General features: G+C 67.7%; 54 protein-coding genes (1 of these 54 cut by a window edge). 21 read left to right on the top strand and 33 right to left on the bottom strand.

From position 1 onward, the window contains the following. Nucleotides 1-111 precede the first annotated feature (111 nt). Nucleotides 112-1,011, top strand: coding sequence for a LysR family transcriptional regulator (locus tag MKP05_RS13575; RefSeq protein WP_240568751.1), 900 nt, complete (start codon nt 112-114; stop codon nt 1,009-1,011). Nucleotides 1,012-1,055: 44 nt separating this feature from the next. On the opposite strand, the gene MKP05_RS13570 is transcribed toward MKP05_RS13575, so the two are convergent. The 6 genes from MKP05_RS13570 to MKP05_RS13545 form a co-directional block, all read right to left on the bottom strand. Continuing rightward, a complete protein-coding gene (locus MKP05_RS13570) occupies nt 1,056-2,039 on the bottom strand; it encodes a branched-chain amino acid ABC transporter permease (protein ID WP_240568750.1) in 984 nt (327 codons plus the stop codon). A 4-nt stretch (nt 2,040-2,043) separates the two neighbouring features. Next, nucleotides 2,044-2,931, bottom strand: a complete 888-nt coding sequence (locus tag MKP05_RS13565) for a branched-chain amino acid ABC transporter permease (protein WP_240568749.1) — start codon at nt 2,929-2,931, stop codon at nt 2,044-2,046. A 57-nt stretch (nt 2,932-2,988) separates the two neighbouring features. After that, on the bottom strand, nt 2,989-4,209 hold the full coding sequence (locus MKP05_RS13560) for an ABC transporter substrate-binding protein (protein ID WP_240568748.1): 1,221 nt from the start codon (nt 4,207-4,209) through the stop codon (nt 2,989-2,991). A 107-nt stretch (nt 4,210-4,316) separates the two neighbouring features. Beyond that, entirely contained in the window at nt 4,317-5,060 is a 744-nt protein-coding gene (locus MKP05_RS13555) for an ABC transporter ATP-binding protein (protein WP_240568746.1), read from the bottom strand. Next, nucleotides 5,057-5,830 carry an ABC transporter ATP-binding protein gene (locus MKP05_RS13550; protein ID WP_240568745.1) on the bottom strand — a complete coding sequence of 258 codons (774 nt, stop codon included), beginning with the start codon at nt 5,828-5,830 and terminating at the stop codon, nt 5,057-5,059. The genes MKP05_RS13555 and MKP05_RS13550 overlap by 4 nt, the downstream gene beginning before the upstream one ends. Before the next feature lie 320 nt (nt 5,831-6,150). Further along, nucleotides 6,151-7,530, bottom strand: coding sequence for an L-serine ammonia-lyase (locus tag MKP05_RS13545; protein ID WP_240568744.1), 1,380 nt, complete (start codon nt 7,528-7,530; stop codon nt 6,151-6,153). A gap of 192 nt (nt 7,531-7,722) precedes the next feature. On the opposite strand from MKP05_RS13545, the gene MKP05_RS13540 reads away from it, so the two are divergent. Both MKP05_RS13540 and MKP05_RS13535 read left to right on the top strand, forming a co-directional pair. After that, nucleotides 7,723-8,649: a LysR substrate-binding domain-containing protein gene (locus tag MKP05_RS13540; protein WP_110283315.1), complete on the top strand. Its 927-nt coding sequence runs from the start codon at nt 7,723-7,725 to the stop codon at nt 8,647-8,649. 80 nt (nt 8,650-8,729) lie between these two features. Next, nucleotides 8,730-9,386 (top strand): hypothetical protein, encoded by a 657-nt coding sequence (locus MKP05_RS13535; RefSeq protein WP_240568743.1) that lies wholly within the window; start codon nt 8,730-8,732, stop codon nt 9,384-9,386. Nucleotides 9,387-9,480: 94 nt separating this feature from the next. Here the strand turns inward: MKP05_RS13535 and rpoD are convergent, their stop codons facing one another. The 3 genes from rpoD to rpsU all read right to left on the bottom strand — a co-directional run bounded on the left by rpoD (nt 9,481) and on the right by rpsU (nt 13,752). After that, nucleotides 9,481-11,331 (bottom strand): RNA polymerase sigma factor RpoD, encoded by a 1,851-nt coding sequence (gene rpoD / locus MKP05_RS13530; RefSeq protein ID WP_240568742.1) that lies wholly within the window; start codon nt 11,329-11,331, stop codon nt 9,481-9,483. Between the two features lie 244 nt (nt 11,332-11,575). After that, on the bottom strand, nt 11,576-13,405 hold the full coding sequence (gene dnaG / locus MKP05_RS13525; RefSeq protein WP_240568741.1) for a DNA primase: 1,830 nt from the start codon (nt 13,403-13,405) through the stop codon (nt 11,576-11,578). A 131-nt stretch (nt 13,406-13,536) separates the two neighbouring features. After that, the gene (gene rpsU, locus MKP05_RS13520) at nt 13,537-13,752 is read right to left on the bottom strand and encodes a 30S ribosomal protein S21 (protein WP_086622362.1); all 216 of its coding nucleotides are present in this window, start codon (nt 13,750-13,752) and stop codon (nt 13,537-13,539) included. A 314-nt stretch (nt 13,753-14,066) separates the two neighbouring features. On the opposite strand from rpsU, the gene tsaD reads away from it, so the two are divergent. Continuing rightward, entirely contained in the window at nt 14,067-15,104 is a 1,038-nt protein-coding gene (gene tsaD / locus MKP05_RS13515) for a tRNA (adenosine(37)-N6)-threonylcarbamoyltransferase complex transferase subunit TsaD (RefSeq protein ID WP_240568740.1), read from the top strand. 292 nt (nt 15,105-15,396) lie between these two features. On the opposite strand, the gene plsY is transcribed toward tsaD, so the two are convergent. Continuing rightward, entirely contained in the window at nt 15,397-15,999 is a 603-nt protein-coding gene (gene plsY, locus MKP05_RS13510) for a glycerol-3-phosphate 1-O-acyltransferase PlsY (RefSeq protein ID WP_110283310.1), read from the bottom strand. Between the two features lie 144 nt (nt 16,000-16,143). On the opposite strand from plsY, the gene folB reads away from it, so the two are divergent. Beyond that, on the top strand, nt 16,144-16,509 hold the full coding sequence (folB, locus tag MKP05_RS13505; protein ID WP_110283309.1) for a dihydroneopterin aldolase: 366 nt from the start codon (nt 16,144-16,146) through the stop codon (nt 16,507-16,509). Beyond that, entirely contained in the window at nt 16,509-17,027 is a 519-nt protein-coding gene (folK, locus tag MKP05_RS13500) for a 2-amino-4-hydroxy-6-hydroxymethyldihydropteridine diphosphokinase (protein WP_240568738.1), read from the top strand. Before folB ends, folK begins: the two co-directional genes overlap by 1 nt. A 28-nt stretch (nt 17,028-17,055) precedes the next feature. Here folK and MKP05_RS13495 read toward each other — a convergent pair whose 3' ends face one another. From MKP05_RS13495 to MKP05_RS13460, 8 genes are all read right to left on the bottom strand, one after another. Further along, nucleotides 17,056-18,195, bottom strand: coding sequence for a tRNA nucleotidyltransferase/poly(A) polymerase-related protein (locus MKP05_RS13495; RefSeq protein ID WP_240568736.1), 1,140 nt, complete (start codon nt 18,193-18,195; stop codon nt 17,056-17,058). A gap of 3 nt (nt 18,196-18,198) precedes the next feature. Next, on the bottom strand, nt 18,199-18,528 hold the full coding sequence (glpE, locus tag MKP05_RS13490; RefSeq protein WP_110283306.1) for a thiosulfate sulfurtransferase GlpE: 330 nt from the start codon (nt 18,526-18,528) through the stop codon (nt 18,199-18,201). After that, the gene (locus MKP05_RS13485; RefSeq protein ID WP_240568734.1) at nt 18,525-19,391 is read right to left on the bottom strand and encodes a symmetrical bis(5'-nucleosyl)-tetraphosphatase; all 867 of its coding nucleotides are present in this window, start codon (nt 19,389-19,391) and stop codon (nt 18,525-18,527) included. Before MKP05_RS13485 ends, glpE begins: the two co-directional genes overlap by 4 nt. Nucleotides 19,392-19,419: 28 nt before the next feature. Further along, a complete protein-coding gene (gene apaG / locus MKP05_RS13480) occupies nt 19,420-19,818 on the bottom strand; it encodes a Co2+/Mg2+ efflux facilitator ApaG/CorD (protein WP_110283304.1) in 399 nt (132 codons plus the stop codon). Next, nucleotides 19,815-20,633 carry a 16S rRNA (adenine(1518)-N(6)/adenine(1519)-N(6))-dimethyltransferase RsmA gene (gene rsmA / locus MKP05_RS13475; RefSeq protein WP_110283303.1) on the bottom strand — a complete coding sequence of 273 codons (819 nt, stop codon included), beginning with the start codon at nt 20,631-20,633 and terminating at the stop codon, nt 19,815-19,817. The genes apaG and rsmA overlap by 4 nt, the downstream gene beginning before the upstream one ends. A gap of 147 nt (nt 20,634-20,780) precedes the next feature. After that, the gene (pdxA, locus tag MKP05_RS13470) at nt 20,781-21,839 is read right to left on the bottom strand and encodes a 4-hydroxythreonine-4-phosphate dehydrogenase PdxA (protein ID WP_240568732.1); all 1,059 of its coding nucleotides are present in this window, start codon (nt 21,837-21,839) and stop codon (nt 20,781-20,783) included. Further along, entirely contained in the window at nt 21,839-22,843 is a 1,005-nt protein-coding gene (locus MKP05_RS13465) for a peptidylprolyl isomerase (RefSeq protein ID WP_240568729.1), read from the bottom strand. The genes pdxA and MKP05_RS13465 overlap by 1 nt, the downstream gene beginning before the upstream one ends. A gap of 44 nt (nt 22,844-22,887) precedes the next feature. Next, the gene (locus MKP05_RS13460) at nt 22,888-25,320 is read right to left on the bottom strand and encodes an LPS-assembly protein LptD (protein ID WP_240568727.1); all 2,433 of its coding nucleotides are present in this window, start codon (nt 25,318-25,320) and stop codon (nt 22,888-22,890) included. A gap of 172 nt (nt 25,321-25,492) precedes the next feature. Here MKP05_RS13460 and MKP05_RS13455 point away from each other — a divergent pair, with 172 nt between their 5' ends. The 3 genes from MKP05_RS13455 (at nt 25,493) to MKP05_RS13445 (ending at nt 27,708) form a co-directional block, all read left to right on the top strand. Next, nucleotides 25,493-26,518, top strand: a complete 1,026-nt coding sequence (locus MKP05_RS13455) for an aminoglycoside phosphotransferase family protein (RefSeq protein WP_240568724.1) — start codon at nt 25,493-25,495, stop codon at nt 26,516-26,518. Beyond that, the gene (gene murU, locus MKP05_RS13450) at nt 26,515-27,186 is read left to right on the top strand and encodes an N-acetylmuramate alpha-1-phosphate uridylyltransferase MurU (RefSeq protein WP_240568722.1); all 672 of its coding nucleotides are present in this window, start codon (nt 26,515-26,517) and stop codon (nt 27,184-27,186) included. The genes MKP05_RS13455 and murU overlap by 4 nt, the downstream gene beginning before the upstream one ends. 102 nt (nt 27,187-27,288) lie before the next feature. Next, nucleotides 27,289-27,708 carry an OsmC family protein gene (locus tag MKP05_RS13445; RefSeq protein WP_110283297.1) on the top strand — a complete coding sequence of 140 codons (420 nt, stop codon included), beginning with the start codon at nt 27,289-27,291 and terminating at the stop codon, nt 27,706-27,708. Nucleotides 27,709-27,784: 76 nt separating this feature from the next. Here MKP05_RS13445 and coq7 read toward each other — a convergent pair whose 3' ends face one another. After that, entirely contained in the window at nt 27,785-28,429 is a 645-nt protein-coding gene (gene coq7 / locus MKP05_RS13440; protein WP_240568720.1) for a 2-polyprenyl-3-methyl-6-methoxy-1,4-benzoquinone monooxygenase, read from the bottom strand. A 159-nt stretch (nt 28,430-28,588) separates the two neighbouring features. Beyond that, on the bottom strand, nt 28,589-28,930 hold the full coding sequence (locus tag MKP05_RS13435; protein ID WP_110283295.1) for a histidine triad nucleotide-binding protein: 342 nt from the start codon (nt 28,928-28,930) through the stop codon (nt 28,589-28,591). Between the two features lie 286 nt (nt 28,931-29,216). Between MKP05_RS13435 and MKP05_RS13430 the strand changes: the two genes are divergently transcribed. From MKP05_RS13430 to tal, 7 genes are all read left to right on the top strand, one after another. Then, the gene (locus MKP05_RS13430; RefSeq protein ID WP_258364124.1) at nt 29,217-29,948 is read left to right on the top strand and encodes an SDR family oxidoreductase; all 732 of its coding nucleotides are present in this window, start codon (nt 29,217-29,219) and stop codon (nt 29,946-29,948) included. 262 nt (nt 29,949-30,210) lie between these two features. Further along, entirely contained in the window at nt 30,211-31,149 is a 939-nt protein-coding gene (locus MKP05_RS13425; protein ID WP_240568718.1) for an ABC transporter substrate-binding protein, read from the top strand. 58 nt (nt 31,150-31,207) lie between these two features. Next, a complete protein-coding gene (locus tag MKP05_RS13420; RefSeq protein WP_110283293.1) occupies nt 31,208-32,710 on the top strand; it encodes a sugar ABC transporter ATP-binding protein in 1,503 nt (500 codons plus the stop codon). Beyond that, a complete protein-coding gene (locus MKP05_RS13415) occupies nt 32,707-33,687 on the top strand; it encodes an ABC transporter permease (protein ID WP_110283292.1) in 981 nt (326 codons plus the stop codon). Before MKP05_RS13420 ends, MKP05_RS13415 begins: the two co-directional genes overlap by 4 nt. A 140-nt stretch (nt 33,688-33,827) precedes the next feature. Beyond that, nucleotides 33,828-35,381: an FGGY-family carbohydrate kinase gene (locus tag MKP05_RS13410; protein ID WP_240568716.1), complete on the top strand. Its 1,554-nt coding sequence runs from the start codon at nt 33,828-33,830 to the stop codon at nt 35,379-35,381. After that, nucleotides 35,378-36,109, top strand: a complete 732-nt coding sequence (locus tag MKP05_RS13405) for an SDR family oxidoreductase (RefSeq protein WP_240568713.1) — start codon at nt 35,378-35,380, stop codon at nt 36,107-36,109. Before MKP05_RS13410 ends, MKP05_RS13405 begins: the two co-directional genes overlap by 4 nt. 144 nt (nt 36,110-36,253) lie before the next feature. Beyond that, the gene (gene tal / locus MKP05_RS13400; RefSeq protein ID WP_240568711.1) at nt 36,254-37,207 is read left to right on the top strand and encodes a transaldolase; all 954 of its coding nucleotides are present in this window, start codon (nt 36,254-36,256) and stop codon (nt 37,205-37,207) included. A gap of 166 nt (nt 37,208-37,373) precedes the next feature. Here the strand turns inward: tal and MKP05_RS13395 are convergent, their stop codons facing one another. The 4 genes from MKP05_RS13395 to phaR form a co-directional block, all read right to left on the bottom strand. Continuing rightward, nucleotides 37,374-38,372: a LacI family DNA-binding transcriptional regulator gene (locus MKP05_RS13395; RefSeq protein ID WP_110283288.1), complete on the bottom strand. Its 999-nt coding sequence runs from the start codon at nt 38,370-38,372 to the stop codon at nt 37,374-37,376. A gap of 25 nt (nt 38,373-38,397) precedes the next feature. Further along, nucleotides 38,398-39,270 carry a phosphoribulokinase gene (locus MKP05_RS13390; RefSeq protein ID WP_110283287.1) on the bottom strand — a complete coding sequence of 291 codons (873 nt, stop codon included), beginning with the start codon at nt 39,268-39,270 and terminating at the stop codon, nt 38,398-38,400. 43 nt (nt 39,271-39,313) lie between these two features. Continuing rightward, nucleotides 39,314-40,609: a phosphoribosylamine--glycine ligase gene (gene purD, locus MKP05_RS13385; RefSeq protein WP_110283286.1), complete on the bottom strand. Its 1,296-nt coding sequence runs from the start codon at nt 40,607-40,609 to the stop codon at nt 39,314-39,316. Between the two features lie 80 nt (nt 40,610-40,689). Continuing rightward, nucleotides 40,690-41,154 (bottom strand): polyhydroxyalkanoate synthesis repressor PhaR, encoded by a 465-nt coding sequence (phaR, locus tag MKP05_RS13380; RefSeq protein WP_110283285.1) that lies wholly within the window; start codon nt 41,152-41,154, stop codon nt 40,690-40,692. Between the two features lie 88 nt (nt 41,155-41,242). Between phaR and MKP05_RS13375 the strand changes: the two genes are divergently transcribed. Beyond that, nucleotides 41,243-41,956, top strand: coding sequence for a 16S rRNA (uracil(1498)-N(3))-methyltransferase (locus tag MKP05_RS13375; RefSeq protein ID WP_240568708.1), 714 nt, complete (start codon nt 41,243-41,245; stop codon nt 41,954-41,956). 8 nt (nt 41,957-41,964) lie between these two features. Here MKP05_RS13375 and rloA3 read toward each other — a convergent pair whose 3' ends face one another. After that, nucleotides 41,965-42,555 (bottom strand): retropepsin-like aspartic peptidase RloA3, encoded by a 591-nt coding sequence (gene rloA3, locus MKP05_RS13370; protein WP_439108991.1) that lies wholly within the window; start codon nt 42,553-42,555, stop codon nt 41,965-41,967. Between the two features lie 196 nt (nt 42,556-42,751). Between rloA3 and MKP05_RS13365 the strand changes: the two genes are divergently transcribed. Beyond that, nucleotides 42,752-43,336 (top strand): PRC-barrel domain containing protein, encoded by a 585-nt coding sequence (locus tag MKP05_RS13365; protein ID WP_181422023.1) that lies wholly within the window; start codon nt 42,752-42,754, stop codon nt 43,334-43,336. A 46-nt stretch (nt 43,337-43,382) separates the two neighbouring features. Here MKP05_RS13365 and MKP05_RS13360 read toward each other — a convergent pair whose 3' ends face one another. The 8 genes from MKP05_RS13360 to MKP05_RS13325 all read right to left on the bottom strand — a co-directional run bounded on the left by MKP05_RS13360 (nt 43,383) and on the right by MKP05_RS13325 (nt 50,589). Continuing rightward, complete coding sequence (locus MKP05_RS13360; protein ID WP_240568706.1) at nt 43,383-44,663, bottom strand: lytic murein transglycosylase; 1,281 nt, start codon at nt 44,661-44,663, stop codon at nt 43,383-43,385. A 133-nt stretch (nt 44,664-44,796) separates the two neighbouring features. Then, nucleotides 44,797-45,201 (bottom strand): monovalent cation/H(+) antiporter subunit G, encoded by a 405-nt coding sequence (mnhG, locus tag MKP05_RS13355; protein WP_110283283.1) that lies wholly within the window; start codon nt 45,199-45,201, stop codon nt 44,797-44,799. Then, nucleotides 45,194-45,463, bottom strand: coding sequence for a monovalent cation/H+ antiporter complex subunit F (locus MKP05_RS13350; RefSeq protein ID WP_110283282.1), 270 nt, complete (start codon nt 45,461-45,463; stop codon nt 45,194-45,196). The genes mnhG and MKP05_RS13350 overlap by 8 nt, the downstream gene beginning before the upstream one ends. A 13-nt stretch (nt 45,464-45,476) precedes the next feature. Further along, nucleotides 45,477-45,950, bottom strand: a complete 474-nt coding sequence (locus MKP05_RS13345) for a Na+/H+ antiporter subunit E (protein ID WP_110283281.1) — start codon at nt 45,948-45,950, stop codon at nt 45,477-45,479. Next, nucleotides 45,947-47,482 (bottom strand): Na+/H+ antiporter subunit D, encoded by a 1,536-nt coding sequence (locus MKP05_RS13340; RefSeq protein WP_110283280.1) that lies wholly within the window; start codon nt 47,480-47,482, stop codon nt 45,947-45,949. Before MKP05_RS13340 ends, MKP05_RS13345 begins: the two co-directional genes overlap by 4 nt. Beyond that, nucleotides 47,479-47,826, bottom strand: a complete 348-nt coding sequence (locus MKP05_RS13335; protein WP_240568704.1) for a Na+/H+ antiporter subunit C — start codon at nt 47,824-47,826, stop codon at nt 47,479-47,481. Before MKP05_RS13335 ends, MKP05_RS13340 begins: the two co-directional genes overlap by 4 nt. After that, a complete protein-coding gene (locus MKP05_RS13330) occupies nt 47,814-48,266 on the bottom strand; it encodes a Na+/H+ antiporter subunit B (RefSeq protein WP_110283278.1) in 453 nt (150 codons plus the stop codon). The genes MKP05_RS13335 and MKP05_RS13330 overlap by 13 nt, the downstream gene beginning before the upstream one ends. Then, on the bottom strand, nt 48,259-50,589 hold the full coding sequence (locus tag MKP05_RS13325; RefSeq protein WP_240568702.1) for a putative monovalent cation/H+ antiporter subunit A: 2,331 nt from the start codon (nt 50,587-50,589) through the stop codon (nt 48,259-48,261). The genes MKP05_RS13330 and MKP05_RS13325 overlap by 8 nt, the downstream gene beginning before the upstream one ends. 207 nt (nt 50,590-50,796) lie before the next feature. Between MKP05_RS13325 and MKP05_RS13320 the strand changes: the two genes are divergently transcribed. The 3 genes in view from MKP05_RS13320 to MKP05_RS13310 are tightly spaced (each overlapping or abutting the next) and all read left to right on the top strand, a layout consistent with a single transcriptional unit that may run on beyond the window. Next, nucleotides 50,797-53,688 carry a monovalent cation/H+ antiporter subunit A gene (locus MKP05_RS13320; RefSeq protein ID WP_240568700.1) on the top strand — a complete coding sequence of 964 codons (2,892 nt, stop codon included), beginning with the start codon at nt 50,797-50,799 and terminating at the stop codon, nt 53,686-53,688. Continuing rightward, nucleotides 53,688-54,032, top strand: coding sequence for a Na+/H+ antiporter subunit C (locus tag MKP05_RS13315; protein WP_110283275.1), 345 nt, complete (start codon nt 53,688-53,690; stop codon nt 54,030-54,032). The genes MKP05_RS13320 and MKP05_RS13315 overlap by 1 nt, the downstream gene beginning before the upstream one ends. Beyond that, nucleotides 54,029-54,897: the 5' portion of a monovalent cation/H+ antiporter subunit D gene (locus MKP05_RS13310; protein ID WP_240568698.1), read on the top strand. The gene runs 640 nt beyond the window's last position; only the first 869 of its 1,509 coding nucleotides appear in the window; the start codon lies at nt 54,029-54,031; the stop codon falls past the right edge of the window. The genes MKP05_RS13315 and MKP05_RS13310 overlap by 4 nt, the downstream gene beginning before the upstream one ends.

Here is a 54,897-nt window from a genome sequence, read left to right as displayed (position 1 = left end):
TGGGTGATGAGGACAGCTTTCAGTCTAGATAACCCGGCGGCACGAGATAAACTGCACCAACTACACTACATTATTGCCAACGAGCAATAATCCCTCCACCCTGGAGCACCGATGCAACGCTGGGATCGAATCGAAGCCTTCGTGGAGGTGGTGCGACTGGGGACCTTCGCGGCGGCGGCGAGCCACCTCAAGGTCTCCAACTCCCATGTCAGCCGGCTGGTCAGCCAGCTGGAGAATCAGTTGGGTACCACCCTGCTCTACCGCACCACGCGCCAGATCCGCCTGACCGATGCCGGCGCCCTCTACTATGAGCACTGCCACCATCTGTTCGACGGCTTCCGCGAGGCCGAGGCGGCCATCAACGACCTCCAGGCCCGCCCGCGCGGGGTGCTCAAGCTGACCTCGGCCACCACCTTCGGTGAACGCTTCATCGCGCCGCTGATCAATGACTTCCTCTGCCAGCACCCCCAGCTCGAGGTGCGCATGCACTTCACCAACCGCCAGGTGGACATCATCGACGAAGGCTACGACATCGCCATCCGCATGGGCACGCTCAAGGACTCGACGCTGATCGCCAGGCGGATCTGCGAGCGGCGCGAGTACGTGGTGGGCTCTCCGGCCTACTTCACCCGGATCTCGCAGCCCCACTCGCTCGCCGAACTGGCCCACCACCGCTGCCTGGTCGGCTCCCGGGACCACTGGCGCTTCGATGTCGAGGGCGTGCGCCGAGAGGTCCGGGTCGAGGGGGCCTGGGAGGCCAACTCCGGCCCGGCCCTGCTGGATGCCGCCCTCAAGGGGCTGGGGCTCGCCCAGCTGCCCGACTACTACGTCGATGAATACCTGGATAGCGGTGCCCTGGTGGCGGTGCTCGATGCCTACCGCCACAGCGACACCGCGGTCTGGGCGGTCTATCCCCGCCACCGCCACCGCTCGCCCAAGGTACGCCAGTTCATCGACTACCTGGTCGAGCATATCGGCGAGATGCTGCCGGCACCGCGCCAATCGCCCTGACCGCCGGCCCCCCAAGAAGGGCGCCCACGGGGCGCCCGAACGGCTCACTTCAAGTTCTTGCGCACGCTCTTGGCGATCTCGCCGACGATGCCGCTGCGGAAGCTCAGCACGCAGAGCACGAAGATCAGGCCCAGGATCACGCTCACCCAGTTGCCCAGCGGCGACTGCGCCAGCTGCGTCTGCAGGCTGACCACCAGGCCGGCCCCCACCAGCGGGCCGAACAGGGTGCCCACCCCGCCCAGCAGGGTCATCAGGATCACCTCGCCGGACATGTGCCAGTGGGCGTCGGTGAGCGAGGCGAGCTGGAAGACCACCGTCTTGGTGGAGCCCGCCAGGCCGGCCAGGCCCGCGGACAGCACGAAGGCCACCAGCTTGTAGGCGTCGACGTTGTAGCCCAGCGATACCGCCCGCGGCTCGTTCTCGCGGATCGCCTTGAGCACCTGGCCATAGGGCGAGTGCACGGTGCGCTGGATGATGGCGAAGCCGATCAGGAAGACGGCGAAGACGAAGTAGTACATCGCCAGGTTGCTGCGCAGGCTGATCAGGCCGAACAGCTCGCCACGCGGCACGCCGTGCAGGCCATCCTCGCCGCCGGTGAAGGGCGACTGGACGAAGACGAAGAACACCAGCTGCGCCAGGGCCAGGGTCACCATGGCAAAGTAGATCCCCTGGCGACGAATGGCCAGGGCCCCGAACAGGGTGCCCAGCACCAAGGCGGCCAGGGTACCCACCAGGATGCCCAGCTCCGGCGTCAGCCCCGGGTAACTGGCCAGCAGGAAGCCGGTGACGTAGCCGCCGGTGGCCAGGAAGGCCGCGTGGCCGAAGGAGAGCAGCCCCGCATAGCCGAGCAGCAGGTTGAAGGCGCAGGCGAACAGCGCGAAGCACAGCACCTTCATCAGGAACACCGGATAGGCGACGAAGGGCGCCGCGAGGCCGATGGCGATCAGCACCAGATAGAGCAGGCCACGGCGCAGGCGGGCATTGCGCTGGCGCTCCATGGCCGGGGTCAGGGTTTGCGTGGTGGCCATGTCGTCATGCCTCCTTGCCGAAGAGTCCCGCGGGACGCAGCATCAGGACCAGGATCATCACCAGGAAGATCACGGTGTTGGCGGCCTCGGGGTAATAGACCTTGGTGAGCCCCTCGATCAACCCCATGGACAGGCCGGTAATGATGGCGCCGAGGATCGAGCCCATGCCGCCGATCACCACCACCGCGAAGACCACGATCAGCAGGCTCGAGCCCATGGTGGGCGACACCGGGTAGAGCGGCGCGGCGAGCACCCCGGCGAAGGCAGCCAGTGCCACGCCGAAGCCGTAGGTCAGGGTGACCAGCAGCGGCACGTTGACGCCGAAGGCCTGCATCAGCGCGGGGTTCTCGGTGCCAGCCCGCAGGTAGGCCCCGAGGCGGGTGCGCTCGATGATGAACCAGGTCCCCAGGCAGACCACCAGGGCCGCCACCAGCACCCAGGCGCGGTAGATGGGCAGGAACATGAAGCCCAGGTTGATGCCGCCCTGCAGCGCTTCCGGCGTCGGGTAGCTCGAGCCCGACACTCCGAAGAGGTTGACCAGGGTGCCCTCGGCGATCAGCGCCAGGCCGAAGGTGAGCAGCAGGCCGTAGAGGTGGTCGAGGTGGGCGATCCGGCGCAGGATCACGCGCTCGATCACCATCCCCAGCCCCCCCACCACGAGGGGCACCAGCAGCAGCGCCACCCAGTAGTTGATGCCCAGGTAGCGAAAGCCCAGCAGGGCGGCGAAGGCGCCGAGCATGTACTGGGCGCCATGGGCGAAGTTGACGATCTTCAGCAGGCCGAAGATCACCGCCAGCCCGAGGCTGAGCAGGGCGTAGAAGGCGCCGTTGATCAGGCCCAGCATCAGCTGGCCCATGAACACCGCCAACGGCACCCCGAATATCATCGTCATGGCATGGACCTCCCGTCAGGGGGCGACGGCCGAGGCCGCCGCCGGTTCGGGCTCTGCTCAGTTCTGAACCAGGTCGCACTGGCTCTCGGAAAGCGGCCGGTAGGCCTCCTCGGCGGGGATGGTGGCGAGGATCTCGTAGACGTCCCACTCCCCGGTGGACTCGTCCGGCGACTTCACCTGGGCCAGATACATGTCATGGACCATGCGGCCATCCTCGCGGATGCGACCGTTACGGGAGAAGAAGTCATTGACCGGGGTCCCTGCCATCCTCGCCTTGACCGTCATGGGATCGTCGGTGCCGACCTCCTCCATGGCCTTCAGGTAGTGCATGGTGCTGGAGTAGATGCCCGCCTGGACCATGGTCGGCATGCGCGCGGTGCGCTCGTAATAGCGCTCGGCCCACTCGCGTGCCTCGTCGTCCATGTCCCAGTACCAGCCGGTGGTCAGCAGCAGGCCCTGGGTGGCCTCGAGCCCCATGGCATGGACATCGTTGAGGAAGATCAGCAGGCCGGCGAGCTGCTGGCCGCCCTGCACCACGCCGAACTGGCTGGCGGTGGTAATGGCATTGACGGTATCGGCACCGGCGTTGGCCAGGCCGATGATCTTGGCCCCGGACCCCTGGGCCTGGAGGATATAGGAGGAGAAATCATTGGTCGGGAACGGATGGCGAATCTTGCCGATGATGGTGCCGCCGTTGTCGGTGACCACCTTCTCCACGTCGCCCTCCAGGGCATGGCCGAAGGCGTAGTCGGCGGTGAGCAGGAACCAGCTGTCGCCCCCCTGCTCCACGACCGCCTTGGCGGTGCCGTTGGCCAGCGGGTAGGTGTCATAGACCCAGTGGATGTGGTTCGGGGTGCAGTGCTCGTTGGTGATGCTCGACGCCGCTGAGCCGGACACGATGCCCAGGCCGTTGTGCTCCTCGAGCACATTGGTCACGGCGATGGTCACCGAGGAGGCCACCAGGCCGGCGACCAGGTCCACGTTGCGCTCGTCGATCCATTCGCGCACGGTGTTGGCACCGACGTCGGCACTGTTGCGGTCGTCGGCGCTGAAGACCTCGATGGGCGCGCCGTTGACGCTGCCGCCGAAGTCCTCCACGGCCATCTCGAGGGCCTCGAGACCGCCCGGGCCGGCCAGGTCACGGTAGGTGCCGGACATGTCGGCGAGATAGCCGATGCGTACCTCGTTGTCGCTGATCTCGGCCTGGGCGCCGGTGGCCATCATGGCGGTGGCGGCGAAGGCGATGCCGCTGGCGAGGGTCTTCCTGAGGAAAGTCATCTTCGTCTCCATGGGCCCCCTCGGGGGCCTTTGTTGTTGTCGCAATGGTGGGCAACGAACGTTGCCGTCGTGATTGCCGGATGTCCTGAGGAAGCAGCGAGCGGCGCTCAGACCCCCAGCATCGAGTTGAGGTCGTCGCGACGCGAGGGCAGCTCGGCCGCCGAGATCGCCTCGACGATGCGACCGTGCTCCATGACGAAGTGGCGATCGGCCAGCGGTGCGGCGAAGCGGAAGTTCTGCTCCACCAGCACGATGGTCATGCCCCGCGCCTTGAGCTTGACCAGCACCTCGCCCAGCACCTGGACGATGACCGGGGCCAGGCCCTCGGTGATCTCGTCGAGCAGCAGCATGCGGGCGCCGGTGCGCAGGATGCGTGCCAGGGCCAGCATCTGCTGCTCGCCGCCGGAGAGCCGGGTGCCCTGGCTGCGGCGCCGCTCATGGAGGTTGGGAAACATCGCGTAGATCTCATCGATCGACATGCCACCGGAGCGCACCGTGGGCGGCAGCAGCAGGTTCTCCTCGACGTCGAGGCTGGCGAAGATGCCGCGCTCCTCCGGGCAGTAGCCGATACCCAGGCGCGGGATACGGTGGGCCTTCATGCCCAGGGTCTCGGTGCCGTTGATTACGATGGAGCCGGTGCGCCGCCCGACCATGTTCATGATCGCCTTGAGGGTGGTGCTGCGCCCGGCGCCGTTGCGCCCCAGCAGGGTGACCAGCTCGCCGCGCTTCACGTCGAAGTCGACGCCGTGCAGGATGTGCGACTCGCCGTAGAAGGCGTGCAGGTCGCTGACCCGCAGCATCTCGGCGCCGTCGAGGTCATGATAGTCGGTGATCTTGGCCGCCTGGCTCATGCGCTGACCTCCTCTTCCGCCGCCTCGCTGCCCATGTAGGCCTCCCGGACCCGCGGGTCGCGGGAGACGCTCTGGTAGTCGCCCTCGGCCAGCACGGCGCCGCGGGCCAGCACGGTGATGCGGTCGCACAGCCGGCTGACCACGCTGAGGTTGTGTTCCACCATCAGCACGGTGCGCCCCTTCGAGACCCGCCGGATCAGCTCGACGATGCGGTCGACGTCCTCGGCGCCCATGCCCTGGGTGGGCTCGTCGAGCAGCATCAGGGTGGGCTCCAGGGCCAGGGTGGTGGCCACCTCGAGCGCCCGCTTGCGCCCATAGGGCATCTCCACGGTGAGCACCTCGGCGTACTCGCCCAGGCCCACCTCGTCGAGCAGCGCGAGGGCGCGGTCGTTGAGGTGATCGAGGCTCTTCTCGGATTTCCAGAAGTGGAAGGAGGTGCCCAGCTTGCGTTGCAGCGCCACGCGCACGTTCTCCAGCGCGGTCATGTGGGCGAACACCGCGGAGATCTGGAAGGAGCGCACCAGCCCCAGGCGGGCGATCTCGTTGGCCTTCAGGCCGGTGATCGGCTTGCCGCGGTAGAGGATCTCGCCGCGGGTGGGCGGCAGGAACTTGGTGAGCAGGTTGAAGACGGTGGTCTTGCCGGCCCCGTTGGGGCCGATCAAGGCGTGGATATGCCCTTCCCGGACCTGCAGGTTGACGTCGTCCACGGCGGTGAAGCCGCGGAATTCCTTGGTCAACCCGTGAGTCTCCAGTATGAACTCCTGGGTCATGTGTCGCCTCTCTGGATCGCCTCGGACGATCCGCCATTGGTTCTGTTGTCGTTGTTGTCTGCCGTTGTGGTTGTTCTGGCCTTGCCGGCATCGGGGGCAGGTCGGTGGCGAGAGCCGGCCCCGGAGAACCCTCTAACCTTTACGTTAACGTAAGCTAGAGGAGTCGAAACCGCTCGGCAACAGTTGAATGGGCGGACTCGACCAATGGTGTAGAGACACGGAACTTCAATAGCGCACCAAACAAAAGCGCGATGCCCCAGGAGGACATCGCGCCGCGATGCAGTCATCGGTTGTTCTGCAAGGTGTTTCGGTGTGCGGCCTCAGCACTCGATGGCATTGACCGCGAGACCGCCGCGCGAGGTCTCCTTGTACTTCTCCTGCATGTCGGCCCCGGTGTCGCGCATGGTGCGGATCACCTTGTCCAGCGAGATGAAGTGCTCGCCGTCGCCACGCAGGGCCATCTGGGCGGCGTTGATCGCCTTCACCGAGGCGATGGCGTTGCGCTCGATGCAGGGCACCTGCACCAGCCCGCCCACCGGGTCGCAGGTCAGTCCCAGGTTGTGCTCCAGGCCGATCTCGGCGGCATTCTCCACTTGGGGCACACTGCCTCCCATGACCTCGGCGAGCCCCGCCGCCGCCATGGCGCAGGCCGAGCCCACCTCGCCCTGGCAGCCCACCTCGGCGCCGGAGATGGAAGCGTTCTTCTTGCACAGGATGCCCACGGCACCGGCGGCGAGCAGGAAGTCGACCACATCGCGCTCATCCGCGCCGGGCTGGAACTTCATGTAGTAGTGGAGCACCGCGGGAATGATGCCGGCCGCCCCGTTGGTAGGCGCAGTGACCATGCGGCCGCCGGCGGCGTTCTCCTCGTTTACCGCCAGGGCGAAGACATTGACCCAGTCCATGGCGGAGAAGGTCGAGGCGATCAGGCTGCCGTCATTCTCCGTGGCCAGCAGGCGACGATGCAGCGCCGCGGCACGCCGGCGCACGTTGAGGCCGCCGGGCAGGATGCCCTCGTTGTGCAGGCCGGTGTCCACGCAGGCCTGCATGGCCTGCCAGATCTCCCACAGCCCGCCGCGTACCTCGGCCTCGCTGCGCCACGCCTTCTCGTTCTCCAGCATCAGCTCGCTGATGCGCAGGTCGTGCATGCGGCACAGCGCCATCAGTTCGGCGGCGGAGTTGAAATCGAAGGGCAGGGCCGTCCTGTCGCTGTCCAGCTCGCCGGAGCTGGCCTGAGCCTCGTCGACCACGAAGCCGCCACCCACCGAATAGTAGGTATTGCGATGCAGCTCCTCAGTGTGGCCATGGGCGATCAGGCGCATGGCATTGGGATGGTGCGGCAGGCTCTCGTCGTGCAGCTGCATGTCCCGGGCCCAGAGGAAGGGAATCGCCAGGTGACCGTCCAGCAGCAGGGTGCCCGATTCCAGCAGCTCTTCGATGCAGGGGCCGATGATCGCCGGGTCGATGCGATCGGGGCGCTCCCCCATCAGCCCCACGATCACCGCCCGGTCGGTCCCATGGCCGATGCCGGTGGCCGAGAGCGAGCCGAAGAGATGCACCTCGATCCGTGCCACCCGCTCCAGCAGGTCCCGGGCGCGCAGCTCCTCGACGAAGTCGTGAGCCGCGCGCATGGGCCCCACGGTATGGGAGCTGGACGGGCCCACGCCGATCTTGAACAGGTCGAACACGCTGATGGACATCTCGCTTGCTCCAGGGCGACACCGACCGTCGCCATCAAGACAATGTTTTCACGATACATGAGCCTGGCTAAATCATCCCGCTTCCGCATCGCGCATGACAGATGCCTCGACGAGGCATCTGCGCTATGTTCAACGCTCCTGCAAACCAGCACAATCGATAATATCTCGTCCTGAATTTAGCAGAGCTGAACCATGAGCCGCCATCTCAATGCCCAGACCCACGCCTGGCTGAAGGTCTTCGCGATCAGTGCCCGCCACCTCTCCTTCACCCGGGCCGCCGAGGAGCTCCATGTGACCACCGGCGCGGTGAGCCAGCAGATCAAGCAGCTGGAGGAGCGCCTGGGCTTCAAGCTGTTCCGGCGCCGCCCGCGCCAGCTGGAGCTCACCGAGGAGGGCATGCGCCTGGCGGCGGTGGTGGACCAGGCCTACCAGGCGGTGGGCCTCGAGGTGAAGCGGCTGCGCTCCGGGGTGATGAGCGGCATCATCCGCCTGCGCTCGGTGCCCTCCTTCCTCGCCCGGTGGCTGATGCCGCGACTGCCGCGCCTGCAGGCACGCTTTCCCGACATCGAACTGCACGTGATCGCCGAGGACAGCAACATCTCGCTGCGTGACGGCGACTTCGACCTGGCCATCGATCTCAACGACGGCCACTACCCCGGCTTCTCGATCACGCCGCTGATGGAGGAGCGGATCTTCCCGGTCTGCTCCCCCGCCCTGCTGCGCGGCCGCCCGCCACTGCGCCGGCCCGAGGACCTGGCCTGGTACCCGTTGCTGCATGACGTCACGGCCTGGCGCGGCAGCCACGACTACGCCGAGTGGGAGCACTATCTGCAGGCCATCGAGGCGGCCCATGTCAATGTGCGCCGTGGCTACACCTTCAACCGCAACCAGCTGATCATGGAGGCCGCCACCGCCGGCATGGGCGTGGCCATCGCCCGCCAGACCCTGATCAGCGGCGAGCTCGGCAGCGGCACCCTGATCGCCCCCTTCCCGCAGCGGGTGGCCACCGGCATGCATTACGGCATCGTGCATGCCCAGGGGGCCCTGGACGACCGCCGGGTGCTGGCGGTGCACGACTGGATCGTCGAGGAAGCGAGACGCACCGCCGCGCCGGACTGAACGCGGCCATAGGCAGCGTGGCACGATGACGATACAATACGATACAACATTGCATGCCATTGTCACCGCGGAACTCCCAGATGCCCCACGAGCTGCCTCCCGGCCAGCCCTGGCCGATCGGCTTCGCCGCCACCTGCCTGCGCGCCACCCTCTATATCCTGCTGATCGCCGCCCTGGCCCAGGGGGCCTTCCTCGAGGCACTCCACTTCCCTGAGGCACGCTTCTCGGAGCGCGGCTTCATCGAGCTGGCCCAGAGCGGGCTACTGGCGATCGCCTCGGCGCTGTTGCTCTATACCCGTCAGGTGCTGAGGCAACTGCCCACCGTCACCCTGCTGATGTTCGCCTTCATCTTCAGTTCGCTGATCCGCGAGCAGGACGCCTTCCTCGACAACCATGTCTTCGACGGCGCCTGGCAGCTGCTGGTGACCCTGGTGGTCGTGCCGAGCCTCTACCTGGTGATCCGCGCACGGCGACGCTTCCTGGCCGAATTCGCCGCCTATGCCAACAGCTTCTCGTTCGGCCTGTTCGCCGCCGGCGTGCTCGCCACCTATGTCTTCTCGCGGCTCTACGGACGCAGCGCCTTCTGGGAAGCGGTGCTCGAGGAGCACTATGCGCGCACCTTCAAGGATGCCGCCGAGGAGGTGGTGGAGCTGTTCGGCTACGCACTGATCCTGATCGCGGTGATCGAACTGGCCCTGCTGGCCCGGCGCTGGACGCTGGCTAGACAGGCAAGCTAGCCATCGAGGTGGCCCAAGCTAGCCATCGAGGTGGCCGAAACGACAACGCCCGCGGCCAAGGCCGCGGGCGTTGTCGTTGATACGGGGCCCAGGCTCACTCGTCGAGGAAGGAACGCAACGGCTCCGAACGGCTGGGGTGGCGCAGCTTGCGCAGCGCCTTGGCCTCGATCTGGCGAATCCGCTCACGGGTGACGTCGAACTGCTTGCCGACCTCCTCGAGGGTGTGGTCGGTGTTCATGTCGATGCCGAAGCGCATGCGCAGCACCTTGGCCTCGCGGGCGGTGAGGCCGCCGAGCACGTTGCGGGTGGCCTCGATCAGCCCCTCGCCGGTGGCCGAGTCGACGGGCAGCAGGATGCTGCCATCCTCGATGAAGTCACCCAGGTGCGAATCGTCGTCGTCACCGATGGGCGTCTCCATGGAGATCGGCTCCTTGGCGATCTTGAGCACCTTGCGCACCTTGTCCTCGGGCATCTCGAGACGCTCGCCGAGCTCTTCCGGTGTCGGCTCTCGCCCCATCTCCTGGAGCATCTGTCGCGACACGCGGTTGAGCTTGTTGATGGTCTCGATCATGTGCACCGGGATGCGGATGGTCCGCGCCTGGTCGGCGATCGAGCGGGTGATCGCCTGACGGATCCACCAGGTGGCATAGGTGGAGAACTTGTAGCCGCGACGGTATTCGAACTTGTCCACCGCCTTCATCAGGCCGATGTTGCCCTCCTGGATCAGGTCCAGGAACTGCAGGCCGCGGTTGGTGTACTTCTTGGCGATGGAGATCACCAGGCGCAGGTTGGCCTCGACCATCTCCTTCTTGGCCCGGCGCGCCTTGGCCTCGCCGATGGAAAGGCGACGGTTGACCTCCTTGATCTCGGTCACCGGCAGCTGGACCATCTCCTCCTCGAAGGCGATCTTGCGCTGGGCACGCTGGATGTCCCCGCGCAGCGGCTCGAGGCGGTCGGCATACTTCGGGTTCGCGGCGGCGAAGTCGTCCAGCCACTCCGGGCGGGACTCGCTGCCGGGGAACGCCTTGATGAAGGTCTTGCGCGGCACCCGGGCCTTCTTGACGCAGAGCTGCATCACGGCCTTCTCCTGGGCGCGCACCTGCTCGACGCTGATGCGAACCTGATTGACCAGCCGCTCGAAATGCTTGGGCACCAGCTTGATCGGCGAGAACAGCTCGGCCAGACGCGCCTGCTCGGCAAGGGCCTCAGGGGAACGGCGACCGTGCTTCTCGATGGCGGCCTGCACCAGGGCATTCTGCTCGCGGATCTGCTCGAAGCGCGCCCTGGCTTCTTCGGGATCCGGCCCCCCCTCGCTGCTGCTGGTGTCGTCGTCCTCGGCGTCATCATCGCCGTCCTCGTCGCCGTCGAGATCGTCACTGACCTCGGGCTCGGGAACCTCCGCCTCGGCCACGCCGGGAATGCCCTCGTCGGGATCGATGAAGCCGGAGAAGAGGTCGGACAGCCGCCCGGGCGCCTCTTCGTCCTGGGTGGCATCATAGGCCCCGAGGATGGACTCCACTGCGCCGGGCAGGTAGGCCAGCGCCGACATCACCTCGCGCGTGCCCTCCTCGATGCGCTTGGCGATCTCGATCTCGCCCTCGCGGGTCAGCAGCTCCACGGTTCCCATCTCGCGCATGTACATGCGCACCGGGTCGGTGGTCCGGCCGACATCGCTCTCCACCGCCGCCAGCGCCGCCACGGCTTCCTCGGCGGCCGACTCGTCGGTGGAGTGATCGGACATCATCAGGGTATCCTCGTCGGGAGCTTCCTCGACGACGCTGATGCCCATGTCGTTGATCATGCCGATGATGTCTTCCACCTGATCCGGGTCGGCGATATCCTCGGGTAGATGGTCGTTGACCTCGGCATAGGTCAGGTAGCCCTGTTCCTTGCCGCGCGCGATCAACTCCTTCAGACGTGACTGCTGCTGCGCATTTCCAGCCATAGAAACCCTATCTCGACGAAGAAGAATGAAGCACCTGAAGCACTGAGGCGGAGAAAACTCAACAAGCCGAACAGTATAGCGGTAGAAAGCACCTTTCTGCCAGTTCGATCTATTTGCGCGGTCATTCAGGTGTGTTAGGTTGTCAGGTTACGCCGGTGCTGGACGATGTCTCCTACATGGTGATAGTAGGAGAAAATTCAACCCCGACGCCAACGTTCCGGGGGGCGGCGGCGGCCCCGCGATCTCAGCCATGCAGTTCGCTGAGCAGTGCCATCAGGCGCTGCCGCTCCTCCCGTGTCAGCCGCTCCCCGGCCTTCTCCCTGGCCAGCAGGGCATCGATCTCCTCTCGGGGCGACCGGCGCCGCTGGTGTCGGCGAAAATGCTCGACCAGCCCATCCAGCTCGGCCCCCCTTGCCGTACGCGGGATCAGCAGCTCACGACCCGCCAGCGCCGCCAACCGCTCGCCCTCGTGGCTGCCGTGGAAGTGCGCCAGCAGCACCTGGGCGCTGCGGTAGCGGCCCGCCCGCAGCAGCCGGATCACGTCCCGGCACAACGCACCATCGCTATCCTCCCCCGGGCACCAGTCGTCGCCTTCGGGCACCCGCTCGATCAGGGACGGCTCGTGCACCAGCAGCTGCAGCATTCGCGCCACCAGGCTCAGCGACCCGCTGCCGGCCCCGCGCCGACTCTCCCCCCTCGGGGGTGGCGCCTCGTCTCCCGACACACCGGCCGCGTCACCCACGGCGCTCGCCTCGACAGGCGACGGGGCGTTGCGCGCCATCAAATTCTCGAAGCTTGACTGGTCGACGCCGGTACGACGCGAGAGTTCACTGAGCATCAGCGATTTCAGCACGCCCTCCGGCAGCCTGCCGAGTGCCGCCAGCACCTGGCTGGCATAGCGCTCGCGATCCTCGACGCGGGCCAGGTCGCGCCCGGCGGCCGCCTGGTCGAAGAGGAACTCCGACAAGGGGCTCGCACAGGTGATCCGGTCGTTGAAGGCCTCCGGCCCCTCGCGACGCACCAGGGTATCCGGATCCTCGCCTTCGGGCAGGAACAGGAAGCGCGCCTGGCGGCCATCGATCATCAGCGGCAGCACCGTCTCCAGCGCCCGGGTGGCCGCCTGGCGACCGGCCCGGTCGCCGTCGAAGCAGAACACCACCTCGCCCACCAGCCGGAACAGCCGGGAAAGATGCTCCTCGCTGGTCGAGGTCCCCAGCGTCGCCACGGCATTGCGGATGCCGAACTGTGCCAGGGCCACCACATCCATGTAGCCCTCGACGATCACCAGGCGCTCGAGGCGCGACTCGGCCTGGCGCGCCTCGAACAGCCCGTAGAGCTCGCGCCCCTTGTGGAACACCGGCGTCTCGGGCGAATTCAGGTACTTGGGCTTGGCATCGCCCAGCACCCGCCCACCGAAGGCGATGGTGCGCCCCTTGATATCGCGGATCGGGAACATCACCCGATCGCGGAAGCGGTCATAGGTACGCCCGCTCTCCTCGCGGTGCACCAGCAGGCCGTACTCCACCTGCACCGCCTCGGACACCCCCCGCTCCCCCAGGTGGCGCTTGAGCGCCTCCCAGTCGTCGGGGGCGTAGCCGATACCGAAGGCCTGCTGCACCTCCGGCGACAGCCCGCGACGCGCCAGGTAGCCCCGGGCGGCGCCGGCTTCCGGCATCTTCAGCCGCTCGCGGAAGAAGGATGCCGAGAGCTCGAGCAGGTTGACCCCCTCCTTGCGCTTGCGCTCCCGGGCCTGGGCCCGCGGATCGTCGGCACCCTCCCGGGGCACCTCCATGCCGAGGCGGGAGGCGAGCTGTTCCACGGCCTCGGGGAAGCGCAGCTTGTCGTACTCCATCAGGAAGCGCAGGGCATTGCCGTGGGCGCCGCAGCCGAAACAGTGGTAGAACTGCTTGTCGGCGCTGACGGTGAACGACGGCGTCTTCTCCTGGTGGAAGGGGCAGAGCCCCGAATGATTGCGCCCGGCCTTCTTCAGCTGCACGCGCTCGCCGACCACCTCGACCACGTCGACACGGGCCAACAGGTCATCGATGAAACGCTGCGGAATCTGACCGGCCATCCTGGTGAACTACCTCGAGCGGTGCGGCAACGAACGCGCGACGGAAAAAACAAGCGGCCACCGAATGGCGGCCGCTTGGCGTCCCTCCTGAGACGGCCCGCGCAGCGCGCTACGGCCGACTCCAGTACGGATCAATAGAGCCGTTCGAAACGCTTGCGCTCGCGCTGAAGCTTCTTGGCGTGGCGCTTGACGGCGGCAGCCGCCTTGCGCTTGCGCTCTGCGGTCGGCTTCTCGTAGTTCTCACGACGACGAACCTCGGAGAGAACACCGGCTTTTTCACAGGAACGCTTGAAGCGACGCAGCGCGACGTCAAACGGCTCGTTATCACGTACTTTGACAGAAGGCATTAAGCACTCACCTACCTTAGGAAACTTGAGTTCGGTTAGCACGCACACCCCTGCGGGCGGCTCCTGCCGCGAACACCATGCCCGAACCTTCGCGCTTGGCCGGCGAGCCATCGTCGGTCAGACGGCACCGGACAGACCAGGTTCGGACGGATGCGTCACGGGAAATCGCCACCTGGGCGCACGACCCAGTCTTGCAGCGCACAGTATTCTAGACCCCACACCCAGGCTTTGCAAACCGTCTCCCCCCTGGCCCTGCCGCCCCGCGGCCAAAGCGCGTAGAATACGCCCCTTCCCTGCACTACCGAGCCATCACCATGCGCGTACTGGGCATCGAGACCTCCTGCGACGAGACCGGCGTCGCCCTCTTCGACAGCGAGCGCGGCCTCGTGGCCGACGCGCTCTACAGCCAGGTCGCCATGCACGCCGAATATGGCGGCGTGGTGCCCGAGCTCGCCTCCCGCGATCACACCCGCCGCCTGCTACCGCTGATCCAGCAGGTGCTCGACGAGGCCGGCCTGGGCCGTCACCAGCTCGATGCCATCGCCTACACTGCCGGCCCCGGCCTGGTGGGCGCGCTGATGGTGGGCGCCAGTACCGCCCACGGCATGGCCCGCGCCCTGGGCATCCCGGTGCTCGGTGTCCACCATATGGAGGGTCACCTGCTGGCGCCGATGCTCGAGGATGCCCCCCCGGCCTTTCCCTTCGTCGCCCTGCTGGTCTCCGGTGGCCACACCCAACTGGTCGAGGTGCGGGGGCTCGGCCAGTACCGGTTGCTGGGGGAGTCGGTGGACGACGCCGCCGGCGAGGCCTTCGACAAGGCCGCCAAGATGCTCGGCCTCGACTACCCCGGCGGTCCCCATGTGGCCCGGCTGGCCGAGTCGGGCGACCCGGGCCGCTTCCGCTTCCCGCGACCGATGACCGACCGGCCGGGCCTGGACTTCAGCTTCTCGGGGCTCAAGACCCACACCCTGACGGCGATCCGCGAGCTGGAGGCGGCCGGGAACCTGGACGACCAGGCCCGTGCCGATGTGGCCCGGGCCTTCGAGGAGGCGGTGGTGGATACCCTGGTGATCAAGTGCCGCCGCGCCCTGGATGCGACCGGCCTCAAGCGGCTGGTGGTGGCCGGCGGGGTGAGCGCCAACGTGCGCCTGCGCGAGCGCCTGGAGCGCGAGACCGACAAGCGTGGCGCCCGCGCCTACTATCCCCGCGGCCGCTTCTGCACCGACAACGGGGCGATGATTGCCTACGTGGGGGCCCAGCGACTGCTGGCCGGCGAGCACGACGAGACCGGCATCATGAAGGCCGTGCCGCGCTGGCCGATGGATAGCCTCGAAGCACCTGCCGGCACCTGACGGCTGGCGACCTTCTCCCGCGGCTGACCCTCGGGCAGGCGCTCAGCCAAGAGCCAGTTGCCGCCTGGCTACCAGAAGCGGGCGAGACAGGGTAACGAAGCGAAGCGATATATACCCGGGGACGCTGACAACGAGCGCTGCGGCGCGCGGGAATCGACAGGGATGTCGATTCAGGGCCGGCAAGGGGGACCTTGTTCCGGCCCGACGCGCAGGCCGCAAGCGATGTGTCAGGGTTGCGTCCACGGGATCGCGAGCTTCGTCACCCTCCCGAGCCACCGATGTCGCGGGTTGACTAGTCGTGACGGCGCCCCAACCCCGGCTCGTCGCCGCGGCCCAGACGGCGGATATTGAGCACATGGCGCGCCAGCACCAGCAGGGTGAAGGCAATCACCACCCCGACGTAGTCCGGCGCCAGCCAGATACTGGCCAGCGGCGCCAGGGCGGCACTGGCCAGGGTGGCGATGGCGGCGGTGCGCACCCACCAGGCCAGCAATGACCAGAGTGCGGCGCAGACCAGCGCCACCCAGGGGGTCAGTACCAGCATCACGCCGAAGGCGCTGGCCACCGCCTTGCCGCCGCGGAAGCGGTGCCAGGCCGGATAGCTGTGGCCCAGCAGCACGCCGAGACCGACCAGGCCCTGGGCCCAGGGCGGCATTCCCATGGCCATGGCCAGCCACAGCACCGGCATGCCCTTGGCCGCATCCACCACCAGGGTGGCCAGGGCCAGGCGCGTGCCGTAGAGGCGCAGCACATTGGAGAAGCCGGGGTTGCAGGAACCGGCCAGGCGCGGGTCACGCACGCCGGCGAGCCGGCACACGGTCAGGGCGCCGAGCCAGGTGCCGCTGAGATAGCCCAGTGCCACCAGCGGAAGTAGGAGTTCGGGTTGCGCCGCCACGGGCCGACCTCTCGTGATTGTCTGGGGACGGATTCTGCCAGCCACGAGCGCAACGGGACAGCAGGACGTCGTCGGCACGGTGTCGTCCCGCGGCCGGCTCGCGTACAATCGCCGCCACACCAACGCCCGGAAAAGCCGTTCATTATGGATCTTGTGCTGATCGAGTCACTCGGCGTGGACACCGTGATCGGGGTCTACGACTGGGAACGCACCATCACCCAGCGCCTGGTGCTCGACCTCGAACTCGCCACCGACATCCGCCCCGCCGCGGCGGACGACGACATCGCCCTGACGCTGGACTACGCCGCCATCAGCGCACGCATCGCGGCCTTCGCCGGGGAGCACGACTTCGCCCTGGTGGAGACCTTCGCCGAGCGGCTCGCGGCCACCCTGCGCGAAGAGTTCGCCATCGCCTGGCTGCGCCTGACCGTCCGCAAGCCCGGCGCCGTGGCCGCCGCGGCGGCGGTGGGCGTGCGCATCGAGCGCGGTACCCCACCGGAGGGCAACTGATGGCTCGGGTCAGCGTCAGCATCGGCAGCAACATCGACCGCGACCGCCACGTGCGCGCCTGCCTGGATGCCCTGACGGCCACCTTCGGCGCACTGGCCGTCTCGCGGGTCTTCGAAAGCGAACCGGTGGGCTTCGAGGACGGTCGCAACTTCTACAACCTGGTGGCGGTGTTCGCGAGCGACTGGCCGGTGGGTGAACTGCAGGCCTGGTGCAAGCGGCTGGAGTTCGCCAACGGCCGGCGCAAGGACAGCCCCAAGTTCAGTCCCCGTACCCTGGACATCGACCTGCTGACGGTGGGCGACCTCACCGGCTTCCAGGACGGCGTCGAGCTGCCACGCGCCGAGATCCTCCACCACGCCTTCGTGCTGCTGCCGCTGGCCGAACTGCTGCCGGACGCGCGCCACCCGCTCACCGGCCGGACCTACCGCGACCACTGGGCGAGCTTCGCGGCCGGCGACCAGCGCCTCTGGCCGGTGGAGTTCGTCTGGGCCGGCCGCACGATCTCCCGGGCCGACTGATCGCCGAACCCTCCCGCGCTCGCCGCCGTCACAGCGCGGCATCGATCGCCTCCCGGCGTCGCCGGGCGAGCTCCTCGCCGAGCGCACGCCCCTTGAACCCCTCTTCCACCAACACCCTCGGCAGGATCTGCGCCGCCAGCCGCCAGGCCAGCGCCAGGCCCACGGCCAGGCCGGGATCATCCAGGCTGACCAGGCTGACCAGGGGGGCGACCCGCTCGCTGCGCCGCCAGGCATCGATGCCATCGAGCCAGGCCAGCACCCTCGCCCCATCCGGCGTCTCGCACCCGGCCTCCAGCCTCAGTTGCCGGGTCAGAGCAGCCTGACGCGCCAGGTCGGCATGGGCCCTGGGCAGGCGCAGCCGCTCGGCCAGGGCCGTCCGCGCCGATTCCCCCAGGTGCTCGACCAGCCGGGCCCAGCGCCAGCGAATCTCCTGCTCGGCCTCGATGTCCTCGGGCAGCCGGTGCAGGCGTCCCAGCGCCTCGTCCAGGGCCTCACGATCGGCCACCAGCTCCGGCAGCAACTGCGCCAGGGCACCGCACTCGTCCAGGGCCTGGAAGTAGACCTCAGGCCAGGGCTCGCCGAGGGCCTTCTCGGTCTCGGTCCAGACCCGCTCGGCCACCAGGTGGGTCAGCTCGCCACTGTCCACCAGTTCGGCCATCAGGGCCCGGGTCTCGTCGGCGATGACGAAGCCGAGTCCGGCGTAACGGGCCAGGAAGCGGGCGGTGCGCAGCACCCGCAGCGGATCCTCGACGAAGGCCGGCGACACATGGCGCAGCCGCCGCGCCTCCAGGTCGGCCAGCCCGCCGTGGGGGTCGACCAGCTCGCCCTCCGGAGTCTCGGCCATGGCGTTGATGGTCAGGTCGCGCCGTGCCAGGTCCTCCTCCAGGGTGACCGCCGGGCTGGCGTGCACCGTGAAGCCCGTGTAGCCGTGGCCTGACTTGCGCTCGGTGCGGGCCAGGGCGTACTCCTCATGGGTCTCGGGATGCAGGAAGACCGGGAAGTCACGCCCCACCGGCTTGAAGCCCCGGCGCGTCATCGCCTCCGGGGTGGCACCGACCACCACCCAGTCGTTGTCATAGACCGGCCAGCCGAGCCGCGCATCGCGCACCGCCCCGCCGACCCGATAGACCTCGAGCCCGTGCAGGTGCGGGTCCCGTCCCTCGGCCATGACTCAGCGCTCCACGCGGTCGGGATGCCGCAGCTGCCAGTCGGTGAAGCCGCCGTCGAGGCTGTAGACCTCGGCGAAGCCCTGGCCGGCCAGCCAGGCAGCCGCCTGCTGGCTGGAGTGGCCGTGGTAGCAGACCACCACCAGCGGGCGGTCGCGTGGGGCCACCTCGAACAACGCCGGCACGCTGTCGTTGTCCAGATGGCGGCTGCCGGGAATATGGCCCTCGGCGAAGCTAACGGGGTCGCGGATATCGACCAGGGTGAGCGGCTCGTCACCGGCGAGCCACTCGCCCAGGGTCGGAATGTCCAGGTGTCGAAAAGCAGGCGCGTTCATGGCGAGCTCCGGGTCGTCGGAAAGGGGGATCGGGGGCGGTCCCGACGGCTCGGCACGCTGACACGCTCGCCGTTCGCCAGGTTCAGGGCCGTCAGGCGGCCGCCCCAGACGCAGCCGGTATCCAGCGCCTCGGCACGGACCCGGCTGCCGGGAACCCGGCCCTGCAGGGCGGCCCAGTGGCCGAACAGCAGCCAGGGGTCGTCGTGGCGCGGGTACTGGAACCAGGGGGCGAAACCGGGAGGGGCGCTGTCGAGCCCCTCCCTGGCGGTGAAGTCGAGCCGCCCCTCGGCGTCGATGAAGCGCATGCGGGTGAAGGTGTTGACGATCACCCGCAGCCGGTCGACGCCTTCGAGGTCGTCCCGCCAGCTGGCCGGCCGGTTGCCGTACATTCGTTCGAGGAAGGCCCCGGCGTGCTCGCCGGTCAGCGTCGCAGCGAGCTCCCCGGCCAGGTCGGCGGCGCGCGCCACCGACCACTGGGGCGGCAGCCCGGCATGGGTCATCACCGTCTCGCCGCTCCCGGGCGTCCCGGCGGCACGCAGCAACAGGGGGCGCGACTGCAGCCAGTCGAGCAGCCGCTCGCGGTCCGGCGCCTCGAGCACCTCCGCAAGGGTGTCGCCGGGCTTCTCGCGCTCTCCCCCCCGCGCCACCGCGAGCAGGTGCAGGTCGTGGTTGCCGAGTACCGTGGTGGCCGCCTCGCCCAGCGCCATCACCTCCCGCAGACAGGCCAGCGAGTCGGGCCCGCGATTGACCAGATCACCGGCGAGCCACAGCCGGTCGCGGCGCGGATCGAACTCGAGCCGTTCGAGCAGTTCGACGAATTCGACGTGACAGCCCTGTAGATCGCCGATGGCGTAGGTGGTCATCTCCGCTCCTTGCGACGCGTGTGGTGGCTCAGTGCACCTGGTTGGGGCCGGCCAGTCGGAAGGGCGCGATGGCCACCTCGAAAGGGTGCTGACTGGCGGTATCGACACAGGTGTAGGCCCCTTCCATCACCCCCACCGGGCCATCGAGGATCGCCCGGCTGGTGTAGCGGAAGGTCTGGCCCGGGCCGATCATCGGCTGCTGCCCCACCACGCCCTTGCCGCGCACTTCCTGCACCTTGCCACTGCCCTGGGTGATCTTCCAGTAGCGGGCGAGCAGTTGCACGCTGCGCCGGGAGTGGTTGTGCACCGTGACCGTGTAGCTGAAGACGAAGCGCCGCTCGTCGGGGGCGGACTCCTCCACGCGGAAGACCGGCTCCACGTCGACACGCACGGCATCGACGAACTCTTCGGGGGGTGTCAGCGTCATGGGGTCGCTCCTTGCCCGGCGTCGGCCAGGTGGTTGGCGATGCGCACGAACTCGGCCACCGTCAGGGTCTGGGGGCGGCGACCGGGGTCGACCCCCAGCCCCTCGAGGTCGGCCGCCGCGATGCGGCCCTTGAGGTTGTTGCGCAGGGTCTTGCGCCGCTGGCCGAAGGCCTCGCGAACCAGGGTGAACAGCAGCGCCTCGTCGTGCGCCCGGCACGGCCGTTCGGCGTGGGGGGCGAGGCGCACGATGGCCGAGTCGACCTTGGGTCGCGGCACGAAGGCCTCCGGCGGCACCACGAACAGGGCGTCGACCCGGCAGTGGTACTGGGCCATCACCGAGAGCCGGCCCCAGTCGGCGCCGCCCGGCTCGGCGGCCAAGCGGTCGACCACCTCCTTCTGCAGCATGAAGTGCATGTCGGCGACCGCATCGCCGGCCTCGAGCAGGTGCATGATCAGGGGGGTGGAGATATTGTAGGGCAGGTTGCCCACCACCCGCAGCGGCTCCCCTGCCCCCCGCAGCGCCCCGAAGTCGAACTTCAGGGCGTCACCCTCGTGGATCACGAACCCGGGATGGTTGAAGAACTGCACGCGCAGGCCGGGAATCAGGTCGCGGTCGAGCTCGATCACCTCGAGCTGCCCGTCGGCCGCTTCCAGCAGCGGCTCGGTCAGTGCGCCCTGGCCGGGACCGATCTCCACCAGGCGTTCGCCGGGGCGCGGCCCGATGGCGCGCACGATGCGCGAGATGATGCCCGGGTCGCGCAGGAAGTTCTGGCCGAAACGCTTGCGGGCCCGGTGTACCGGGGGGCGGGATGCCATTCAGGGGTGTCCTTCTATCGCTGTGGTCTTCTGCTGGATGTTAGATCCGGCGACAGACCTGCGCGGAGGCGCTGTGAACCCTTCCATGGGCGCTACCGACGCCATTCCTGGCGCAGGACCTCCGCTTCGGTCTGTCCCCGGCGCTCCTCACATGGGTGCTACTTCAGCGCCGCGCCGCGCCATGTCGGCGGCCAGCGCCACGGCCACGCGCAGGCTGCCCGGGTCGGCGCTGCCGCGACCGGCCAGGTCCAGCGCCGTGCCGTGGTCCACCGAGGTGCGGACCAGCGGCAGGCCCAGGGTGATGTTGGCGGCACGGCCGAAACCGGCGTACTTGAGCACCGGCAGCCCCTGGTCATGATACATCGCCAGCACCGCATCGACGCCCTCGAGGTGGCGCGGAGTGAACAGGGTATCGGCGGGCAGCGGGCCGTCAAGGGTCAGGCCCTCGGCGCGCAGCGCCTCGAGCACCGGGATGATGACATCCAGCTCCTCCCGCCCCAGATGGCCGCCCTCCCCGGCATGGGGATTGAGCCCGCACACGGCGATGCGCGGCGCGGCCACCCCGAACCAGCGTCGCAGGTCGGCGTCGAGGATGCGCAGGACCCGCGCCAGGCGGGGCCCGGTGAGGGCGTCGCTCACCTCGCGCAGCGGCAGGTGGGTGGTGGCCAGGGCCACCCGCAGCGCGGCACTGCCGCGCCAACCGGGCTGGCCGGCATGCAGGGCGCTGTCGGTGGCCAGCAGCATTACCACCTCGTCGACGCCACAGGCGTCGCGCAGGTACTCGGTGTGGCCGGTGAAACCGGCATGACCGGCATCGAGGATCACCCCCTTGTGCAGCGGCGCGGTGACCATGCCGGCGGCCTGACCCTCCCGGCAGGCCCGGACCGCCAGGTCCAGGGTCTCGAGCACGTAGGCGGCATTGGCCACCTCGAGTTCGCCGGGCCGCGACGGCGCGCGCAGCGCCACCGGCCACACCGGCAGCATGCCGGGGCGAGGTGTGGGCAACGGCTCGCCCGGCGTACACTCGACGAGCTCGACATCACGACCGATCAGCGCGGCACGCTCGGCCAGCAGGCCGGGGTCGCCCACCGCCACCAGCCGGGCCGCCGGCGCCTCCTCGGCGGCCAGCATCACCGCGAGCTCCGGCCCGATGCCGGCGGGTTCGCCGGTGGTCAGGGCCAGCACGGGGACCGGGGTGTCGGCCATCAGCGGTCGGCGAGCCGGTTGTCGACGAAGGCCTGGGAGCGGATCTCCTGCAGCCACACCTCCAGCTCCTCGTTGGCCTTGCGCTGGAACAGCGCCTGGCGGATCTGGTCACGCCGCGCCTCGCCGCTGACGTCCTGCCGGCGACGCTCCCCCACCTGGATCAGGTGGTAGCCGAACTGGGAGCGCACCGGTGCGGATATCTCGCCGATCTCGAGGTCCTCCAGGGCCTCCTCGAAGGCCGGCACGGTCTGACCGGGGCGCACCCAGCCGAGCTCGCCACCGTTCATGGCACTGCCGCGGTCGCCACTGTACTCCTGGGCCAGGGCGGCAAAGCTATCGCCGGCCTCGAGGCGGTCGCGGAGCTGCTCGGCCAGCCGGCGGGCCTGGTCGTCGTCGCGCTCGGGGGTGAGGTCGATCAGGATATGGCGGGCGCGATGCTCCTCGATCACCCCCTGGTCACTGCCGCCGCCCTGCTGCTCGAGGAAGCGCTCGACCTCGCGGTCGCTGACATTGACCCGGCTGGCGACCTGGCGCTGCTGCAGTTGGCGCAGCAGCATCTCGCGGCGCACTTCCTTGCGCACCGACGCCAGCGTCAGGCCGTCGGCCTCCAGGGCATCGGCGAACTGCTCGAGGGTCATGCCGTTGCTCTCGGCGATGGCGCGCACCTGGCGGTTGAGTTCGGTGTCGTCGACGGAGAGCCCCGCGTTGCGCGCCATCTGCAGCTGGATCTCCTCGATGATCATGCGGTCGAGCACCTGCTCGCGCAGGACGCGTTCCGGCGGCAGGTCGGTGCCGCGTCCGGCGAGCTGGCTACGGGTCTGGGTGACACGCTCGGCCAGCTCGCTCTCCATGATCGCCCCCTCGTTGACCACCGCCACGATGCGGTCCAGCACCTGGCGCTCCGTCGGCTGGAAGTCCTGGGCCTGGCCCGCCAGGGGCAAGACCCCGAGACACAGGGCCAGGAGCAGGCCGGCGCCCAGGGTGGCGGTACCTCGACTGCGCATAACGTTCTTTCCTCTCATCGATTCTCTCATTGGCGGCCTCCGGGTCAGAAGGCGGTGGAGCGATAGCCCGGAATGGCCTCCTCGAAATAGCTGTCGGCTTCGCGACCCACGCCGCCCAGGCCCTTGAACACGAAGCGCAGGAAGACCCCCCGATCGCCGAAGTCGTCGTCGACACCCGCGGTATCGTTGTCGTCGATCCACTCGCGCCAGACCAGCTGCAGACCATAGCAGCAGTCGTTCCACTGCACACCCGCCAGTTGCTCCAGCGTCCGGTCGTTGGTGTTGTCGTAGAGGAAGCGACCGATCATGTCGACCCGGGGGCTCGCCTTCCAGGCGAACGACAGGTCGTACTCCTCGCGGTTGAAGTTGCGGAAGTCGTCGTCGTCCGGCTCCACCGAGGGATCGAAGCCTTCGAGTTCCCAACGGTAGCCGAGGTTCACTACGTGGCCGGCCGGGGCACGGTACTGCAGGTCCGTGGAAGCCCGTTCGGTACGCTCCAGGCGGTCGTCATAGAGCCACTCCCAGCGCGAGCGCCACCGGTCGGTGATGCGCCAATCGAGCCGGGTCACCAGCGGTGAGCGATTCCGGGTGGCGTTGCGGTGGAGCTCGAAGTTCGACTCCGGCGGCAGGGTATCAGGGTCGCCATCGAGGTCGATGGTGCGATCATCGAAGAACACCGCCTGCCCCATCCCCACCGAGAGGCGCTCGCGGCCACGCTCATCCTCCAGCAGCCGTGACTCGACCCCCAGCGAGAGCCGGTTGAGATCCCCCACCCGGTCGGCCCCGGAGAAGCGGTGCGGCGACCAGAGCTGCTGCCAGGAGAAGGCCCGCTCGTTGGCGTCGAAGTCGGGAAAATCGCTCTGGTCCCGAGCCGGTACGTAGGCGTAGTTGAGCCGTGGTTCGAGGGTCTGGCGGTAGTCACGCCCGCCGAGTTCCACTTCACGCTCGAACACCAGCCCGCCGTCGATGGAGCTCACCGGCACCTGGCGGGTCAACGAGGTGTCGCGGTCGGTCTGGCGTTCGCCGAAGTCCAGGTCATAGGCGGTGGCGAGCCACTCCACGCGGGGCTCCAGGTGCCCCCAGCTCCGATCGAAGCGCCAGCCGGTCGCCGGCGACAGGTGCAGCCGAGTGCCGGTGGCCGACTCGCGCAGTGGCACCCGGTTCTCGTCCACGTCCCGCCAGAAGTGGGTGGCGTTGGAACGCCACTGCTGGTAGAAGCCGGTCTGCTGGGACCAGCGGGCGTTGGCCGTCAGGCTGGGCAGGCGGTAGAAGGGCTTGTCGCGATCGAGCAGCGGGTCGTCGAGCTTCTGGTAGCCCTGGGCCCGGGCGTCGAGCTGCCAGACATCGCCACGGTAGTCGATCTGCGCCAGCCGCAGCAGGTTCGAGGTACTCTGCTCGCCGAAGTCGCGGCCGAAGTCGTCGAAGTAGCGTCCGTCGCTGGCCACGCCATAGCGCAGCCGGTAGCGGGTACGGGCATCGAAGCGGCCGGCATGCCGGTAGTCGACATACCAGCGGTCTTCGCCTTCGAAGCGCCGCGAGGCGGCATTCGGGTCGCTGCTGGAACCGCCGTCATCGCTGCCGAGGAAGGCCCCGTCGATCTGGCCGGCGTCGCTGGGGAAGAGGTAGCGGTACTCGCCACCCAGTTGCAGGCCGCGGTCGGTGATCCAGCGCGGGGTGATGGTGGCGTCATGGTTGGGGGCGATGTTCCAGTAGAACGGCTGGGCATAGTCCAGTTCATCGCTGGAGAACCCGATCGACGGCCACAGGAAGCCGGTCTGGCGGCGGTCATCGATGGGAAAGCGTACCCAGGGCCAGTAGAAGACCGGCACCCGCCCCATTTCCAGGCGGGCGTGACGGGCGGTACCGAAGCCGCTCTCGCGATCGAGCACCACGTCGTTGCCGATCAGCCGCCACAGCTCGCTGCCCGGGTCGCAGCTGGTGAAACTCGCCTCCGAGAGGCGATAGCGGCCGTCCTCGAGGCGCTCGAGGCGTACGGCGTCGCCGCGCAGATGATGGTCATGGACCACATAGTGGGCGGTGTCGATGCTCGCCGCATCACTGGTCAGGGAGAGTTCGCCGGCCTGCCCCCGCACCAGCAGGCCCTGATCGCGCAGCGCCAGCGGCCCCTCGGCGAAGGCGCTCTCCCGCGAGCCCGGCACCCGAACGCGCGGCGCCTCGAGCTGGGAGGTGCCACGGCGCAGGACCACTTCGCCGCCGAGGATGGACTCGCCGTCCTCGCCGTAGTGGGCGCTGTCCGACTCGATGCCGACCCGCTCCCCCTCGGGCGCCGGCAGCCGGTAGTCGGGCATCACGTAGGTACCGCGGCACAGCGCGTCAGCGGGGCGGTCGTCGCCCCAGGGTTGCCAGTCCAGCGACTCGGCCGGCAGCGGCTCGGGAGGCGCCGCCGAGAGCGGCCCGCTGAGCAGGCCGGAAGTCGCCAGGCCGGCCAGGGCCGTCCATGTGAGTCGCTTGCCCATGTTCCTCGATGTCCTTGGCGGGATGAACCGGTATTATACAGGCCGCACCGGGCCTGTCCCGCCGACTTCCCGCACCCGGTAGGCCGGCGGAGGTGGGCTCAGCATGCGGTGAGGCCATGGACCCGTCAACCGGGCATGGCCATCCAGCCCGTCCATCGACTCAGGAGCGAGAATGCCCCAGGCCACCCCCGCCACGCGAACCGAACGACTGCGTCACTGGGCCGCTGGGCGACATGGCCTGGCTCCCGACGCCCTGGCACTGTGCCTGGCCGCCGGCGATGCCAGCTTCCGGCGCTACTACCGGCTGCACCTCCCCGACGGCACCACACGCATGCTGATGGATGCGCCGCCCGAACAGGAGGATAGCCACCCCTTCGTGGCCATCGCCCGGCACTGGCGCTCCGCCGGCCTGCCGGTGCCGCGGCTCCACGGCGAGGACCTGGAAGCCGGGTTTCTCGAGCTCGACGACCTGGGTGACACGCCGCTGCAGGCCCGCCTGCGCGGCGATACCCACCCCGACACCCTGGCCTGGCACGAACGCGCCCTCGTGCTGCTCCACGAGCTGCAGAACCGCGCCACCCCCGAGGCGCTGCCGCCCTATGATGCCGCCCTGCTCGGCCGCGAACTCGACCTCTTCCCCGACTGGTGCCTGGGGCGGTGGCTCGGGCTGAGCACGCCACCGGGCTGGTCGGCGCTGCGCGAGATGCTGATCGCCTCCGCCCTGGCCCAGCCGGTGGTCACGGTGCATCGCGACTTCGACGCCATGAACCTGATGCTCCATGACGACGACCTCTACCTGATCGACTTCCAGGATGCCGTGGCGGGGCCAATCAGCTACGACCTGATCTCGCTGCTGCGCGGCCGCTACTGCCGCTTCGCCCCCGAACGCTTCGCCGCCTGGGTCGAGGCCTTCCGCCGGCGCGCGGTGGCCGACGGCCGCCTGCCGGCCACCACCACTGCCGAGGCCTTTCACCGCCAGGCCCAGGCCATGGCCGCCCAACGCGCCCTCAAGGTACTGGGCATCTTCTGCCGCCTGACCCTGCGCGACGGCCGCGACGGCTACCTGGAGCGGCTGCCGCACTTTCTCGACCACCTCGATGACAGCCTGGCGAGTCTGCCCGACCAGGACGCCTTCCGCGCCTGGCTGACCCACGAGTTCCGCCCGGCGCTGGCGCGGCGCCTGGAGGCCACCCCATGAAGGCGATGATCCTGGCCGCCGGGCTCGGCACCCGTATGCGCCCCCTCACCGATCACTGCCCCAAGCCGCTGCTGCCGGCAGGTGACCGGCCGCTGATCGCTCACCACCTGGAGCGGCTGGCCGTGGCGGGCATCAGCGAGGTGGTGATCAACGTCAGCTACCGGGCCGAGCAGATCATCGCGGCCCTGGGCGACGGCAGCGACTTCGGCGTCTCCATCGCCTGGAGTCGCGAGGAGACGCCGCTGGAGACCGGCGGCGGCATCCGCCAGGCCCTGCCGCTGCTGGGCGAGGCACCCTTCCTGCTGATCAACGGCGACATCTGGTGCGACCTGGACCCGGCCAGCCTGCCGCCGCTCGGCGACGACCTGGCCCACCTGGTGCTGGTGGACAACCCCGACCACCATCCGGCCGGCGACTTCCACCTGGATGACCGCGGCCGGGTCCATGCCCGGGGCGAGCCGCGGCTCACCTTCGCCGGGATCAGCCTGCTGCAGCCGTCCCTGGTGGCCGACCAGGCCCCGGGCGCCTTCGCCCTGGCCCCGCTGCTGCGCCGGGCCATGCGCGCCGGCCTGGTCGGCGGCCACCACCACCGCGGCGCCTGGATCGACGTGGGCACCCCGCAGCGCCTCGACGAACTGGATCGCCGGCTGCGCGCCGACCGGGGCTGAGCCCCGGTCCATCAGGTGCTATGCTGCCCTGCCCGAAGCGTGTGAAGCCACGCTCCCTGCGGTGCAGCGAGCCAACCCATTCACAGGAAGGAAATCAGTCTCATGAAAGCCAGCGTCAAGTGGACCGACGGTCGTCAGTTCGTGGCCGAATCCGGAAGCGGTCATAGCGTGGTCATCGACGGCCCGCCCGACCACGGCGGGCGCAACACCGGGCCGCGCCCCATGGAGATGCTGCTGATGGGCCTCGGCGCCTGCACCTCCTTCGACGTGCTGGAGATCCTCGAGAAGTCCCGTGCTCCCGTGGTCGACTGCGTGGCTACCGTCGAGGCGGAGCGTGCCGACAGCGTGCCCAGTGTCTTCACCCGGATCCACGTGCACTTCACCGTCTCCGGCACGGGACTGAAGGAGAACCAGGTGAAGCGGGCCGTGGAACTCTCGGCCGAGAAGTACTGCAGCGCCTCGATCATGCTGACCAAGGGCGGCGTCGAGGTCAGCCACTCCTTCACCATCGTGGAAGAATAGCGCTCACGGGGCCGCGAGCTACGAGCCACGAGCCACGAGCATTTTCGCTCGAAGCTCGAAGCTCGAAGCTCGAAGCTCAGAGACGATAGACGCTCCTGGTCATCACCCTGGACATCAGCGACATGCCGAACTTCACCGGCGCCGGGAAGCGGGCGCCGCCGGCCTCCAGCGCCAGCTGGGCGTGATGGGCCTCGTCGATGGCCATCTGCCGGAGTACTGCGCGGGAGCGGTGGTCGCCCGGTGGCAGGCGCTCCATATGGTCGTCCAGGTGCTTGCCGACCTGCTCCTCGGTGGCCGCGACGAAGCCCAGGCTGAGGCGATCACCGATCGCCCCGGCCACGGCGCCGAGGCCGAAGGACGCGGCATAGAAGAAGGGGTTGAGCCGGCTGGTGTGGTCATGCAGCTCCTGGAGGCGCTCGTCGCACCAGGCGAGGTGGTCGATCTCCTCCTGGGCGGCCTCCTCCATCTGGCCGCGCACCTCCGGCAACTTGGCGGTCAGGCCCTGCCCCTGGTAGAGCGCCTGGGCACAGACCTCGCCGGTGTGGTTGATGCGCATCAGCCCCGCGGCGTGGCGCCGCTCCTCCTCGCTCATCGGCTCGTCCCGGATTTCCTCGCCGGCGGGAGTCGGTCGTGACGCCCGGGCGGCATGGGGGACCAGGGTGCGCAGCACGGTATCGAACTGGTGGATCAGGTTGTCGGTACGGGAGAGCTTGCGGTTCATGGCGGCCTCGTCGCGGATCCTGGTGCCATTGTAACCGAGCGCGGTTGGCGCCAGAAGCTCTGCTCTGCAACGCACAACGCCACCGTCCGGTGGCGTCGAAGGGTGCACCTGATGCGTCGAACCGCCTGGACGCGTGCGGCTTTCGCCGCCGAGCGCCAGCTAGCCAGCCGGCCAAGTGAAGCGTCGACCGCCCATCAGGTGCATATGTATATGATAGACGGTCTGTCCGCCCTGGTCATTGCAGTTCATCACTACCCGGTAGCCGTCGTCGGCGAAGCCACGCTCCTTCGCCAGCCTGGCCGCCGTGTACGCTAGCCGGCCGACCAGCCCCAGGTCGCCCTCCTCGAGGTCGTTGAGGGTGGCGATGTGCTGCTTGGGCACGATCACGACATGGGTCGGCGCCTGGGGGTTGATATCGTTGAAGGCCAGCACCTCGTCGTCCTCATGGACGATGTCGGCGGGAATCTCGCGGTTAATGATCTTGCAGAACAGGCAGTCCATGGATCACTCCAATTCGAATCGGCTGTAATGATGCCACCAAGGCAAGAGGTTACTCCCGCACGACGCCGATGTCAGTCCCTATGCTCTGTCCTCGGTGCCCGATTGGGCCCCGCCCGCCTCACTAGACATTGGTCTAAGGCCTGTTGACCTGCCATCAGGAGCCATCTAGCCTGCGGAAATGTTGACGTTAACATTTTAATGATGTCAGCACCCACTCGCTTCACAGAGGCCTGAAGAAAAAGCTTCGAGTCGAAGTGATCACCAATGGCAATTGAAAGGAGAGAACATGATGACAAATGAATTAACTGGCAAGGTTGCAGCCGTCACCGGAGCGGCGTCGGGCATCGGGCTGGCCAGTGTCAAGGCAATGATTTCGTCGGGCGCCCGCGTGGTACTGGTCGACCGCGACGAGGCTGCCCTGACGGCGGTCTGCGCAGAGCTCGGCGATGCGGCGATTCCACTGGTCATCGACCTGCTCGACCCAAAGGACTGTGCGACGCTACTGTCGCGGACCCTGGAGAAGGCAGGCCAGCTCGATATCTTCCACGCCAATGCCGGTAGCTATATCGGTGGTGACCTGATCGATGCCGACCCGGACGCGATCGACCGGATGGTGAGCCTGAACGTCAGTGTCGTGATGAAGAACGTCCATAATGTCCTGCCACACATGATGGAGCGTGGCACGGGCGACATCATGGTGACGAGCTCGGTGGCAGGGCATTTTCCCGTCCCCTGGGAGCCAATCTACGCCTCCTCCAAGTGGGCCATGACCAGCTTTGTCCAGACCGTGCGCCGCCAGGTCCTTAAACACGGCATACGGGTCGCCTCGGTCTCGCCCGGCCCCGTCAACAGCGCCCTGCTTGCCGACTGGCCCGAGGAAAATCTGCGCAAGGCGAAGGAGTCCGGCAGCATCATCGAGCCGACCGAGGTAGCCGATGCCATCATGTACATGCTGACTCGCCCTCGCAATGTGACCATTCGCGATATGGTGGTCCTGCCGAGCAATTTCGATATGTAGAGAGAACATCCGACATCGTATCGGCAAGAATGCCCCTTGGACTCGGCCCACCTTCCGGAACATCAAGTTTCGAAGATTCTGGACTTACAAAACTAATGCATCCACCAGACGAAGACTGGCAAGGATAAATGGAAGGATTAGACATTGGTCGGAGCCCTGTTGATTTGTCAGCCGGGGCCTTCTAGTCTTCAAAATGTTGACGTTAACATTCAAAACAATGTCAACACATCACAACGTGACAAGAACAAGCCTGGAGCCAACCATGAATTTCCGCGAAATCTCAGTTCCCTTCCGCAATACCGCTCTTGCAGTGGCCAGCTCGACCGCTCTGGCCGCGGGCACCGTGGGGGCAGATGACCACAACCTGAAAATCGGCATGTCCTTCCAGGAGCTCAACAACGAATATTTCGTGACCATGCAGGAGGCGCTCGAGACCGCCGCCGCCAGCCTGGGAGCCGAGGTGATCACCACCGATGCCCGCCATGACGTCGCCAAGCAAGTCAACGATGTCGAAGACATGATCCAGCGGGGCATCGACATCCTGCTGCTCAACCCCGCCGACTCCGTAGGTGTCGAGACGGCGGTGCTGGCCGCCAAGGAAGCCGGCGTCACCACCGTCGCGATCGATGCCCAGGCCAATGGCCCGGTGGACGGCTTCGTGGGCTCCAAGAACTACGACGCCGGCTACAAGGCCTGTGACTACCTGGCCCAGCAGCTCGACGGTGAAGGCCAGGTGGCCCTGCTGGACGGCATTCCGGTCGTCCCCATCCTGCAGCGCATCGACGGCTGCACCGCCGCGCTCGACGAATACGACGGTATCGAGATCGTCGACAAGCAGAACGGCCGCCAGGAGCGCACCCATGCCATGACGGTCACCGAGAACATCATCCAGGCCCACCCGGATCTCGACGGCCTGTTCAGCGTCAACGACATCGGTTCCCTGGGGGCCCTGATCGCCATTGATGGGAGTGGCCAGGACATCAAGCTGGTCAGTGTCGACGGTCATCCTGAAGCCATCGAGGCCATCCAACGCCCGGACTCGGCCTTCATCGCCACCTCGGCGCAATACCCCCGCGACATGGTGCGCCTGGGCCTTGGCCTGGGTCTGGCCAAGCACTGGGGCGCCAGCACGGCTCCCGCGGAGATCCCCATCGATGTGGAGCTGATCGACCGCGACAAGGCTGCCGACTTCAGCTGGTAACCCCTATCCCTGACGCTGACAACGTGTGCCGCCTCGGGCGGCACACGAGGGTATCCCCATGACTCCTTTACTTTCCCTGAGGCACATCTCGAAGTCGTTCCCCGGGGTGAAGGCCCTGCAGGATGTGTCACTCGATGTCCACGCCGGCGAGGTGCATGCCCTGCTCGGCGAGAACGGGGCCGGCAAGTCGACCCTGATGAAGATCCTCTGCGGCATCTACCGCCAGGACGAGGGGGACATCATCATCGATGGCAAGACATGCGACTTTCACGGCTACCAGGACGCCCTCAATGCCGGGGTCGGCATCATCTTCCAGGAATTCAGCCTGATTCCCCACCTGGATGCCGTGGATAACATCTTCCTGGGCCGCGAACGGCGCAACCGGCTCGGGCTCCGCGACCGGCCCGGCATGATCCGCGAAGCCCGGCACCTGTTCGACCGCCTCAAGGTCTCGATTCCCCTGGACTGTCCCATCGCCGAACTGAGCGTCGCCGACCAGCAGTTCATCGAGATCGCCAAGGCCCTGTCGCTGGATGCCCGCATCCTGGTCCTCGATGAGCCGACCGCGACCCTGACGCCCAGCGAAGCCGATCACCTGTTCACCATCATGCGCGAACTGCGCAAGCAGCAAGTCGGCATGGTGTTCATCTCTCACCATATGGAGGAGATCTTCACCATCTGCGATCGCGTGACCGTGATGCGCGATGGCGAGAAGGTCGACGACTGCGACATCGCCTCGACCACCCCCGACGACCTGATCGAGAAGATGGTCGGCCGACGCGTCGAGAATATCTTCCCCGAACACCGTTGCGATGCCGACTACAACGATGTGGTGCTGGACATCGAGGCCCTGCGCCTCGACGCCGATGGCCCCGAGCACTCGCTGAAGCTCCACCGTGGCGAGATCCTCGGCTTCGCCGGCCTGGTGGGATCCGGTCGCACGGAACTGGCCATGGGGCTGATCGGCGCGACGCGCCCCGTTCATGCCAGGATCAGCATGGAGGGAAAGCCGGTCAGGCTCCGTCACCCCGCCAGTGCCCTCAAGCAAGGGATCGGCCTGCTGCCGGAGAGCCGCAAGACCCAGGGGCTGATCCTGCCGTTCTCGTGTCGCGACAACATCTCCTTGAACAACCTGACGCAATTCCAGGGAGCCTTGCCGCTGATCCGGCGCGATCAGGAGTCGCGCACCGCCGCCCAGCTGATGGCATCGGTACGCGTCAAGGCGCCCAGCCCCGAGACGCCGGTGGGCGACCTCAGCGGCGGCAACCAGCAGAAGGTGGTCATCGCCCGTTGGCTGGGCCACCAGTGCAAGGTGCTGATCTTCGATGAACCCACCCGCGGCATCGACGTCGGCGCCAAGTCGGAGATCTACGCCCTGATGAAGGAGCTCACTGCCCGGGGGGTGTCGATCATCATGATCTCCTCGGAGCTGCCCGAAGTGCTCGGCCTGTGCGACCGCGCCGCAGTCTTCTACCACGGCCGCATCGCCGCCGAACTGCAGGGCGACGATCTCAACTCACGATCCATCATGCATCATGCCACGGGGGGACTCAGCTCATGAGCCAGCTCGCCTCAACGCCCGGCACCGCCCGTCAGTCCCTCAAAGCGCGACTGGCCCGCTGGCGCCGTACCCCGATCTTCTACCCGCTGATCGGTTTCATCGTCGTCTTCATCGCCATGGCGGTGATCAATGACAACTTCCTGTCCGGCAGCAACCTGTCCAACCTGGCGCGCCAGGCGTCGATCATCGCGATCATCGCGGTGGGCATGAGCCTGGCCATCCTCACCGGCGGTATCGATCTCTCGGTGGGCCCGGTGATGGCCCTGTCGGGAACGATCATGGCCGGCCTGATGGTCGCCGGTGTCCCACCCTCACTGGCCATCATCATCGGACTGCTGGTGGGCGCCGCCTTCGGCGCCTTCAATGGCGTCTTCATCGCCTTCGCCGGCATGCCACCGATCATCGTCACCCTGGCAACCATGGGCATCGCCCGCGGGCTCGGCCTGATCTATACCGGTGGCTATCCCATCTCCGGCCTGCCCCCGGAATTCGCCTTCTTCGGACGCGGCAGCCTGGCCGGCATCGAGATGCCCATCCTGATCATGATCGCCGTCTACGCATTGGGCTATGTGCTGCTCAGCCATACCGCCACCGGTCGCTACCTGTATGCCATCGGCGGCAACGAAGAGGCCACACGACTGTCCGGCATCCGGGTCTCACGCTACAAGCTGCTGGTCTACACCCTGAGCGGGACGACCGCGGCCATTGCCGGGCTGATCCTGACATCGCGCCTGATGAGCGGCCAGCCCAACGCCGGGGTCGGCTTCGAGCTCGACGCCATCGCCGCCGTGGTCCTGGGGGGGGCCGCCATCACCGGTGGGCGCGGCATGATCCTCGGCACCCTGGTCGGGGCCCTGCTGCTCGGCGTGCTCAACAACGGCCTCAACCTGATGGGCGTCTCGCCCTACCTCCAGAACGTCATCAAGGGCCTGATCATCCTGCTGGCCATCTATATCAGCCGCAAGCGCACGCCCTGAGCCCCTGGAGCCATCGACATCAGCCCAGATGTTCCGAGAAGGCGACGAGCCCCGGGGCAAGGCCCCGGTGGCCGCCGGCGTCCCGGCCGGAGTGCCCCAGGGACTCAAGGTGACCCGCAGCCGCGAGTGAGGAGAACTACATGGAGACCGTCATCGGTATCGATATCGGCACCCAGAGCACCAAGGCAGTGGTGATCGATCACCATGGCCGGATCCTGGCCGAGCATAGCCAAGGTTACCGCGTCGACACCCCTCGCCCACTCTGGGCCGAGCAGTGGCCGGACGTGTGGTGGGAGGCCGTGCTCCGCTGCCTCCAGACCTGCCTGAAAGCCCCCGGGATCGATCCCCGGGGCGTCAAGGGGCTGTGTGTGAGCAGCCTCTACGGGGGATCGGGGATCCCGGTCGACGCCGAGATCCGCCCCCTGCACCCCTGCCTGATCTGGATGGACCGCCGGGCCGAGGCCCAGGTCCAGTGGGTGAAGGAGCATGTCGACATGGCCCGCCTGGAGGCCGTCACCGGCAATGGCGTGGACAGCTACTACGGCTTCACCAAGATGATGTGGCTCAAGGCCGAGCGTCCCGATGTCTGGGAACGGACCCGCTACCTGCTGCCGCCCAACAGCTATATCAACTATCGCCTGAGCGGCGAGATCGCCATCGACCACAGTTCGGCCGGCAACATCGGCGGCATCTACGACCTGGCGGCACGCACCTGGTCGACGGAGATGCTCGACGCCCTGGACCTCGATCGGGACAAGCTCCCGACCCGACTGGTGGAGTCGGGCGCGACCGTCGGCGGCCTGCTGCCGGCGCTGGCCGATTCGCTGGGCCTGTGCGCCAATATCCCCGTGGTCGCCGGTGGCGTCGATGCGGCCATGGCCACGCTGGCGGCGGGGGCGACCCGCCCCGGCAATCACGTCGCCATGATCGGCACCAGCATGTGCTGGGGGGTGATCAACCAAAGCGTCGAGCCCGGTCAGGGGCTGATCAGCATGCCGCATGTGTTGAACAGCGGCCGCGACCTCTATACCTTCGGCGGCGCCCTGACCGCCGGCGCCTCGGTCAGTTGGTTCGTCGACACCCTCTGCGGTGAGGACCGGATCGCCGCCGGGGAGCATGGCAGCGCCTACGACCAGCTCGAGCCGCCCGCCCGAGAGCTCCCCCCGGGCGCCGATGGTCTGCTCTTCCTGCCCTACCTGATGGGGGAACGCAGCCCGGTATGGGATGCCCAGGCCAGTGCGGGCTTCATCGGTCTCAGTCTCTATCACCGCCGCCATCACCTGTATCGCGCCGTGCTGGAAGGCGTGACCTTCGCCCTGCGGCACAACATGGAGGCGGGCAAACGTCAGGGGGTGCCCCTCGACTCCCACCTGATCGTGGTTGGCGGGGCCACCCGGTCGGACCTGTGGATGCAGATCATCGCCGACGTGACCCGCATGCCGGTCTACACCTACCGCGAGAACGTGGAGGCGGCCCTGGGAGCCGCCCTGCTGGCCGGGCAGGCCACCGGCCTGATCGACCTCGACCAACCGCTGCGGCATGGCACCCTGATCGAGCGTGCCGAACCTTCCGAAGCGGCAGCGCGTCGCTACGACGACCTCTTCGCCCTGTATTGCCGGCTCTATCCGACGCTCAAGCCAATCATGCACCGGCTCAACATCAACAACACCCGAGCGAGTGAAACCACATCATGAATTTCGAACTCGAGAATCAACGCATCCTCGTCACGGGTGCGACCAGCGGCATCGGTCTCGACATCGCCCGGTCCCTTGCCGAGCTCGGTGCCGAACTGGTGCTGTTCGGTCGCAACCGGGACAAGCTCAGCGAACTCGAGCAAGAGCTGGGGGCACGCACCCTGACCGTCGACATCACCGATGAGGCCGCGGTCACCGAGGCCTTCATCGAGATGCCCGTCCTCGATGGCCTGGTCAACTGTGCCGGCATCTCGATCCTCGACGACGTCCTGGACGTCAAGGCACAGGACCTCGAGCGGATCATGGCCACCAACGTCACCGCCAGTGCCGTGGTGGCACGGGAAGCGGCACGCCACATGATCGCGCACGGCCGCCAGGGCAGCATGGTCAACGTCTCCAGCCAGGCGGCCATGGCCGCCCTGCCAGGCCATCTCGGCTACTGCGCGTCCAAGGCGGCCATGGATGCCATGACCCGTGTACTGTGCCTCGAGCTGGGGCCCAAGGGCATACGCGTCAACAGCGTCAATCCGACGGTGACCCTGACCCCCATGGCCGAACGCGCCTGGGCGGATCCCGCCAAGCGCGACCCCATGCTGGCCGCCATTCCCCTGGGACGCTTCGCCACCCCCCGGGAAGTCGCCCTGCCGGTGGCCTTCCTGCTGAGCCCGGCCGCGTCGATGATCAGCGGCGCCTGCCTGCCGATCGACGGTGGTTTCACATCCCACTAATCCCCCACTCTACAAGGAGCCTGACATGTATATCGGTGTGGACTGTGGCACCCAGAGTACCAAGGTGCTGGTGGTCGATATCGCCAGGCCCTGGCCGATCACTACGCCTGACCAGACCGATCACTCACCTGAGGGAGCCACTCCATGACCCATCAACTCGACGCGCTCAGACAACACTCCCTGGTGGTCGCCGATACCGGTGACCTGGAGGCCATCCAGCGCTACCAGCCCCATGACGCCACCACCAATCCCTCGCTCCTGCTCAAGGCCTTCGAGCTGCCGGGCTACCGGGCGTTGATCGACCAGGAACTCGCCGCGGTCAAGGCCGAGACCAGCGACCGGCAGGAAGAGCATGCCGTGGACCGCCTCGCCGTGGCCATGGGCAGCGAAATCGCCAAGGTGGTGCCCGGCCGGGTGTCCACCGAGGTGGCCGCCAAGCTGTCCTTCGACACCCAGGCCAGCATCCGCAAGGCCCACGAGCTGGTCGCGCTCTACGACAAGCGCGGCGTGTCCAGGGACCGGGTACTGATCAAGCTGGCCTCGACCTGGGAGGGAATCCGCGCCGCCGAGGTGCTGGAGAGGGAAGGCATCAACTGCAACCTGACCCTGTTGTTCAGCGACGCCCAGGCCCAGGCCTGCTTCGATGCCGGCGTCTTCCTGGTCTCGCCCTTCGTCGGCCGAGTCACCGACTGGTACAAGCAGGCGACCGGGCAGGACTTCACCCCCGACACCGACCCCGGCGTGCAGTTCGTGCGCGGCGTGTGCCAACGCGTCAGCCAGGGTGGCTACGACACCGTGGTGATGGGCGCCAGCTTCCGCACCACCGGCCAGGTGCTGGCACTGGCCGGCTGCCCGCGGCTGACCATCTCGCCCGCGCTGCTCGAGGAGCTGGCCACCACGCCGGGCGAGATAAAACCCAGGGTGCTCATGACGCGCAGCGGCGGCCCCCGGCCGACCCTGCTCACCGAGCCCGCCTTCCGCTGGGGCCATAACCAGGACGCCATGGCCAACGACAAGCTGGCCGAAGGCATCCGCCGCTTCGCCGAGGATCAGGACAAGCTCGAAGCACTGATTGCCGAGCGCCTGGCCTCGCGCTGATCCCGACCATGCCCCGCGAACCGCGACACCCCGGAGGATTCCCCATGCCAAGGGCGTGTGTGGCCAGCCGCAAGGCCTCGCTTGGCTGCCTCAACGCTCTCGGCCCGTAGCTGCTCGGCGGCAGCGGGCCGCAATGTAATGGGCCGACCGCTCTCTGATGTGGAAGCTACCGGATCAGGGAAGAGGCAATCACGACCTCGCGGGCTGACGCCGCGGGGTCATTGATCTTCTCGAAGAGCAATTGAATCGCTTCGTGCCCCGCCTGATAGGTGTCATGAACGGCGCACCATACCGACACATCGAAAATATCGGCATACGGAAGGCGATCGATACCCACCACGAGCACATCGTCCCGGGACACATGGGCATCGTGCAGGGCGCGCATCGCTCCCAGGGTGATCAGCTGGTTGAAGCCGAACACGGCCTCGGGGAGCATGCCGTGACGCAGGTAATCGGCCATGTCACGATAGGCTGGCTGCAGGGTGTAGTCCCCCGGACGCTGTTCCAGCGCCAAGGGGACGCCCGCAGCGGCATAGGCCTCCTTGAGGCCGGCCAGGCGCTGTTGCGTTATCCGCGAGCCACGCGGGCCGGTCAATGCCAGCACCTGCTGGATGTCTTGCTTCACCAGCTGCTCGCCGAGCAATCGTCCAGCACGGTGGTTGTCCAGGACCACGCGACTGAAATCAGCCACGTCCAGCGTACGGTCCAGCATCACCACAGGCAGCCTGGCCCGGCGCAGTCGATCGAGATAGGCGGGACGATACTCGGCATCGTCGGAGACCGGCGACAGGATGATACCGGCCACCTGGTAACTGAGAAGGGTCTCGATCGCCACTTCCTCGAGTTCCGGCGCACCATCGGTATCGATGAGCATGATGGTGTAGTTCTGCTTCTTTGCATCACGCGAAATCGCCTTGATCACCTCGCTATAGAAGGGGTTGTCGACACTGGCCGTGACCAGGCCGATCAAGCGATTCTCGCGACTCCTGAGGTGACTGGCAAAGGCATTGGGGACATACCCCAACTCCCGAGCCGCAGCGAGAATCCTTTCTCGTGTCGCCGGCTTGACCTTGTCGGGCTTGTTCAAGGCACGCGATACCGTCATGTTGGTCAAGCCCACATGCCTGGCGATATCGGCAATGGTCACCTTGTCACGTCTCGCCATGTCTCTCCCGAGATGCCAAGCCAGTTCAGCGGAAGCGCCGCTGGGCCAGCAGGTGGCGCACCAGCGGCGCCAGGATCAGCTCCATGGCCAGCGACAGCCGCGATCCCGGCACCACCAGGGTATGCGGACGGCTCATGAAGGCATCCTGAACCATCGCCAGCAGGTAGGGGAAATCGACCGTGGAGGGGTCGCGGAAGCGGATCACCACGAAGGACTCGGCATCGGAGGGGATGTCCTGCACCTCGAAGGGGTTGGAGGTATCCACCGTGGGCACCCGCTGGAAATTGATATGGGTGCGCGAGAACTGCGGCTGGATGTAGCGCACATAGTCGTCCATGCGCCCCAGGATAGTATCGATCACCGCCTCCTGGGAGTAGCCACGCAGCTTGATGTCACGGTCGATCTTCTGGATCCACTCCAGGTTCATGGTCGGCGCCACGCCCACCAGCAGGTCGACGTGACGGGCGATGTCGTGCTCGGCGGTGACCAGGCCGCCGTGCAGCCCCTCGTAGAACAGCAGGTCGGTGCCGCAGGGCAGCGACTGCCACTCGGTGAAGGTCCCCACCCGATAGCCGGCCTCGATCATCTGCTTGTCTTCGGCGTGGATATAGTGGCGGAAGGTGCCGCTGCCGAACTCGCCATACTCCTGAAACAGCGCCTCGAGACGATCGAGCAGGTTGGCTTCCACGGCGAAGTGGGAGAGCTCGCCCTTGCGCTCGGGCTCGTCACGGAAGATGCGCGCCAGCTCCTCCCGGTTGTAGCGATGGAAGGCGTCGCCGTCGACGAAGGCGGCGTGCACGTCCTCCCGGGCGAACATGCGCTCGAAGGTGCGCTTGACCGTGGTGGTCCCGGCCCCGGAGGAGCCGGTCACGGCGATGATCGGATACTCGCGGGACATCGGCTCGCTCCCTCGTCTTGTTCTTCGGTTCGGGACCGGGCAATCAGCCGGCCTGGCGCTCGCGTGCGATGGCGCGAAAGGCGATATCGCGACGGCAGAAGGCACCCTCCCAGGTGATCGCCTCCACGCCCCGGTAGGCCAGGTCACGCGCCGCCGAGACCCCCTCGCCGAGGGCCGTGACACAGAGCACCCGGCCACCGGCGGTGACGACCTCGCCCTGGGCGTTCTGCCGGGTCCCGGCATGGAAGACCTTGCAGCCGGTAGCCTCGGCGGCCTCGAGCCCGGCGATCACGTCATCCTTGCGATAGCTGCCGGGATAGCCGCCGGCGGCCAGCACCACGCCCACCGCGGCACGCGAATCCCAGTCACAGGCGAGCCCTTCGAGTTCGCCTCGGGCACCGGCCAGGCAGAGTGCCGCCAGGTCGGACTGCAACCGCAGCATGATCGGCTGGGTCTCCGGGTCGCCGAAGCGGCAGTTGTACTCGATCACCCGGGGATTGCCCTGGGGGTCGATCATCAGGCCGGCATAGAGGAAACCGGTGTAGGGGTGGCCCTCCTCGGCCATCCCGCGCACCGTGGGCAGGATGACCCGCTCCATGATCCGCGCATGCACCTCGTCGGTAACCACCGGCGCCGGCGAGTAAGCCCCCATGCCGCCGGTGTTGGGGCCGGTATCGTCTTCACCGACCCGCTTGTGATCCTGGCTGGTGGCCATGGGCAGCACCGTCTCGCCATCGACCATGACGATGAAGCTGGCCTCCTCGCCCGCAAGGAACTCCTCGATCACCACCCGGGCGCCGGCATCACCGAAGGCGTTGGCCTCGAGCATGTCGCGGATCGCCGCCTCGGCCTCCTGCGAGGTCATGGCCACGATCACGCCCTTGCCGGCGGCAAGGCCGTCGGCCTTGATGACGATGGGCGCCCCCTTCTCGGCCAGATACTCGAGGGCCGGCTCCACTTCGGTGAAGGTCCGGTAGTCGGCAGTGGGAATGGCGTGCCGCGCCAGGAAATCCTTGGTGAAGGACTTGGAGCCCTCGAGCTGGGCGGCGGCCCGGGTCGGGCCGAAGATCGTCAGCCCCGCTTCGCGGAACCGGTCGACGACGCCCTCGACCAGCGGTGCCTCGGGGCCGACGATGGTCAGCGCGATGTCCTGCTCCCGGGCGAAGGTCACCAGGCCCGCCAGGTCGGCGACACCGATGTCGACGTTCTCCAGGCCCGGCTCGCGGGCGGTGCCGGCGTTACCGGGCGCAACGAAGACAGCTTCCACCCGGGGCGACTGGGCGACCTTCCAGGCCAGGGCATGTTCGCGGCCACCGCCGCCGATGATCAGAACCTTCATCCGTTCAACCTTTGGCATCTCGAAACGTCGCGGCATTATGTCAGAAAGTCGCCGGCGCCGCCCTCCCGAGCCACCCGGCGTCACTTCGGCTCGTCGTCGTCCTTGTCGTCGTCCTTGTCGCCGGCCTGGCTGATGGTCTGCTGCCAGAACCGCATGTTCTCCTCGGCCAGCTCGCGCATCAGTTCCATGGGCGAGTGGCGCATGGCCTGCTGCCACTGGTCCTGCACGTGCTTCTGCTGCTCGAGCATCAACCGCGTGCCCTGCTCCAGGTAGCGGGCCAGCGGCAGCGGCTGGGACATGGCGTAGACACGGATCAGCTGCTCGAGCAGGTCGTTGGAGAAGACTTCCGACTCGCCATCGGCCTGCTCCTGCTCGATGATGATCGACAGCAGGATGGTCCGGGTCAGGTCCTCGCCGGACTTGGCGTCCTCGACCCGGAAGGGGACCTCGTCGAGGATCAGGCCCCGCAGATCCTCGAGGGTCACGTAGCGACTCTGTTCGGTATCATAGAGTCTGCGGTTGGCATACTTGCGTATCACGCGCACGGCGCTGCTCCTTGTCGTGAGGTGGGGTCTTGCCCCCATACTGGTATTGTGCACCGCGACACCGCCCATGCAAGGGAAACGAGGCCCCATGAACCTGATCCTGCTCTCGCCCGCCGACCTCGAGGGCGAATGCCTCGCCCGGGTCCGCGACCCGCGCCGCCTGGCCCATCTGCACGCGGTGCACCGCGCCCGTCCCGGCGACCGCCTCACCCTGGGTGTCGCGGGTGGCGGCATCGGTCGCGGCGAACTCCTGGCCCTCGACGGGCACGAGGCACGCTTCGCCATCGATGCCCTCGACCAGCGCCCGCCACCGGCGCTACCGGTGCACCTGGTGCTGGCGCTGCCGCGCCCACGGATGCTGGCGCGCAGCCTCGAGCACGTCACGGCAATGGGCGTGAAGCATATCACCCTGCTGCACAGCCGCCGCGTTGAAAAGAGCTACTGGCAATCGCCGGAGCTGGCTGCGGAGAAGATCCAGGCCCACCTGGTGCTGGGCCTGGAGCAGGCGCGAGACACGATGATGCCGGAGGTGACACTGGCAAAGGGCTTCCGTCCCTTCGTCGAGGACAGGCTGCCGGGGCTGCTGAAGGAGCACCGCGGCCTGCTGGCCCACCCCGGCATGCCCCGGGCCTGTCCGCGCGGCCTCACCGGGCCCACTCTGCTGCTGGTGGGGCCGGAAGGGGGCTTCATCCCCTGGGAAGTGGAACGACTGCTCGCCGCCGGCTGCGAGGGCATCCACCTGGGCCCGCGCATCCTGCGCGTGGAGACCGCGGTGACTGCCCTGCTCGCCCGGCTGTTCTGAGCAGGGGGTCAGTCCTGGTCCGGCTCATGGGCGACCAGCCGCGAGTCCTCGTCACACTGCGGGTCGCTCAGGAAGGTCTCGCGGACGTCCAGAAACCCCAGGTGGCCGATGGTGCGCCGGCCCAGCAGCAGCGGATAGTGCATCTCCTCGCGATCGCGCAGGCTGAACTGCTCCTCGTAGACGGTGTCGCCCATGCACACCTTCATCAGCACCACCGGACGCCGGTCGGTGCCGCCGGCGCCGCGCAGGCGGATGCTGCGATAGACCGGCAGCTCCATCTCATGGGTGAACAGCTCACCGGTCACCTCGTCCTCCAGCTCCAGCCGGAAGCGCACCCACTCCTCGTCCTCACGCTCGAAGCGCTCGACCTCGCGGGCATCCAGCGAAGAGGTCAGGGCGCCGCTGTCGAGCTTGGCCTTCACCTCCACTCCCCAGGGCTCCAGGGTGGCCTTCTCCACCCAGCCGAATACCTTCTCGTCGGCGGGGTTCTCGTCGGCAGGGGCCTGGGACATCCCGATGGCCAGCAGCAGACCGGCCCACAGGCCGAACATTGTCCGCGACCGGCGAATCGCAGGCGGGGATGACAGGGCGGCTCTCATTGGCGAACTCCTCTTCATGCTGGCCAGGCGATGGACCGAAAATGGGCAAAAAAACATGCAGATGGACCACACCGGGCGCCGGGGGTTCCCTACTTGACGCGCCGGCGCGACTCGCAAATGCTGTGAACACGGCTTGCCGGACGCGCCACCGAGGCACCGGCCGGCCCCCATGGAGCCATCAACAGGAGGAGAGCCCATGATCACTGGACGCATCACAAGGACGATACTGCCCGGCGCCCTGGGCCTGATCGCCACTGGCCTGGTCATCAGTGCCCAGGCCCAGTCGGACCCCCAGGGGCTCTACTCGGCCCGCATGATTCTCGACGCCGATGTGCACCTGGCATCCGACCCCGACACCCCGGTCGGCGAGGTCGATGATATCCTGCTCGGTGACGACATGGCAGTCCATGCCCTGGTCGTGGAGAGCGGGGACACCCTGGGGCTCGGCGGCCAGGAAATCGTGATCACCAACGCCCTCTACCGGCTGGATACCCGGGTCGACGAGGACGGCGCCATCACTCACCGGGTGGTGGTCGAGGCCAGCGAGGAGGAATTCGCGGCCCTGCCCCATTACGACCACGACTGGCAGCAGCAGGCCCGGGAGCGTTCGCGTGCGGCCTGGGAACGCACCCAGGAGGGTGCCGAGAGTGCCTGGCAGCGTACCCGCGAGGGGGCGGAACGCGTCGGCGACCGCGCCGGGCGCGCCTGGGAGCGCACCCGGGAAGGCGCGGAGCGCGCCGGGGACGCGATCAGCGAGGCCCTCGACGACATGACCAACTGAGCCCCTCGCCAGCGCTGTCCGCTCCACCCGGCCGCGGGGTTTCCCTTCAACGCGTCAGCCGCTCCAGCAGGCGAACGGTGGCGAAGCCGTCCGGCGTGGCATCGATCGACTGCTGGAAGGCCCTCAGGCCGCGGCGCGTGTTGGGCCCCATGACACCGTCCGGGGTGCCCACCTCGAAGCCGCGGGCATTCAGCGCCTCCTGCATCTCGCGCACCTGGCTGCGCATCAGCGGCTGCTCGCCCCGGGGCCAGCCCTGCACCACGCCGTCGCGCCCGGCGATCTCGTCGGCCAGGGTGCCCACCGCCAGCGCATAGCTGGTGGCGTTGTTGTAGCGCAGGATGGCCCGATAGTTGGAGCCCACCAGAAAGGCGGGCCCGCGAGCCCCGGCCGGGGCGATCACCGAGGCCGCCGCGAACCCGGGCAGCGGCTCACCGCTCACCGTGCGCACCCCCTGGTCAGCCCACTCGCGGCTCGAGCGACGGGTGGCGAGTTCGGCCTGGGCATGATCAAACCCCTCCGGCAGGCGCACCTCCACCCCCCAGGGCTGGCCCGGCTGCCAGCCGGCCCGTGCCAGGTAGTTGGCGGTGGAGGCCATCACGTCCGGGATGCTGCCCCAGATATCGCGACGTCCATCGCCGTCCCCGTCGACCGCATAGCTCTCGAAGCTCGAGGGAATGAACTGGGTATGGCCCATGGCCCCGGCCCAGGAGCCGACCATGCGCTCGGGGGTGATGTCGCCCTGGTCGAGGATGCGCAGGGCCGCCAGCAGCTCGCCGCGGGCGAAGTCGCGACGGCGGCCATCGAAGGCCAGCGTGGCCAGGGCATCGAGGGTCGAGAAGTCACCGAAATTGCCGCCGTAGTTGCTCTCGATGCCCCAGATCGCCACGATCACCTCGGCCGGGACACCGTAGTGCCGCTCCATGCGGCGGGCCGTGCCAAGGTGCGCCGAGAGCCGATCCCGCCCCGTGGTCACCCGTTGGGCGGAGACGGCGCTGTCGAGATACTGCCAGATCGGCCGCACGAACTCGGGCTGGGAGCGGTCGAGCTCGAGGACCCGCGGACGATAGCGTACGCCATCCAGCGCACGGGCCAGGGTCGACTCGCTGATGCCCTCGGCACGGGCCTCACGCCGGAAGCCGGTCAGCCAGCCGTGAAAATCCGCCGGCGGCGCAACGTCGGCCACGTCCTCGGGGGTAGCCGGCGACGGCGCGGCCGCCGCCTCGGCACCTTCGGCGTTACGGCCCGCGGCACTGGCCTCGGTGGTCGGGCTGCTCTGGCAGCCGGCGAGCAGCGCCAGCAGCACGGTAGTGGAAAGCATCCTGCGCATCGTCACTCCTGCACTCCTTCCTTGACCATCATCCGGCGTCGATCATCGCGCAGAAACCGCGTCCAGACCAGAGGTGTCGCGCCCCCTCATGGGGTCCCGGGGATGGCCTTCGTGACCTGCTCGCCGTGAGGGCTCAGGGCCGGTCGTTCTCCCTGGGCTGATGCCTGGCATTGGCTTCGGTCTCGAGCCCGCTTTTCAGCTCGTGGGTCAGCGGGTCGTAATTGGGTCGCAGCTCGTCCTTCACCGTGCCGCTCCACAGCTTCGCGCCGACGAAGTAGCCGGCCCGCCCGATCACGTGGGCCGCCACCGGCGCGGTCATCATGATGAAGAGGATGACCCCCAGGGCCCTGGCGACCACCGCCACCTGGGAGAAGTGCAGTGCCACCGCCAGCATGATCAGGGTGGCCCCCAGGGTCGCCGCCTTGGTGGTGGCGTGCATGCGCGTCAGCAGGTCGGGCAGGCGCACCACCCCGAGCGCGGCCAGGAACATGAAGATGGCCCCTACCAGGATCAGCGCTTCCTTGACGAGCTCAATCATCCCGCGGCCCTCCCCGCTCCAGGAAGCGCGCGAAGCCAATGGTGGCCATGAAGGCCATCAGTGCCATGACGATGGCCACATCGAGCAGGCTCGGCACGTCGGTGGCGATGGCCACCACCCCGATGATGCCCACGATCATCGAGGAGAAGAGTTCCAGGGCCACCACCCGGTCCGGCAGGCTGGGGCCGCGGAACAGGCGCACGAAGGCCAGGCAGAGCGCCAGCGCCATCACCACCAGGCTCAACAGGATCACGATCGACATGAGGGGTCCCCTCTCAATGGAACAGTTCCAGTGCACGACGCTCGAGCTCCGCCAGGCCGCGCCGCAGCGCCGCCTCGTCATCGAGGAACATGGCATGGATGTAGAGCACGCGGCGGTCGTCGGAGACGTCCAGGCTCAGGGTGCCCGGCGTCAGCGAGATCAGGTTGGCGACGAAGGCGATCTCGAACTCGGTACTCGCCTTCAGCGGCATGGCGATCACCCCCGGCTTCATGTACCAGGGCGGCGTGACGATGTCGAAGGCCACCTTGAGGTTGGCCAGCAGCAGTTCCTTGAAGAAGAAGCCGACGAAACGGATCAGCCTTGGCAGGCGCTGTGCATAGCCGGCCAGCGCCGGCACCTGGGGCTGGATCAGTGCCAGCACCAGGTAGCCGAACAGCAGACCGGCCAGCAGGTTGCGGCCGCTGAAGTCGCCGGTGAGCACGATCCAGGCCAACCCCAGCAGCAGGTTCCAGGCGGCCCCGATCATGGCGCTCCCCCCCCGCCCATGCCCCGCTCTCCACCCGATCCAAGTACCGCCTCGATATAGCGCTCCGGATCGAGCAGCTCGGCGGCCGAGGCTTCGGCCAGGGCATGAATGGGCCCGGCGTTGAGGCCGATGAACAGGGTGCACAGGGCCAGGCCGATCGCCGGGGCCGTCATCAGCCAGAGCTCTCGCTGGTTGACCTCCGGATAGGGGTCGACATCCCCCTCCGGCGGCGTGGCCTTCCAGAACACCTCGGCCCAGATCTTGATCATCGAATAGAGGGTGAGCAGCCCCACCAGCAGGGCGATGAAGGTGACCCCGTAGGCCTCGGCCTCGATGCCGGCACGGATCACGATGAACTTGGCGAAGAACCCGGAGAGCGGCGGCATGCCGGCCAGCGACAGTGCCGGGATCAGGAACAGGACCGCCAGCCAGGGATGCGTGCGGTAGAAGCCGCCGAGCTTCTTGAGCTCGTAGCTGCCCCGCAGCCGGTGGACGATGCCGCTGACCAGGAACAGGTTCGTCTTCACGATGATGTGGTGCATGATGTAGAAGACCCCACCGATGATCGCCAGGGGCGTGAACAGCGCCAGGCCCAGGATCATGTAGCCGATCTGGCTGACGATGTGGAACGACAGGATGCGCCGGAACTCGAACTGGGCCGCCGCACCCAGCACCCCGGAGAGCATGGTCAGTCCCGCGCCCCACAGCAGTATCTCGTGGGTATAGCCGGGGCTGTGATGGAAGATCAGGGTGAACACCCGGTACAGCGCATAGACCCCCACCTTGGTGAGCAGCCCGGCAAACAGTGCCGAGACCGCCACCGGCGGCGTGTGGTAGGAGGCCGGCAACCAGAAGAACAGCGGGAAGGCCGCCGCCTTGATGCCGAAGGCGACCATGAACATCATCGCCAGCACGTCGACCATGCCGTTGCCTTCCAGGCTGGCCAGGCGACGGGCGATGTCGGCCATGTTGAGGGTGCCGACCATGCCGTACAGCAGGCCCACGGCGACCAGGAAGATCACCGACGACAGCAGGTTGAGGGTGACGTACTTGATCGCCCCCTCCATCTGCGCCTTCTCGCTGCCCAGTATCAGCAGCGCGAAGGAGGCCACCAGCATCACCTCGAACCAGACATAGAGGTTGAAGATATCACCGGTGAGGAAGGCCCCGGCGACCCCGGCCAGCAGCAGGTGCATCAGCGGGAAGTAGCCGTAGGCCTCGTGGCCGCGGCCGGTGGTGGCCAGCGAATAGAGCGCCACCGCGAAGCCGATGATGCCGGTCAGCACCACCATGATGGTGCCCAGCAGGTCGGCCACCAGGCTGATGCCGAAGGGTGCGGGCCAGTCGCCCATCTGCATCACCAGGATGCCGTCGCGACTGACCGTGGCCAGCAGCCACAGGCTGGTGGCCAGCAGCCCCCCGGTCCCGGCCACGGCCACGAATCGCTGCATGCCCCGGGAACGCCAGAACACCAGCGACACGGCACCCGCCAGTAGCGGAATCAGGATGGGCAGCGCGATCTGCGGATTCACGTGTCGGTATCCTTCATCCTGTCCAGGTCATCGGCCCGCACGATCTCCCAGGCGCGACGCACCAGCACCACGGCGAACGACAGCACGCCGAAGGCGATCACGATGGCGGTGAGCACCAGGGCCTGGGGCAAGGGATCGGCCACCACCCCCTCCGGTGCCGTCAGCCCCTGGGCAATCAGCGGCGGCGCCCCGCGGACCATGCCCGCGGTGGAGAAGATCAGCAGGTTGGCGGCGTTGGAGAGCAGCATCAGCCCGATCACCAGCTTGACGATGGACCGCCGCAGCATCATGTAGATGGCGGCGGCGAACAGGATGCCGATCGCGACGGCCATCAACGGCTCCATGGGACCTCCCTGGCGTCGTCCTCGTGGTCGGTCTTGACCAGCGCCGTGATCGCCGTCAGCACCGACCCCAGGACCACCAGATAGACGCCGATGTCGAAGATCAGCGGTGTCGATGCCTTGAAATCGATGACCGGGATCGTCCACCACTGGGCGGTGAAGAAGGGGTCGCCGTGCCACCAGGCCGGTAGCGTCGAGACCACGCCGAGCAGGAGCCCCATGCCGACCAGGTCGCGGGGCGACACCTTGAGCATGGCGTGCATGGCGCGTCGGCCGTAGGCGAAGAGATAGAGCGCGAAGCCGCCTGCCGCCACCAGGCCGGCGATGAAGCCCCCCCCCGGCTCGTCGTGGCCACGCAGCAGCAGGAACAGCGAGAACAGCAGTTGCAGCGGCAACAGCAGGCGCGCCGCCACATTGAGGATCAGGGTGCCGGATCTAACCATCGTCTCTCTCCGGTGGGGCCGCGGGACGCCTGGCGTCATACTCCCCGGCATGGAAGCGCAGCATGGCATAGACTCCGATGGCCGCCAGCGCCAGCACGAACATCTCGCCCAGGGTATCCAGGGCCCGGAAGTCCACCAGGATGACATTGACGATGTTGTGGCCATGGCCCAGAGGCTGGCTGTTGGCGACCATGTAGTCGGAAATCCTCGGCAGGCGCTCACCGCCGAGTACGGAGAGCATCAGCAGGGTGACCATGCCGCCGACCAGGGTCGCCACCACCAGGTCGCGCAGGCGTTCCTGCGGCGTGGAGAGGGTGGCGAAACGCGGCAGCCGGAACAGCACCAGCACCAGCAGGATCACCGTCAGGGTCTCTACCAGCAGCTGGGTGATCGCCAGGTCCGGGGCGCTGAAGAGCACGAAGGTGAGGGCGATGGAGAAGCCCATGATGCCCAAGGCCGCCACCGCCGCCAGGCGCGAACGCATCACGCAGGCGGCCACCGCACCGGCGACCATCAGGCCCGCCGCCACCGCCTCGTGGAAATAGAGGTCCAGGGACAGGGCGAAATCCAGTGAATGGCGGAAGAAGAGCGCATGCCCGACCAGGCCCAGCAACACCAGCAGGGTCATCACCAGGTAGTTGCGGATATAGCCGTTCTGCAGCATGCCGGTCTGCCACTCGGCCACCCTGACCAGCCCCCGCATCAGCGCCTCGTAGCCGGCCTCGGGGCCTCGGGCGATGATCGGCTCGAGGCGCGCCAGCCGCCCCCGCAGGCGGTCCCAGTGGCGGAACACCAGGCCACCCAGCAGCAGACTCACCAGCGACAGCGCGAGCGGCAGGTTGACCCCATGCCAGAGGGCCAGGTGCACCGACGCCTCACCGGCGCCGATGGCCGCCATCGTCGCCACCACCAGGCCATCGAGCATGCCTGGCACCAGGCCCGCCAGCAGCGACAGCGTGGCCAGCAACGCCGGGCCGGCCAGCAGACCCCAGGGGGGCTCGTGGGGCACCTTCGGGGGCTGCCTCGATGCGCCGAAGAAGGGCCGCAAGGCGACGATGGCCGCCACCGCCAGGGTCAGGAAGGCCGCCACGAAGGCCAGCAGCAGAATCAGTGGACGATAGGCGTCGACCTCGAGCACCGACTCGAACATCAGCTCCTTGCCGAGGAAGCCCAGCAGCGGCGGCAACCCGGCCAGCGACAGACCGGCAACCAGCGCCACGGCGGCGGTCAGCGGCATGGTATGCCTGAGCCCGCCCATGGCGGTGACGTCCTTGGTACCGGTCTCGTGGTCGAGGATGCCGGCGACCAGGAACAGGGCCCCCTTGTAGAGCGAGTGGGCCAGCAGGAAGACCACGAAGGCCACCAGGGCCCCGTCGGTGCCGATACCCAGCAGCATGGTCAGGGTGCCCAGCGCCATCACCGTGGAGTAGGCCAGCAGCTTCTTGATGTTGGTGTGACGGATCGCCAGGAAGGCACCGGTGGCCATGGTGAGTGCCCCCACCAGTGAAAGCGTGACGACCCAGACCTCGGTGCCGCCCAGGGCCGGGTGCAGCCGGGCCAGCAGGTAGACGCCGGCCTTGACCATGGTCGCCGAGTGCAGGTAGGCCGAGACCGGCGTGGGCGCGGCCATGGCGTTGGGCAACCAGAAATGGAAGGGAAACTGGGCAGACTTGGTGAAGGCACCGACCAGCACGCAGATCAGCAGCGGGGTGTAGAGCGCATGGGCGCGCAACGCCTCGCCGCGGGTGGTGAGCTCGGCCAGCGACCAGCTGTCGCCGGCCACGGCCAGCATGACGAAGCCGGCGATCAGGGCCAGGCCGCCGCCCACGGTGACGATAAGCCCCTGCAGTGCCGCCTTGCGGGCCGACAGGTCGGTATGATTGAAGCCGATCAGCAGATAGGAAGTGATGCTGGTGAGCTCCCAGAACACGAACAGGGTCACCAGATTGTCGGCCAGCACCAGGCCGAGCATCGACATCATGAAGGCGGTGATCACCACCAGGAAGCGCGGCAGGTCGCGATGCCCGCGCAGGTAGTCTCCCGAGTAGACCAGCACCAGGGCACCGATCACCGTGATCAACAGGGCAAACAGCCAGGCCAGACCGTCGATGAGGAAGGTCAGGGTGATCTCCAGCCCCGGTACCCAGGCCCACTCCAGCAGCAGCACCTCGCCGGCGGCGATGGTCGGCCACTGGCCCAGTAGCCAGAGGGCCAGGGCGGCGGGCAGCAGCGCCATCACCAGCGGCGTCCTGGCCCCGAACCAGTGATGCAGGAGTGGCGCCATGCCAGCCACCACGAAGCCTCCCAGCACGGCCAGTTGCATAAGGCGTCCTCCCCGTCGTTCCGGGCGGCCGGAGCCTGTCGCCGTGACCACCGCGGGTTCGAAGCATCAACTCTATAGACACAAAGTGTTGAAAGGCAAGGAGGGCGCGAGAAGCGCGCCTTTGCGGTAAAGTGTGCAGTCGAATGCCATTGGTGGGCCTTTCAGATAACGCCCTTTGCTTAACGGAGCCGCCAGGATGACCGATCGATGACATTGCTATGGATAGCCCTGCTGCCCTTGCTCGGCGTAGTCGTGCCGGCGCTCAGCGCCGGCCGCGGGCGCCGCGACTGCTCCCTGGCCACCGCCGTGTTGCCGGCCATCGCCCTGCTGCTGACCCTGTCGCAGCTGCCGGCCCTCGCCGCCGGCGAAGCGCTGCGCTTCAGCGTCGACTGGGTGCCCGCGCTGGGCCTCGACCTGGCCTTCCGGCTGGACGGCCTGTCGCTGCTGTTCAACCTGCTGATCGTGGGGATCGGCCTGCTGATCCTGCTCTATGCCCACTATTACCTGTCGCCGGAGGAGCCCTTCGGGCGCTTCTACGCCTACCTGATCCTGTTCATGGCCTCCATGGTCGGCATCGTCATGTCCGACAACCTGCTGCTGCTGTGGCTGTTCTGGGAGCTCACCGGCATCTCCTCCTTCCTGCTGATCGGCTTCTGGTCGCGTCGCAGCGATGCGCGCAAGGGGGCGCGCATGGCCCTGACCGTGACCGGTGCCGGCGGGCTGGCGTTACTGGCCGGGTTACTGCTGCTGGGTGACATGGCCGGCAGCTTCGACATGAACGTGGTGCTGGCCAGCGGCGACGCCATCCTGGCCGACCCGCGCTACCCGGTCATGCTGGTGCTGGTACTCCTGGGCGCCTTCACCAAGTCGGCCCAGTTTCCCTTCCAGTTCTGGCTGCCTCACGCCATGGCCGCGCCCACGCCGGTCTCGGCCTACCTGCACTCGGCGACCATGGTCAAGGCCGGCATCTTCCTGATGGCGCGGTTGCACCCGGCCATCGCCGGCAGCGAAGCGTGGTCGGTGATCGTCTCCCTGATCGGCATGATCACCATGCTCTACGGTGCCTGGTTTGCCCTGATCAAGACCGACCTCAAGGCCATCCTGGCCTTCTCCACGGTCAGCCACCTGGGGCTGATCACGGTACTGCTGGGCATCGGCAGCCCCATGGCGGTGCTGGCCGCGCTCTTCCACATCCTCAATCACGCCACCTTCAAGGCGGCGCTGTTCATGGGGGCGGGCATCATCGACCACGAGACCGGCACCCGCGAGCTGGGCCGGCTGGGTGACCTGCGGCGGGCCATGCCGGTCACGGCGCTGCTGATGTCGCTGGCCGCCGCGGCCATGGCCGGGGTGCCGCTGTTCAACGGCTTCCTCTCCAAGGAGATGTTCTTCACCGAGACCCTGGCCACCCCGGTGCTGGGCGGGCTGAGCTGGCTGCTGCCGCTGCTGGCGACGCTCGGCGGCATCCTCTCGGTGGGCTATTCGCTGCGCCTGGTGCATGCCGTCTTCTTCAAGCCAGCCCGCGAGACCCTGCCCAAGTCGCCCCATGAGCCGCCGCGGCTGATGCGCGCCCCGGTGGAGTTGCTGGTGGGCCTCTGCGTGCTGGTGGGCCTCTTCCCCGCCGCCCTGGCCACCGGGGTACTCGACATGGCCACCCGGGCGGTGCTCGGCGAGCCACTCGACTTCCACCTGGCGATCTGGCACGGCATCAACCTGCCGCTGCTGATGAGCCTGGTGGCCTTGGTGGCCGGGGTGGGGAGCTACCTGCTGCACGCCCAGCTGCTCCGGCTGATCAAGAGCTTCCGCCCGGTGGACGCCCGGCTGGTGTTCGAGGCCGCCCTGCAGCGGCTGGGACGATACGCGGAAACCGGCGTGGCACGCTTCGAGGGTGGCTCGCTGCAGCGCTACATGAGCCTGCTGCTGCTGGCCGCCCTGGCCATGGGCGGGCTGGGCCTCGTCGGCATGCCGGTGCTCACCGGCGAGCAGGGGAACCAGCCGCTGGACGGCATCCTGATCCTCGGGGCGGCCCTGCTGATCTTCGGCGGCATCGGCACCGTGGCCACCCACCGCCACCGGCTGATCTCGCTGCTGATGCTCTCGGTGGTGGGGCTGGTGGTGTCGCTGACCTTCGCCCGTTTCTCCGCCCCCGACCTGGCCCTGACCCAGCTGTCGGTGGAGGTGGTGACGATGATCCTGCTGATGCTGGCGCTGTTCTTCCTGCCCCAGAAGACGCCGCGGGAATCCTCGCCGATGCGCAACCTGCGCGACGTGGGACTGGCAGGCGCCCTGGGCATGGTGGTCGCCAGCCTCAACTACGCCGTGCTGACCCGCGACAATGCGGCGATCTCCGGCTTCTTCCTGGACAACAGCGTGCCCGGCGGGGGCGGTCACAACGTGGTCAATGTCATCCTGGTCGACTTCCGCGGCTTCGATACCCTGGGCGAGATCACCGTGCTGGCCCTGGCGGGCCTGGCGATCTTCAAGCTGCTCAACCGCCTGCGCCTGTTCATGCCCCACAGCGATGGCGAGGGACGGGTCTGGTCGCCGGACCGCTACCCGGCCATCCTGACCTCCATCTCCATGGCCCTGCTGCCCCTGGCCCTGCTGGTCTCGGCCTTCATCTTCCTGCGCGGCCACAACCTGCCCGGCGGCGGTTTCATCGCCGGCCTGATCACCGCCGTGGCACTGATCCTGCTTTACATGGCCCGCGGTGTGGAGTGGACCCAGCGGCGCCTCGACTTCCCCTACCAGCCGGTGGCCGTCGCCGGCGTGGGTATCGCCACGCTCACGGGCCTGGGCAGCTGGCTGTTCGGTCGCCCTTTCCTGACCTCGGCCTTCGGCCACTTCCACCTGCCGCTGCTGGGCGAGTTCGAGCTGGCCACCGCCATGCTCTTCGACCTCGGCGTCTACCTGGCGGTGGTCGGGGCGACGCTGATGATCCTCGCCAACCTGGGCAAGGTCACCACACCCCATCGCCCGGCCAAGGAGCCCGTCGCCGAGACGGAGCGGACCCGTCCCCTCAAGGAGCCCGCCCGCCCCCGCAAGGAACCCGCCCGTCCTCACGAGGAGCCCACTCCTCCCCACAAGGAGAAAGCCTGATGGAAAGCCTCTACGCCATCACCACCGGCGTGCTGACCGCCTGCGGCCTCTACCTGACCCTGCGCGGACGCACCTTCCCGGTGGTCGTCGGCCTGACCCTGCTCTCCTATGCGGTGAACCTCTTCCTGTTCTCCATGGGCGGGCTGACCACCAACGGCGCGGCCATCGTCGACGGCGTGGCCGACTATGCCGACCCCCTGCCCCAGGCCCTGGTGCTCACCGCCATCGTCATCGGCTTCGCCATGACCGCCTTCGTGGTGATCCTGGCGATGCGCGCGCGCAGCGAGGCGGGCAATGACCACGTCGATGGGCGCAAGCGGGAAGTCGGGGAGGAACGCCCATGATGCAGCACCTGATCGCCCTGCCCATCGTGCTGCCGCTGGTGGCGGGCATCCTGCTGCTGTACAGCCGCCAGGGGAAGACGCGCCTCAAGCGCCTGGTCGGCGTGTTCGCCACGCTGCTGCTGGTGGTGGTGGGCATCGGCCTGGTGGCCCGTGCCACCGGGGGCGAGGTCACCTACTACGCGCTCGGCGACTGGCAACCGCCCTTCGGCATCGTGCTGGTACTCGACCGGCTATCGGCGCTGATGGTGCTGCTCACCGCAGTGCTGGCACTGGGCGCCGTGGTCTTCGCCTGCGCCGGCGATGACGAGCAGGGCAGCAACTTCCATGGGCTCTTCCAGTGGCAGCTGATGGGGATCAACGGGGCCTTCCTCACCGGTGACCTGTTCAACCTCTTCGTGTTCTTCGAGGTCCTGCTGCTGGCCTCCTATGCCCTGCTGCTGCACGGTGGCGGCAAGGCACGCATCCAGGCCGGCGTGCACTATGTGGTGCTCAACCTGGCCGGCTCGTCGCTGTTCCTGATCGCCGTGGGCGTGCTCTACGGCGCCACCGGCACCCTCAACATGGCCGACATGGCGGTGCGACTCGCCGAGTTGCCGGCCGAGCGGGCCGGCCTGGTCAGTGCCGGCGCCCTGATGCTGCTCGTGGTGTTCGGCCTCAAGGCGGCGATCCTGCCGCTCTACTTCTGGCTGCCGCGGGCCTACGCCGCGGCCCCGGCCCCGGTGGCGGCCCTCTTCGCCATCATGACCAAGGTGGGCATCTACGCCATCCTGCGGGTCTATTCGCTGATCTTCGGCGAACAGGCCGGCCCGCTCGCCGCTCTCGAGCAGCCCTGGGTCTGGTGGCTGTCGCTGGCCACCCTGGCGGC

Source organism: Halomonas flagellata (genome assembly GCF_022487945.1).
In the GTDB taxonomy this organism is placed as follows: Bacteria; Pseudomonadota; Gammaproteobacteria; order Pseudomonadales; family Halomonadaceae; genus Halomonas; species Halomonas flagellata.
The sequence above is the reverse complement of the archived record's forward strand: the minus strand, read 5'-3'. Positions and strand labels throughout refer to the sequence as shown.

Excerpts from the sequence above, each read along its gene's own strand:
- MKP05_RS13575 (WP_240568751.1), top strand. The coding sequence starts at position 112 with ATGCAACGCTGGGATCGAATCGAAGCCTTCGTGGAGGTGGTGCGACTG.
- MKP05_RS13570 (WP_240568750.1), bottom strand. The coding sequence starts at position 2,039 with ATGGCCACCACGCAAACCCTGACCCCGGCCATGGAGCGCCAGCGCAAT.
- MKP05_RS13565 (WP_240568749.1), bottom strand. The coding sequence starts at position 2,931 with ATGACGATGATATTCGGGGTGCCGTTGGCGGTGTTCATGGGCCAGCTG.
- MKP05_RS13560 (WP_240568748.1), bottom strand. The coding sequence starts at position 4,209 with ATGACTTTCCTCAGGAAGACCCTCGCCAGCGGCATCGCCTTCGCCGCC.
- MKP05_RS13555 (WP_240568746.1), bottom strand. The coding sequence starts at position 5,060 with ATGAGCCAGGCGGCCAAGATCACCGACTATCATGACCTCGACGGCGCC.
- MKP05_RS13550 (WP_240568745.1), bottom strand. The coding sequence starts at position 5,830 with ATGACCCAGGAGTTCATACTGGAGACTCACGGGTTGACCAAGGAATTC.
- MKP05_RS13545 (WP_240568744.1), bottom strand. The coding sequence starts at position 7,530 with ATGTCCATCAGCGTGTTCGACCTGTTCAAGATCGGCGTGGGCCCGTCC.
- MKP05_RS13540 (WP_110283315.1), top strand. The coding sequence starts at position 7,723 with ATGAGCCGCCATCTCAATGCCCAGACCCACGCCTGGCTGAAGGTCTTC.
- MKP05_RS13535 (WP_240568743.1), top strand. The coding sequence starts at position 8,730 with ATGCCCCACGAGCTGCCTCCCGGCCAGCCCTGGCCGATCGGCTTCGCC.
- rpoD (WP_240568742.1), bottom strand. The coding sequence starts at position 11,331 with ATGGCTGGAAATGCGCAGCAGCAGTCACGTCTGAAGGAGTTGATCGCG.
- dnaG (WP_240568741.1), bottom strand. The coding sequence starts at position 13,405 with ATGGCCGGTCAGATTCCGCAGCGTTTCATCGATGACCTGTTGGCCCGT.
- rpsU (WP_086622362.1), bottom strand. The coding sequence starts at position 13,752 with ATGCCTTCTGTCAAAGTACGTGATAACGAGCCGTTTGACGTCGCGCTG.
- tsaD (WP_240568740.1), top strand. The coding sequence starts at position 14,067 with ATGCGCGTACTGGGCATCGAGACCTCCTGCGACGAGACCGGCGTCGCC.
- folB (WP_110283309.1), top strand. The coding sequence starts at position 16,144 with ATGGATCTTGTGCTGATCGAGTCACTCGGCGTGGACACCGTGATCGGG.
- folK (WP_240568738.1), top strand. The coding sequence starts at position 16,509 with ATGGCTCGGGTCAGCGTCAGCATCGGCAGCAACATCGACCGCGACCGC.
- MKP05_RS13495 (WP_240568736.1), bottom strand. The coding sequence starts at position 18,195 with ATGGCCGAGGGACGGGACCCGCACCTGCACGGGCTCGAGGTCTATCGG.
- glpE (WP_110283306.1), bottom strand. The coding sequence starts at position 18,528 with ATGAACGCGCCTGCTTTTCGACACCTGGACATTCCGACCCTGGGCGAG.
- MKP05_RS13485 (WP_240568734.1), bottom strand. The coding sequence starts at position 19,391 with ATGACCACCTACGCCATCGGCGATCTACAGGGCTGTCACGTCGAATTC.
- apaG (WP_110283304.1), bottom strand. The coding sequence starts at position 19,818 with ATGACGCTGACACCCCCCGAAGAGTTCGTCGATGCCGTGCGTGTCGAC.
- rsmA (WP_110283303.1), bottom strand. The coding sequence starts at position 20,633 with ATGGCATCCCGCCCCCCGGTACACCGGGCCCGCAAGCGTTTCGGCCAG.
- pdxA (WP_240568732.1), bottom strand. The coding sequence starts at position 21,839 with ATGGCCGACACCCCGGTCCCCGTGCTGGCCCTGACCACCGGCGAACCC.
- MKP05_RS13465 (WP_240568729.1), bottom strand. The coding sequence starts at position 22,843 with ATGCGCAGTCGAGGTACCGCCACCCTGGGCGCCGGCCTGCTCCTGGCC.
- MKP05_RS13460 (WP_240568727.1), bottom strand. The coding sequence starts at position 25,320 with ATGGGCAAGCGACTCACATGGACGGCCCTGGCCGGCCTGGCGACTTCC.
- MKP05_RS13455 (WP_240568724.1), top strand. The coding sequence starts at position 25,493 with ATGCCCCAGGCCACCCCCGCCACGCGAACCGAACGACTGCGTCACTGG.
- murU (WP_240568722.1), top strand. The coding sequence starts at position 26,515 with ATGAAGGCGATGATCCTGGCCGCCGGGCTCGGCACCCGTATGCGCCCC.
- MKP05_RS13445 (WP_110283297.1), top strand. The coding sequence starts at position 27,289 with ATGAAAGCCAGCGTCAAGTGGACCGACGGTCGTCAGTTCGTGGCCGAA.
- coq7 (WP_240568720.1), bottom strand. The coding sequence starts at position 28,429 with ATGAACCGCAAGCTCTCCCGTACCGACAACCTGATCCACCAGTTCGAT.
- MKP05_RS13435 (WP_110283295.1), bottom strand. The coding sequence starts at position 28,930 with ATGGACTGCCTGTTCTGCAAGATCATTAACCGCGAGATTCCCGCCGAC.
- MKP05_RS13430 (WP_258364124.1), top strand. The coding sequence starts at position 29,217 with ATGATGACAAATGAATTAACTGGCAAGGTTGCAGCCGTCACCGGAGCG.
- MKP05_RS13425 (WP_240568718.1), top strand. The coding sequence starts at position 30,211 with ATGAATTTCCGCGAAATCTCAGTTCCCTTCCGCAATACCGCTCTTGCA.
- MKP05_RS13420 (WP_110283293.1), top strand. The coding sequence starts at position 31,208 with ATGACTCCTTTACTTTCCCTGAGGCACATCTCGAAGTCGTTCCCCGGG.
- MKP05_RS13415 (WP_110283292.1), top strand. The coding sequence starts at position 32,707 with ATGAGCCAGCTCGCCTCAACGCCCGGCACCGCCCGTCAGTCCCTCAAA.
- MKP05_RS13410 (WP_240568716.1), top strand. The coding sequence starts at position 33,828 with ATGGAGACCGTCATCGGTATCGATATCGGCACCCAGAGCACCAAGGCA.
- MKP05_RS13405 (WP_240568713.1), top strand. The coding sequence starts at position 35,378 with ATGAATTTCGAACTCGAGAATCAACGCATCCTCGTCACGGGTGCGACC.
- tal (WP_240568711.1), top strand. The coding sequence starts at position 36,254 with ATGACCCATCAACTCGACGCGCTCAGACAACACTCCCTGGTGGTCGCC.
- MKP05_RS13395 (WP_110283288.1), bottom strand. The coding sequence starts at position 38,372 with ATGGCGAGACGTGACAAGGTGACCATTGCCGATATCGCCAGGCATGTG.
- MKP05_RS13390 (WP_110283287.1), bottom strand. The coding sequence starts at position 39,270 with ATGTCCCGCGAGTATCCGATCATCGCCGTGACCGGCTCCTCCGGGGCC.
- purD (WP_110283286.1), bottom strand. The coding sequence starts at position 40,609 with ATGAAGGTTCTGATCATCGGCGGCGGTGGCCGCGAACATGCCCTGGCC.
- MKP05_RS13375 (WP_240568708.1), top strand. The coding sequence starts at position 41,243 with ATGAACCTGATCCTGCTCTCGCCCGCCGACCTCGAGGGCGAATGCCTC.
- rloA3 (WP_439108991.1), bottom strand. The coding sequence starts at position 42,555 with ATGAGAGCCGCCCTGTCATCCCCGCCTGCGATTCGCCGGTCGCGGACA.
- MKP05_RS13365 (WP_181422023.1), top strand. The coding sequence starts at position 42,752 with ATGATCACTGGACGCATCACAAGGACGATACTGCCCGGCGCCCTGGGC.
- MKP05_RS13360 (WP_240568706.1), bottom strand. The coding sequence starts at position 44,663 with ATGCGCAGGATGCTTTCCACTACCGTGCTGCTGGCGCTGCTCGCCGGC.
- mnhG (WP_110283283.1), bottom strand. The coding sequence starts at position 45,201 with ATGATTGAGCTCGTCAAGGAAGCGCTGATCCTGGTAGGGGCCATCTTC.
- MKP05_RS13350 (WP_110283282.1), bottom strand. The coding sequence starts at position 45,463 with ATGTCGATCGTGATCCTGTTGAGCCTGGTGGTGATGGCGCTGGCGCTC.
- MKP05_RS13345 (WP_110283281.1), bottom strand. The coding sequence starts at position 45,950 with ATGATCGGGGCCGCCTGGAACCTGCTGCTGGGGTTGGCCTGGATCGTG.
- MKP05_RS13335 (WP_240568704.1), bottom strand. The coding sequence starts at position 47,826 with ATGGAGCCGTTGATGGCCGTCGCGATCGGCATCCTGTTCGCCGCCGCC.
- MKP05_RS13330 (WP_110283278.1), bottom strand. The coding sequence starts at position 48,266 with ATGGTTAGATCCGGCACCCTGATCCTCAATGTGGCGGCGCGCCTGCTG.
- MKP05_RS13325 (WP_240568702.1), bottom strand. The coding sequence starts at position 50,589 with ATGCAACTGGCCGTGCTGGGAGGCTTCGTGGTGGCTGGCATGGCGCCA.
- MKP05_RS13320 (WP_240568700.1), top strand. The coding sequence starts at position 50,797 with ATGACATTGCTATGGATAGCCCTGCTGCCCTTGCTCGGCGTAGTCGTG.
- MKP05_RS13315 (WP_110283275.1), top strand. The coding sequence starts at position 53,688 with ATGGAAAGCCTCTACGCCATCACCACCGGCGTGCTGACCGCCTGCGGC.